Raw genomic sequence first — 42,930 nt, forward strand, 5'->3', positions numbered from 1 at the left:
GGCCGTACCAGCTTATCGTCTGACTTAACAGGGCGCCATGGCGCCGACCAATCAGCAAGGAGTCTGGAAGTGAGCAAAGGTGGATTTGAGGATTGCGAGTTATGCGCCTCACCGGGTGGCGACGTGATCTGGGAAAACGGAATCTGTCGTGTGGTCATGGTTGCCGACCCCGACTACCCCGGCTTCTGCCGAGTCATCCTGCACCGTCACCTGCGCGAGATGAGCGACCTGCCACACCCGGAAAGGATGCAGCTGATGAACGTGGTGTTTGCCGTCGAGACCGCAATGCGCTGCCTCTACCAGCCGGACAAGATCAACCTCGCGAGTTTGGGAAACCTGACGCCCCATGTTCATTGGCACCTGATCCCGCGCTGGCGCGACGACAGGCACTTTCCCCTGCCGGTGTGGGCGGCGCCCGAACGGGCACACAGCCCGCAACGCCGGCTTGTCGATGGCCGGCAACTGGGCGATCAGATCATCGCAGCATTGCGTAGCACAGTCACCGCGGACAGCGGTAAGCAAGGATAAGGAGACCCCATCATGAGCGCAGTGCTTGCCGCCGTCCCGGTCACCATGAAGATCTCCGACCTGCAGACGGGTTTCCAAATCCTCTCGCGGCTGCCTCTGGCCAACTCCCAGCAGGCGCAGTTCGAGATCAATCGCTTTCTCGATAGCCTGCTGCAGGCACCGCCTCCTGGCGAGATCTATCTGCAACTGCTTGAGCAGACGCGGATTTCGCTCTGCTTCATCGAAGAAGAGTTTTCTCGTCGCTACACCGACAAGGCCCTGCCGCTGGGCGAGAGCGAAGACGAAGCCTTTCACGAGGTCGTTTCGACATGGCTGAAGGCGGCGCGCGCCTATTCGCACTGTGCGCGCTTGCAGCGCCCGGAGGACAATCATGCTGAACGGCTTGCCTTGATCCTGCATCGCTGTATTTACTACACCGGGATGGCGATCACCGAACATCATCGCGCACGGCGGCAACTGCCACGCGGACTGTGGCTGGACTTGCACGGCTTCTACGCCAGCGCCGAAGAATGGGGATTGGCAACACTCGCCGTGCCGGACTCCCTCGATCCACTCGGGCGTAGCACCCACTGCACTGCCGCTTTTGTCAGTCTGATTCTTACCGAACTTGCCGGGCCCGTCAGCCTCTCCGTGCGCGAGCTCGGCCTGGTTCGGCGCTGGGCAGACATGTGGTCTCCGCTGGTGACGCTGCACGCCGCGCTGCCGGGCGAAGCCCTCCCGCAGTCGGTCGTCGACCTGATGCACGATTGTGGTCTGCGTTCCTCCAGCCAGTGCCTGCAGACAGAAAACGTCCGTCGTATCGACACCGCCCGTCTGGAAGCGCAGCTCAATCAGGCCAAGGCGCGGTTACAGGAGAGAACGACCCCGGCACAACTGGGTCTCGGCGAAGATTGCACCACCGCACAATGTCAGCGATTGCTGAAGCGTCTCTCGAGGCCGTGGGCCTTGCTCAGGACCCCTCGGCAGTTTCGCCGCAACGCCACGACGGGAATGGCGAAGATATGTGGCGGATTCGCGGGAATGCACTACCACGTTTCCGGAAAGGAGTTCAGTCAGCCGGACAACGCCCGTATCTATTCGCGCAAGGAATTCGACAGCCTGTTCACCTTCCGCCAGATGCTGGATCCGACTGAGCAACTTGGTATTCGCCAGTCACAGCTCGGCTTTGCTATCGATGAATGGGAAGTGCTCAACCAGAGCGCCAACGGCTTCCGTCTGATGCGCTCCTCTGTCGGCAAGAGGATGGTACCCGACCAGCTGCTGTCCATTTGCCCGCACGACGGTAGCTCGTATTTCCTGGCGCAGGTCGCGTGGCTGATGCAGGAGCAGGGTGGCGGCCTGGTCGCCGGGATCGCCGCGCTGCCCGGAAAGCCACAGGCCGTGGCCGCCCGTCCTCTCCCCGAAGATGAGGGGCACGCCGAGCTCTATAGCCGTGCCTTTATCCTGCCAGCGGTCGCCGCCATCGGTGCGGAGCAGAGTCTGGTCCTGCCGCAGGGCTGGTTCTATCCTGGGCGGCTGCTCGAAGTCTACGTTGACGGCATTTGGCGGGTGCGCATGCACCGCCTGGTAGGTAGCGGCTCGGACTTCGACCGCGTGACTTTCTCGGTCACCTGACGGCCGCGCCGCCCAAGCCCGCAGGAGCTCCGACCGGGATGCGCTCCCGTCCCGCCAAGTGCCTCGCAGCGCTTCTCGCCCAGGGTGGATTTGACGGCCGTCCGTGACTCCCGCGCACCTTGGTCGCCTGCCGCGAGCACGGTGACGAGACCGGGGGAATAGCCCGCCGGGCGCCTCGCAAAACCGCTTGACAGCTTGCCGCAGTCCGTTTTGCGCTATCATGGTCGGCCGATTTCCCCTCAGAGAGATTCATGGCTGGCCTGGACGAGAGCACAAAGATTCCGACCGAAATCAAACTTCACCAGAAGTCGCGCATTTTCGAAGTGAGCTTCCCCGGCGGGGAACGTTTCGAGCTGACCTACGAGTTCCTGCGCGTCTTTACCCCTTCGGCTGAAGCACGCGGCCACGGTCCGGGACAGGAAGTTCTGCAGGTGGGCAAGCGCGACATCGCCATCGACCGCATTGAGGCGGTCGGCAACTACGCCATCCGGCCTGTTTTCTCCGACGGCCACGACAGCGGATTGTACTCATGGGACGTGCTCTACAATCTGGGCAGCCATCGCGAAGAGCTGTGGCAGGCCTACCTTGAGCGCCTGAAGGCGGAGGGCGCCAGTCGCGATCCGGCGCAATGCGCCGTAGCGCCGGCCAAGACATCAGGCGGATGCAGCAAGCACTGATCTCACCGATACATCCCCGTGAACTGAACAGATGAGCGACAGACACACCACCCATTTCGGCTTTCAGGAAGTGGTCGAGAACGAAAAGGCGCAACGCGTCGCCGACGTTTTTGACTCCGTCGCCCAACGCTACGACCTGATGAACGATCTCATGTCGGGCGGTCTCCACCGCTTGTGGAAGGCTTTCACCATCGCCAAGAGCGGCGTGCGTCAAGGGTCACGGGTACTCGACGTGGCCGGTGGCACCGGCGACCTCGCGCTGGCCTTCGCCAAGAAGCTTGGCAGCAGTGAACAAATCTGGCTGACCGACATCAACAACGCGATGCTCACCCGCGGCCGCGATCGACTCTATGACCGGGGTTGCATGGTCCGTGTCGCGCAGTGTGACGCCGAGAAGCTCCCTTTTCCCAACGACTACTTCGACTGCGTGACGGTCGCCTTCGGTCTGCGCAACATGACGCACAAGGACCTGGCGCTGGCCGAGATGCAACGCGTGCTGCGGCCTGGAGGGCGCCTGCTGGTGCTCGAATTTTCGCAGGTCTGGAAACCTCTGGCGCCGGCCTACGACTTCTATTCGTTCAAGGTGATTCCGCGTCTCGGACAAATGATCACCGACGACGAGGCGAGTTACCGCTATCTCGCGGAATCGATCCGGGTTCATCCCGATCAGGAGGCGCTCAAGGGGTTGATGGAACGCGCCGGGTTCGAACGTGTCCACTACTTCAATCTGGCGCTGGGCGTCGTTGCCCTGCATCGTGGTTTCAAGTTCTGAGAGGAGAGAGTAGTGAGAAGATTTTTGGTGGGGCTGGCGGTCTGTGCGTTAAGTTTTGGCCTCGTCGTCGACGACGCCGAGGCGCGACGCTTCGGCGGTGGCAGGTCACTGGGCATGCAGCGGCAAGCAGCCCCGGCGCCTCAGAAAGCAGCGCCGGCGCCGACTAACGCAGCTTCGCCTGCTGCTGCCACACCCAAGCGTAACTGGATGGGTCCGCTGGCGGGTCTCGCCGCGGGGCTGGGAATCGCCGCACTGCTGTCACACTTTGGCCTCGGCGAGGGAATGGCCAACCTGGTAATGATCGCGCTGCTGGCCATGGCCGCCGTCTTCGTGTTCAAGATGCTGTTTCGCCGCAAGGCAGATCCCGCGGCCGCGCCTGAACCACTGCAGTACGCCGGCGCCGCGTCTCCCGGGATGGCGCGGGGAGCGCAGGAGGTCACCCCTGCACCAGGCTTTCCGGCTGACGGCCGCTACCCGGCGCAGGACGTGTCCGGCACTGGCAGCCTGGCTGCTCGCCCGATGGCCAACATTCCGGCGGATTTTGACGCAGACGGCTTCTTGCGCGTCGCCAAGCTGAATTTCGTCCGCTTGCAGGCGGCCAACGACGCCGGGAACATGGAGGATATTCGCGAGTTCGTCAGTCCGGAGGTGTTTGCCGAGATCAAGCTGCAGATGGACGAGAGGGGCCACGCGAAACAGCAGACCGACGTCGTGACGCTGGACGCCGCGCTGCTCGAGGTCATCAGCGAGGACAACCGCCACATCGCCAGCGTACGCATGAGCGGGATGATCCGCGAAGAAGACGGTGTGCCTGCCGCCGCGTTCGATGAGATCTGGAACCTCTCGAAGCCCGCTGATGGGTCGCGGGGCTGGGTGGTTTCCGGTATCCAGCAGGTGTCCTGATTCGCCTGCTCGCCAAACCAGCGCTCGCCTTTGTCAATCACCTATTGACGACGGAGGATTGGGCGCGCGACCGGCTTGGGCGGTTTGCCGGCCATACCGCCCGCCTGGAGTTCGGGCGGACGGTCCTGCCGATCAGGATAGCCGCCAGCGGCTGGCTCGAGCCCGCCGACTTGGCGTCGCCGGCGACGGTCAGCATCCGCCTGCCCGACGACGCCCCGGCGCGTTTCCTGACCGACCGGGCTTCGCTTTTCTCCTCTGCGACAGTCTCCGGCTCGGCGGAACTGGCTGAAACCCTCGGTTTTGTCTTTCGCGGTTTGCGCTGGGATGTCGAGGACGATCTGTCGCAATTCGTTGGCGATATCGTGGCTCGACGCGCTCTGCAACTGGCCACCAGGCTAGCGCGATGGCAAGCGCAGAGCGCCACGAGTCTTGCGTTCAGTGTGGCCGAGTATCTGACGGAGGAGGATTTGGCAATCGCGCCCCGCCGTGCGCTTGAACGCTTTTCCTCGGAGGTCGATAGCGTACGCGACGATTTCGCGCGCTTCGAGAAGAGACTCGAGCGGGTCGAGCGTCGCTAGAAACACCGAAGAATCCTCCGTCGACCAAGAAAAAAGGCAGCACCCGGCTGCCCTTTTTTTGTCGTAGCGGAGAAACTTCGCTCAGCGCGAATGGCGCAGTTTCTTGATTGCCCCCAACTGCGCAACCGCCTGCGCCAGCTCCGCTTCGGCGGCGGCCAGACCAACATCCGAGGTGTGATTCCTCAGTACCTCTTCGGCATGGCGCTTGGCTTCAATCGCCTTGGCTTCGTCCAGATCGCTGGCGCGAACGGCCGTATCGGCAAGAACCGTAATCAGCTGCGGCTGCACTTCAAGCATGCCACCCGACACGTACACCAGTTCGTATTCCTCTCGATCCGGTATCTTCAGGCGGACCGTACCCGGCTTGATGCGCGTCAGCAGCGGCGTATGCCGCGGGTAGATCCCGAGCTCGCCGGATTCGCCTGGAAATACCGCGAAGTCCGTTTGCCCCGAAAAGATCAACTCCTCGGCACTGACAACGTCGACATGCACTCTGATTGACATGGTGTTCTTCCCTTGCTGTTCGTCTCGGCACCCAAAAGTGCCACCGAGACGACGTTCTCTGATCCTGTTCTAGAGCGTCTTGGCCTTCTCGAACACTTCTTCGATACCGCCTACCATGTAGAACGCCTGCTCGGGAATACTGTCGCATTCGCCCTCGACGATCATCTTGAAACCTTTGATGGTGTCCTTGAGCGGGACGTACTTTCCAGGCGAACCGGTAAACACTTCCGCCACGCTAAACGGCTGTGAGAGGAAACGCTGAATCTTGCGAGCACGATAAACCGCCAGCTTGTCTTCCGGCGACAACTCGTCCATGCCGAGAATGGCGATGATGTCGCGCAACTCCTTGTACTTCTGCAGGGTCATTTGCACGCCGCGAGCGACGGCATAATGCTCCTCGCCGACCACCTGCGGGTCGAGCTGCCGGGACGTCGAGTCAAGTGGATCGACAGCGGGATAGATGCCGAGCGAAGCGATATCGCGGGACAGCACCACGGTCGAGTCGAGGTGGAGGAAGGTGGTCGCTGGGGACGGGTCGGTCAGGTCATCGGCTGGCACATAGACCGCCTGGATCGAGGTAATCGAGCCCACCTTGGTCGAGGTGATGCGCTCCTGCAGGCGGCCCATCTCCTCGGCCAGAGTCGGCTGGTAGCCCACAGCGGACGGCATCCGACCAAGCAGAGCCGATACTTCGGTACCGGCCAGGGTGTAACGATAGATGTTATCGACAAAGAAGAGGATGTCACGCCCGTCGTCGCGGAAACGCTCGGCCATGGTCAAGCCTGTCAGGGCGACGCGCAGGCGGTTGCCTGGTGGCTCGTTCATCTGACCGAAGACCATCGCCACCTTGTCGAGGACGTTGGAATCCTTCATCTCGTGGTAAAAGTCGTTGCCCTCGCGAGTCCGCTCACCGACACCGGCAAACACCGAAAGACCCGAGTGCTGTTTGGCGATGTTGTTGATCAGTTCCATCATGTTCACGGTCTTGCCGACACCGGCGCCGCCGAACAGGCCGACCTTGCCGCCCTTGGCGAAGGGACAAACGAGGTCGATCACTTTGATCCCGGTTTCCAGCAGATCCACCGAGGGCGACAGCTCGTCGAACTTCGGTGCCAGCTGGTGAATTTCACGACGCTCATCGGTCGCAATCGGCCCGGCTTCATCAATCGGTCGACCGAGAACGTTCATGATCCGGCCGATCGTCGCATCACCAACCGGGACCGAAATGCCAGCACCGGTATTGTTGATTTTCATGCCGCGGCGCAGACCATCGGAGGATCCCATGGCAATCGTGCGCACAATGCCGTCACCCAGCTGCTGCTGGACTTCGAACACCAGGTCGGATTCACACATATCCGACTCTTCAGCCTTGTCGAGCTGGAGGGCGTCGTAGATATGGGGCATGGCATCACGCGGGAACTGGATGTCCACCACGGCACCGATACACTGAACAATGTTTCCTTGATTCATGGTTGTATCCCTAATCAATAAACTAACTATCGCCTGGTCAGACAGCCGCTGCGCCGCTGACGATTTCCGAAAGCTCTTTTGTGATCGCCGCCTGTCGAGCCTTGTTGTACACCAGCTTGAGCTCGCCGATTACGTTCTTGGCGTTGTCCGAAGCGGACTTCATGGCTACCATGCGAGCGCTCTGCTCGGAGGCCATATTCTCGGCAACAGCCTGATAGATCATGGCCTCGACATAACGCACCAGCAGGTCGTCAATCACGACTTTGGCATCGGGCTCGTAAATGTAGTCCCAGCGGTTGCCTTCGCCACCGACCAGTTCTCCGGCTAGTGGCAGCAACTGATCAAGCGTCGGTTCCTGTTTCATCGTATTGATGAAACGCGTGTAGGCGATGTAAAGGACGTCGATCTCGCCGTTGACGTAGGCATCAAGCTGCACCTTGATCGGGCCGATCAGCTTTTCCAGATGCGGCGTGTCGCCGAGGCCGGTCAGCTGCGAAACGACGGTCGCACCGGCGCGCTGCATGAAGCCCAACCCCTTGTTACCGATCGCCGTGACCCGAAGCTTCTTGCCTTCGGCATCCCATTCCTTCATCTTGCCGAGCGAAAGCCGAAGCACATTGGTATTCAAACCACCGCACAACCCCTTGTCGGAGGTGACAGTGATCAGGCCAACTGCTTTGACCGGCTCGCGCACGGTCAGAAAGGGATGGCGATAGTCAGTCAAGGCGTGCGAAAGATTACCGGCGACCAGGCGGATCTTCTCGCCATAGGGACGGGCTGCGCGCATCCTGTCCTGAGCCTTGCGCATTTTTGAAGCGGCCACCATCTCCATGGCCTTGGTGATCTTGCGCGTACTCTCGACACTCTTGATCTTGTTGCGTATTTCCTTGCCGCTAGGCATGGCCTACTCCTCGAGCGATCAGGCCAGTGTGGCCTTGAATTCCTCGATCGCCTTGCTAAGCGTCTGCTCGGCGTCGGCGTCAAGCTCTTTGGTCGTTTCGATCTTGGTGATGAGGTCGGCGTATTTCTGCTTGATGAAGCTTTGCATCTGCTTCTCGACTGCCAGCGCCGTTTTCACCTCGACATCATCGAAAAAGCCCTTGTTCACCGCATGCAGGGTGACCGCCATCTCGGAAACGGAGAGCGGGGAGTACTGAGGCTGTTTCATCAGTTCCGTCACCAGGCGCCCACGGTCAAGCTGCTTGCGGGTGGCCTCATCAAGGTCGGAGGCGAACTGGGCGAAAGCAGCGAGTTCTCGGTATTGCGCAAGCGCGAGGCGAACGCCGCCGCCGAGCTTCTTGATCACCTTGGTCTGGGCTGCACCACCGACCCGAGAAACCGAGATACCGGCGTCGATGGCGGGACGAACACCCGCATTGAAGAGGTCGGTATCGAGGAAGATCTGGCCGTCGGTAATCGAGATCACGTTGGTCGGCACGAAGGCAGATACGTCGCCAGCCTGAGTCTCAATGACCGGCAACGCGGTCAGCGAACCGGTCTTGCCCTTGACTTCACCATTGGTGAACTTCTCGACCCACTCTTCGGAGACGCGCGCTGCGCGCTCGAGCAACCGGGAGTGCAGATAGAAGACGTCGCCCGGATAGGCTTCACGCCCGGGAGGACGGCGCAGTAGCAGCGAGACCTGCCGATAGGCCCATGCCTGCTTGGTCAGGTCGTCATAGATGATCAGTGCGTCCTGACCACGGTCACGGAAATACTCGCCCATGGTGCACCCGGAGTACGGGGCGATATACTGCAGCGCGGCCGATTCGGAAGCGGTGGCGGCGACGATGATGGTGTATTCCATCGCGCCGTTCTCTTCGAGCTTGCGGACCACGTTGGCGACGGTCGAGGCTTTCTGACCGATCGCGACGTAGATGCAGATCAGGTTCTGGCCCTTCTGGTTGATGATGGTGTCGATGGCGACCGCGGTCTTGCCGGTCTGCCGGTCGCCGATGATCAGTTCACGCTGGCCACGACCGATCGGCACCATCGCGTCGATCGACTTCAAACCCGTCTGCACTGGTTGCGAAACCGATTTGCGCCAGATCACGCCAGGCGCCACTTTCTCGATCTTGTCGGTCAGCTTGTTGTTGACCGGGCCTTTGCCGTCGATCGGTTGGCCGAGCGAGTTAACCACGCGACCGAGGAGTTCGGGGCCGACCGGGACTTCGAGGATGCGGCCGGTGGTCTTGACCGTGTCGCCCTCGCTGATCTGCTCGTATTCGCCGAGCACCACCGCGCCAACCGAGTCGCGGTCGAGGTTCAGGGCCATGCCGAAGGTGTTGCCGGGAAATTCAAGCATTTCGCCCTGCATGACGTCGGTCAGTCCATAGACGCGGCAGATGCCATCGGTCACCGAAACGACGGTGCCCTGGGTGCGCAGATCGGCGCTGATGTCAAGATTCTCGATCTTGCTCTTGATCAGTTCGCTGATTTCTGAAGGATTCAACTGCATGGAAATTCTCCTAGTTCTTGAGCGCCAACCGCAGGCACTCAAGCTTTCCGCTTACGGAAGTATCGAGGACCTGGTCGCCAACCACAATCTTGACGCCGCCGATCAGGGACTGATCGACGACCACTTCGGCAGTTAGCCGGGTCTTGAAGCGTGTCTCCAGGTCCGCGATCAGCGCCATGCGCTGCGCGTCGTCAAGCGGGAAAGCACTGTAGATCGTGGCTTCCTTGACGCCTTCCTGGCTGGCCTTCAGCGCTTCGAAGAGAGCCGCGATCTCTGGCAAAGCGGAAAGTCGCTCATTTGCAGCGAGAACGTCGATCAGATTGGCTTCGCTGCCTGCAACGGCCTTGCCAACCAACGACTTGAAGAGCTCACTCTTCTGCGCAGCAGACAGTTCGGGATTACCGATGCAGGAACGCATGCGGTCATCCGCGGCAATTTCAGAAAGCAGCGACAGCCGCTCGGACCAGCCCGCTAGCGCCTTGTTTTCCAGCGCCAGACGGAAGACCGCCTCAGCGTAGGGACGCGCGATGGTAACGAGTTCGGCCATGGTCTCAGAGTTCCTGCTTCAGTTCGGCCAGGATCGCGGCGTGCCCTTTGGCATCAACCTCGCGCTTCAGGATGCGCTCGGCACCAGCCACGGCCAGATCGGCGACCCGGCCACGCAGCTCGGCTCTGGCCTGCTCGACGTGCTGAGCAATCTCCGCCTGTGCCGACACGACAACCTTGTCGGCCTCCACTTTCGCGGCCTGCTTGGCCTCTTCGATAACCATTAAGGCGCGCTTTTCTGCGGCAGCAATGATCTCGGCAGACTTCGCCTTCGCTTCGCGCAGGGAATCGGCGGAACGTTTCCCGGCCAGCTCCAGTTCGTGCTTCCCGCGCTCACCGGCGGCAAGCCCGTCAGCGATCAGCGCCTGGCGATCGGCGATGGCCTTTTGCAGCGGTGGCCACACGTACTTCATGGTGATCCAGATGAAGACGCCGAACCAGATTGCTTCGCCAAATAACGTTGCGTTGATATCCACGCTAACCTCCTTTTAAAAGTGCGTCAGAAAGGAGAAGCGATCAGCCCTTGACGACGGCGATGAAGGGATTCGCAAACAGCATGAACAGCGCGATACCGACGCCGATCATGGTGACCGCGTCAAGCAGACCCGCAACGATGAACATCTTGACCTGAAGGGTCGGAATCATTTCCGGCTGGCGAGCGGCTCCTTCCAGGAAGCGACCACCGAGAATACCAAAACCGATAGCGGTACCGAGGGCACCCGCACCGATCAGGATGGCGACGGCGATGGCGGTATTTCCAAGCAACACAGACAGAGCGGCTTCCATTAATGTTTCTCCTAATAAGGCATGCTAAATGGGTTAAACAAGGACAACGTGAAGCAAATTGGCAACCAGGCCCAGCTAACTCCGGCTAACCGTGGGACTCGCTGGCCATCGACAAATAGACGATGGTCAACATCATGAAGACGAAGGCCTGCAGGGTAATGATCAGGATATGGAACAGAGCCCACGGCAAGGCCAGCGGTAGCTGCCAGATACCGAGCAGAGCGATCAGGATAAACACCATTTCGCCAGCGTACATGTTGCCGAACAGCCGCAACGAGAGGGAAATCGGCTTGGCGATATCCTCAATAATCCGGAAGAGAAGATTCAGCGGTGCCAACTTGGCGCCAAACGGCACACAGAACACTTCGTGCAGGAAACCTCCCGCACCTTTCACCTTTACCCCCATGATCAGCATGATCGCGAACACGGTCAGCGACATGGCAAAGGTGAGATTCGGGTCCGTGGTCGGCACGACCTTCAAGTAATGCACGCCAACCGCGCCGAAAATCAGGGGCAGGAAGTCCACCGGAATGAGGTCCATGGCGTTCATCAGGAAAACCCAGACGAAAATGGTAATCGCCATCGGCGTCACCAAGGGGCTGCGGCCGTGGTAGGTATCCTTCACCTGCTGATCGACAAAGGTGAGGACAATTTCGATAAAGCTCTGGATGCTGCTCGGAACGCCCGAAGTCGCCTTGCTGGCAATCTTGGCCATCCCCACGAAAGCGACCAAGCCGAGAATACCAGAGACGAGCAAGGTATCCAGATGAAGCGCCCAGAAACCCTCACCCACTTTGAGGTTGGTCAGGTGGTGAACAATGTAGGCACTGCTCGTCAATGCTTCGCCAGAAGCCATATTTTTCCCCTGTTCGACTAGCGCCGTCTGAGCAGCGCCATCCAATAAACAACAATCGTTGCAGCATAAGCCAGGAAGAGCGGCAAAGCTGCGAGCTGTGCGTAGCTTTTGAAGACCACGGCAAACAGCAGAAAGGTTACGGCAAACTTGTACCCTTCACCGGCTAGCTGGGCATTGAACGCCTTTTTCGCATCAGCAGCTACCGTCCCCGATGGCCGCAAGGCTCGCCATGCATAGGCCAGCGCGCTGGCAATAGCAATACCGCCACCGAGCGCCGCAGAAACAGCCGCATTGAACCCCAGAGCCAGACCCGCTATCAGCGCCGCCACCAGTGTCACAGCCACCTGGCAACGAAAGAACCAGCGAACCTGAGGATGCACGACCAGCCCCTCCAAAACGTTGGCAGGATACCATGACTCCTATAGAGGAATCAAACCGCAGGTGCAAGAAAGTTCATTTTTCTTGATTAGGCCTGCCTTGCAGGCGGGTTGGGTAGGCGCCGGCCAAGCCTCAATGGTGCGGCGCATCAATGACGAAGGCGCTGCAGGATTCCTTCAAGCTGATCGAGGTCGCCAAACTCGATCAGCACCTTGCCCGCCCCACGTTGATTGGCCCGAATCGCCACCTGCGCCCCCAGCAGGTCGGCCAGTTCGTCCTGCAGACGCAGCACGTCGCGATCAGGCTTCCGGGCCACCAACTCCTTCGACGGTCTCAGCGCGTACTGAACCAGGCGCTCCGTTTCTCTTACCGACAGACCCTTCTGGACCACCCGCTGGGCCAGCTGAACCTGCAGCGCGCCGGCCAGCGGCAGCAGTGCCCGCGCGTGGCCCATGTCGACTTCCCCACGCATCAGAAGCTCCTGCACCGGCAGTGCCAGCTGCAACAGGCGCAGCAAATTGGAGGCCGCTGGCCGCGAACGACCGACGGCATCGGCGGCTTGCTGATGCGTCATCGCGAATTCGTCGATCAAGCGCTGCAGACCAAGCGCTTCCTCGAGCGGGTTGAGATTCTCCCGCTGAATGTTCTCGATCAGCGCCATCGCCAGCGCGGCCTCGTCCGGAATCTCCCGGATCAAGGTCGATACCTCGGTCAGACCCGCCATCTGCGCGGCTCGCCAGCGGCGTTCGCCGGCAATGATTTCGTAGCGGTCATCGCTGACCGGGCGAACCAGGATCGGCTGCATCAGCCCCTGCACTCTGATCGACGCAGCCAGCTCTTCGAGCGAAGTAGCGTCCATGTGGGTGCGCGGCTGGTACTTCCCGGGCTGGATGTCGCCTACCGGCAGCGTCCTTTGCTGCTCCTTGTTCTGCGCGTCATTACCGGCCAGCAAGGCATCCAGGCCACGGCCCAGTCCTTTCAGTTTCATGGCTGCCCCCCCCCCCCTGGCGCGGCTTTTTTGCCAACACCCTGCTTGCCGGCGCGCCGATCGAGAATCTCTTGCGCCAGCAGGAGATAGGCTTGCGCTCCCTTGGAACTGCGATCGAAGGCGATCACCGGCTTGCCGTAAGACGGCGCCTCGGCTAAACGCACGTTGCGGGGAATGATCGTGCGATAGACCTTGTCACCGAAATGCCCCTCGAGGTCGCGCGAGACCTGCTGGGTCAATGTCGAACGCGGATCGAACATGGTCCGCAACAAGCCTTCGATTTCGAGTCGCCGATTGAGGTTGGCGCGCACCTTTTTCAAGGTCGCCACGAGATCGGTCAGACCTTCGAGCGCATAGTATTCGCATTGCATGGGGATCATTACCGTGTCGGCAGCAACCAGGCCGTTAACGGTCAGCATATTCAGGGCCGGCGGGCAATCCAGCAGGATAAAGTCGTACTCCCCAGCGACGTCGACCAAGGCGTCACGCAAGCGATACTCACGCAGCTCCATTTCGATCAGATCGATCTCGGCACCCGCCAGTTCGCGGTTTGCCGGCAGCACGTCGAAACCGAAGTCGCTGGCCAGGCGCGTATCAGCGACGGTCGAACGGCCGATCAGCACCTGATAGACGGTCGGCAAAGCGGCCCGCTTGACGACGCCGCAGCCGGTCGTCGCATTGCCCTGCGGATCGAGATCGATCAGCAGGACACGTTGACCGGATTCGGCCAGACAGGCCGAAAGGTTAACGGCCGTCGTGGTCTTGCCGACGCCGCCTTTCTGGTTGGTTACCGCGAGTACGCTTGCCAAATCAACTCTCTCCCCGTCACCGCCGCCCTGTGCCACGGCCAATCACCACCAGGTGCCGCTCGCCGATCACCCCGGGCACCTCCAGACGATGCACCCCGTCGACCACCAACTCAGCAGGCAAGCGGGCAATCTCGCCATGCGGGTAGACCCCTTTCATCGCCAGCCAGTCACCGTTCGCGTGCAGCAGGTGGTCAGTGAGCTGCACCAGCTCAGCAAGATCGGCAAAAGCACGTGCGGTGACCGCCGCGAAACTCACCGCTGGCCGATACTTCTCGATGCGACCGCAGTGTACGGCAATATTCGCCAGACCCAGCTCAATTGCCGCCTGTTGCAGGAACGCCGTCTTCTTCGAGTTGCTGTCGACGAGGACGACACGCAGTTCGGGCCGGGCGATGGCCAGCGGGATCCCGGGCATGCCACCGCCACTGCCGACGTCGAGCAAGCTCTCTCCGCGGACGAAGGGCAACACCGCCAGTGAGTCGAGCAGATGATGACTGACCGCCAGTGAAGACTCGTGCAAGGCGGTCAGGCGATAGGTTCTGTTCCACTTCTCGAGCAGAAGCGTGTAGTCGAGCAGCTTGGCCTGCGCGCGCGCCGGAAGCTCGAGGCCAAGGACCCGCAGGCCCTGTTCCAGTTGCCCCTGAGGACTCAACAACCGACACCGCTGATGCGCTGGCGCGGTACGCGTGGTAGGTCCACCCCGCCACGCTTCAGGTAGACGAGCAAGATCGAGATCGCTGCCGGGGTCACACCCTGAATGCGCGAGGCCTGCCCCAGGGTCTGCGGCCGCTGCAGCGACAATTTCTGCTGCACCTCTTTGGATAAGCCGCCGATAATGCTGAAATCGAAGTCCGCCGGAAAGCGCAGTTCCTCGTTCCCCAGGCTCCTGGCCACTTCTTCCTGCTGGCGTTCGATGTAGCCCTGGTACTTGGCCTGAATATCGACCTGTTCGATGACTTGCGAGTCACGCAAGCCCCCGTCGACGGACCCCTCGCCCAGACGCAAGGTCATCAAGTCCCGGTAGGCCACATCCGGCCGGCGAAGCAGGTCGTGCAAACTGTACTCACGCTCCAGGGGCCTGCCGAAAATGCGTGTCGCCTGCTCATCGGCGATCTTTGCCGGATGCACCCAGGTCGCCTTCAGGCGCTCCTGTTCACGGGCAATCGCTTCACGCTTCTCGCAAAAGGCCGCCCAGCGGCGATCGTCTACCAGACCGAGGCGGCGACCATGCTCGGTCAAACGCATGTCGGCGTTGTCCTCGCGTAGCGACAGACGATACTCGGCACGGCTGGTAAACATCCGGTACGGCTCGGACACGCCACGCGTGATCAAATCGTCCACCAGCACGCCCAGATACGCCTCGTCGCGACGCGGCGTCCACGGCTCCTTGTCCTGTGCCAGCAACGCTGCGTTGGCGCCCGCCAGCAAGCCTTGCGCAGCAGCTTCCTCGTAACCGGTGGTGCCGTTGATCTGGCCGGCAAAGAAAAGCCCGCCGATGGCCTTGGTTTCGAGTGAGGCGTTCAGTCCGCGCGGATCGAAGTAATCGTACTCGATGGCATAGCCCGGGCGCAGGATGTGGCAGCTCTCCAGGCCACGGATCGAACGAACGATGGCCAGCTGAACATCGAATGGCAGACTGGTAGAAATACCGTTCGGGTAGATTTCGCGGGTCCCCAGGCCTTCCGGTTCGAGAAAGATGTTATGGCTGTCCTTGCCGGCGAAACGATGAATCTTGTCTTCGATCGAAGGGCAGTAGCGCGGCCCGACGCCCTCGATCACCCCGGCGTACATCGGCGAGCGGTCGAGATTGGCGCGGATGATATCGTGCGTTCGGGCATTGGTGCTGGTAATCCAGCACGGCAGCTGCTGTGGGTGCTGTGCCGCCTCACCGAGAAACGAGAAGACCGGCAGCGGCTGATCGGAATGCTGCTCGACCATCACCGAGAAGTCGATGCTCCGGCCGTCAAGCCGCGGCGGCGTGCCGGTCTTGAGCCGCCCGACCGGCAAGTTCAGCTCACGCAGACGCGCCGCCAGCGAGACGGCCGGCGGGTCGCCCATGCGACCGCCGGTATAGTTCGACATGCCGACGTGAATCAGGCCGTTGAGAAAGGTCCCGGTAGTCAACACCACCGCTCGCGCTGCAAACTGCACGCCGAGCTGGGTCACCACCCCGGCGACGCGATCACCATCGATGATCAGGTCGTCACAGGCTTGCGCGACAATCGCCAGATTCGGCTGCTTCTCCAGCCGGGAGCGGATCGCCTGCCGATAGAGCACGCGATCGGCCTGCGCCCGCGTCGCGCGCACCGCCGGGCCCTTGCTGGAATTGAGAATCCGGAACTGGATACCCGCTTCATCAGTGGCCTCGGCCATCGCCCCACCAAGAGCATCGACCTCCTTGACCAGATGCCCCTTGCCGATGCCGCCGATCGAGGGGTTGCAGCTCATTGCGCCGAGCGTATCCAGGTTGTGCGTCAGCAACAGTGTCTTCATTCCCACACGCGCTGCAGCCAGCGCCGCCTCGGTGCCGGCATGGCCACCACCGACAACAATCACCTCGAAACGGTCAGGAAAGAGCATGGGCAGTCCGGTCTTTCTCGCGCGGAGGATCGCGCAAAAGAGCGCGATTCTACGGCAGTTCGCTGAAAAATAACAGGTTTCTGAGTGAGCAAGGGCTCTCGAACGAGCCCGCACCCAAACCACTCCGGTATCTGCGCAAAGCCGACGATCGATTCGAGCCGTCCGGATCAAAGCTCTGGGCGGGCCTTGCGCTGAGAAATGGCGATTAACTGCGGCGATCGGCGCACCGGCTTTTCCTCCCGCGCCCGACCATGCGCATAGCCATTGACTATGGCGCAGATTGCGAGAATCAATTGGAACAATGTTGGCCAATCCACTAACATCCGTTCGTCGATTCATTTTCTTAACCAGACGCAGAAAAAGGAGAGCTCAAGATGTCCTTGATCAATACCGAAATCAAACCCTTCAAAGCCACCGCTTTTCACAATGGCAAGGATGTTTCCATCTCCGACGCCGATCTGAAGGGCAAGTGGTCGGTAGTCTTTTTCTACCCGGCTGACTTTACCTTCGTCTGCCCGACCGAATTGGGTGACCTGGCCGACGAGTACGCGTCGTTTCAGAAGCTCGGCGTGGAAGTCTACTCGGTCTCCACGGACACCCACTTCACACACAAGGCGTGGCACGACGCCTCCGAGACGATCAAGAAGATCAAGTATCCGATGATCGGCGATCCGACCGGCACGATCACCCGCAACTTCGAGGTAATGATCGAGGAAGCCGGCCTCGCGCTGCGTGGCACCTTCGTGATCAACCCCGAAGGAGTCATCAAGGTCTGCGAGATTCACGATCTCGGTATCGGCCGCGACGCCAAGGAACTGCTGCGCAAGGTGCAGGCGGCTCAGTACGTGGCCAGCCACCCGGGCGAAGTCTGCCCGGCCAAGTGGACGCCGGGTGAAGCCACACTATCCCCGTCGCTCGACCTGGTCGGCAAGATCTAGGATCAGCCTTCTTTTGCGCTGCCAGCGGTACTGGCAGCGTGAATCCGGGTCCCAACGCAAAGGGGCCGCGAAGCGAGCTGCTTGGCGGCCCCTTTTCAATGCCACTCGACACAGGAGAACTCACATGCTAGACCCCAACATCAAGGGCCAACTCGGTGCTTACCTGGAAAAGCTGCAGCAGCCGATCGAGCTGGTCGCTTCACTGGACAGCAGCCACCCGGCGCAAGAGATGCTCGCCCTGCTGCAGGATATCGCCGCGCTGTCCGACAAGGTCAGCCTCCGGAAAGACGGCAATGCCGAGCGCAAACCCTCTTTTGCCGTCGGTCGCCCTGGGGAAGAGGCACGGATCCGCTTTGCCGGCATCCCGATGGGGCACGAATTCAACTCGCTGGTTCTCGCACTGCTGCAGGTCGGCGATCACCCACCGAAAGTCGATGCCAGCGTGATGGAAGAAATCCGCGCCATTGCCGGCGACTTCCGTTTCGAAACCTTCATTTCGCTGTCCTGTCACAGTTGCCCTGACGTCGTCCAGGCGCTGAACCTGATGGCCGTACTCAATCCCGGCATCAGCCATGAAATGGTAGACGGGGCGTTGTTCCAGGACGAGGTCAGCGCCCGCCAGATCATGGGTGTGCCGACAGTCTTTCTCAACGGCGAACCATTCGGCCAGGGTCGCATGGTGCTTGAGGAGATAGTCGCCAAGATCGATTCCGGAGCCGCACAGCGTGAAGCGGAGAAGATCTCGGCGCGCGACCCCTTCGATGTGTTGATCGTCGGGGGTGGCCCCGCCGGAGCTGCGGCCGCCATCTACGCCGCGCGCAAGGGGATTCGTACCGGCGTGGTCAGCGAGCGCTTCGGCGGCCAGGTGCTGGACACACTGGCGATCGAGAACTTCATCTCGGTCAAGGCAACCGATGGTCCGAAACTCGCAGCCGGGCTCGAAGAGCACGTCAAGGAGTACGACGTCGATATCATGGACCTGCAGCGCGCCGAGGCACTGGTACCGGCCACCCAAGGCGGCCTGAACGAGATTCGCCTGGCCAGCGGTGCGACGCTGCGCAGCAAGACGGTGATCATCGCCACCGGCGCGCGCTGGCGTGAAATGAACGTCCCGGGCGAAAAAAAATATCGCGGTCATGGCGTGGCCTACTGCCCCCATTGTGACGGACCGCTGTTCAAGGGCAAGCGCGTGGCAGTCATCGGTGGTGGCAACTCGGGGGTGGAAGCAGCGATCGACCTCGCCGGCATCGTCGGCCATGTCACTCTGCTGGAATTCGAGTCGACCCTGCGCGCCGATGCCGTCCTCCAGAAAAAACTGTTCAGCCTGACCAACGTCACGGTGATCACCGAAGCGATGAGCACCGAAGTTACCGGCGATGGTCACAAGGTCGATGCTCTGCTGTACACAGATCGCGCTAGCGGCGATGCGCATCGCGTTGAACTGGAAGGGATTTTTGTGCAGATCGGGCTGCTACCGAACAGCGAGTGGCTGAAGGGCACGATCGCGCTTTCACCCCACCGTGAGATCGAGATCGACGCCCGCGGCGGAACATCTCTGCCGAGTGTGTTTGCGGCTGGCGACGTCACCACGGTACCGTACAAGCAGATCGTCATCGCCATGGGTGAGGGCACCAAGGCGGCGCTCAGTGCCTTCGATCACTTGATTCGCAACTCGGTAAAGTGAGCTCGCCACTGCCACCGAAGCAGCTGAACCTGAAGGGCCGGTGGGCGCGCGGCAGCGCGCAAGGCGCTCGCCAGGACGCTGGCGATTAGCGGCTAGCCGGCACGCCGGCCGGGCCGTCCTGTCGGTCGCTTGCTCGACAAGACGCTGTCCGGTAATGTGCGATCCATGAAGACGCCCGAAACCACCGCTGACCTGCTCCAGAAGCTGAGCAAGGAACTGGCGCACAAACGGGCGCTGCTGATTGATCGCCACCCTAACGCCCGCAACTCGCTACGCATCATGCTGTCGGCGCTCGGGGTTACCGCGGTGCACAACGCAGGCACCTCGGCCGAAGTCCTCCGCCAGGTGAGAGCGCACCACTTCGACATCATCCTGTCCGAGTACCAGCTGGAAGACGGGCGCGACGGTCAGCAACTGCTGGAAGAACTGCGCCAGCAGCACCTGGTCCCGCTGGCCACCGTGTTCATGCTGATCACCAGCGAGCGCGGTTATCACAATGTTGTCGCGGTCGCCGAACTGGCGCCCGACGACTACCTGATCAAGCCGTTTACGGCCGATGAATTGCACGGGCGACTGGTCCGCGCCCTCTACAAGAAACAGTTCTTCGCGCAACTCTACGAGTATCTGGACAATGGTGCTTTCGCCGACGCCCTGGCCACCTGCGAACGCCTGATCGGCTACGACAGCGGCTTCCTGTTCGACGCGCTGCGCCTGAAGGGAGAAATCCTCAACGTGCTCGGGCGCCCCGCCGAAGCGCAGGTGGTTTACGAGCAGGTGCTGTCGCAGCGCATCGTACCTTGGGCGCGTATCGGCCTGGCGATTTCGCTGCGCAGTCAACAGAAACTCGGTGAAGCCGAGGCCACCGGACAAGCGCTTATCGACGACTTCCCCGAGTTCATGGCCGCCTACGACTTTCTCGCCGAAGTACGCGAGGAAATGGGCAAACTCCCGGAAGCGCAGGAAGCCCTGCAAGCAGCTGCGATGATTTCCCCCAACAACTCCACCAGACAGCGGATGGTCGGCGACGTAGCAGCACGGAACATGGATTTTCTGGCCGCCGAAAAAGCTTATGGCAAAGTGCTCGAGCGTCGACGTGGCTCCTCGCTGAACAATATTGACGACTATTCCAATCTCGCACGCGTCATGCTTGACCTCGGTCACACCGATGGTGCCAAGCGGATTACCGAGGAACTCCGGCGCGACTTGCGGGGCAGCAAACAGGGCGAATTGGGTGCGCTGATCCTGGAAGGCCTTTGCGCAGACAAGGCGGGCGACCCGACCAAGGCCAAGCTGGCGGTCGAGAAAGCACTGGTCTTGCACGACGCCTTGAAAGCAGAGGGCAAGGGGGGGCTGGTGTCGCCGAAGCTGGCTCTCGATCTGGCGCATGCGTGTCTGGCCGTCGGTGACGAGGCCAGTGCGCAAGAAGTGGTTCGCAAGGTTGCCGCCGAAAACCACGAAGACCACGCGATGATCGCTCAGATTCAGAGCATCTACGCAAAGACCGGGCACGAAAAGGACGGTCAGGCACTGCTGGCGCAGGTCGGCAAGGAGATCGTCGAGCTGAATAACCGGGGCGTCCTGGCCGCTCGCAGTGGGGACCTCGAGGGCTCGGTACAGCTGCTGATGGAAGCCGCGGAACGAGTACCCAATCTGCAGTTCCTGGTCAATGCCACGAAGGCGATTTTCACCCTGCTTGAGCTCAAAGGATGGAACCCGGCGATGGCCAAGCGTGGCGTTAGCTACCTGCAGATGGCCCAGGAAAAGGACATGCGCAATGCCAGGGTGATCGCCGCACGCGAACAGTACGAGCGTGTTTCGCGCAAATACGGGGTCGCCGTCGTCCCTTTGACCGCGGCGCGGAATCCAAGCGAGAAGTCACGCAGCTAGCCCGTCGCTGATCAACGCAGCCGGCGGCGGCGCGCGCCGGGGACCGCTGCGGAAGGGCTAGTGCCGGCCACCCAGGCCGAGGTAGCTCTCGATCACTCGCGCATCGGTGGAGAGCTCGCGACTGGGCCCTTCAAGCGATAGCTCGCCGGTCTCCAGCACGTAGCCGTAGTCGGCGACCTGCAAGGCGGCGCGGGCATTCTGTTCAACCAGCAGAATGGCGACCCCGGTTTTCTTGAGTTGCGCAACCGTGCGGAAGATCTCCTTGATGATCAGCGGGGCGAGTCCCAGGCTGGGTTCGTCAAGCAGCAAGAGCCGCGGCTTGGCCATCAGCGCGCGACCCATGGCCAGCATCTGGCGTTCGCCACCGGAGAGGGTGCCGGCCATCTGCTCACGGCGCTCCATCAGGTGCGGAAAAACGTCGAACACCTGATCCATCGTTTCCAGTTGATCACGGTGACCACCCCGGTAGCGGTCGAAAGCGCCCAGCAGGAGGTTGTCCTGGACGCTCATCTCGGCGAACAGTTCTCGCTTTTCCGGCACCAGTGTCATTCCTTGCCGCACCAGTCCCTCGACACTCCGCTCGACGCCCTGTCGCTCACCGAGGTAGGCAATCTCGCCGCGAACAGGCAGCAGTCCCATCAGCGCGGACAGCAGAGTCGTCTTGCCGGCCCCGTTGGGACCAATGACGGTGACGATCTCCCCCTTGTGTACCTTCAGGGCAATGCCGTGCAGTGCCTCGACCTTGCCATAACTCACCGACAGCTCGCTGACCTCAAGCACGACCGTCTTTTCGCCCGCTTGCGCCGCCGCGCTCACTCGACGCCCCCGAGATAGGCTTCGACGACTGCCGGATTGCGCTGAATCTCTTCCGGGAGTCCGGCAGCCAGCTTCTGGCCAAATTCCATGACCACCACCCGATCGGCCAGGCCCATCACGAAATCCATATCGTGCTCGACCAGCAGGATGGCGATGCCTTCCGCACGCAAACGACGCAAGAGCTCGGCAAGAGCCTGCTTCTCCAGGTAGCGCAAGCCGGCAGCCGGCTCGTCAAGGAGCAGCAAGCACGGATCGGCGGCCAGCGCCCGGGCGATCTCGACGAGACGCTGCTTACCGAGCGGCAGGCTGCCAGCCAGTTCGTACATCTGCTCGGCGAGACCGCAACGCTCGATCTGTAGCGCTGCTTCCTGCAGCAAGCGCGCCTCCTCCGCACGGTCAGTGCGGCAAGCGGCGGCGACGAAGCTCTTGCTGCCTCGTAGATGCGTACCGATGGCGACGTTCTCGATGACGCTCATCCCCGGCAACAGACGGACATGCTGAAAAGTGCGGCTCATGCCGCGCCGCGCAATATCACGCGCCGGCAAGGATTCGATGCGCTCGCCGCGGAAGCTAACAGCACCGGAAGTCAACGGGTCGACGCCCGAGATGCCGTCGAACATGGTGCTCTTCCCAGCGCCGTTCGGCCCGATCAGTGCCATTACCTCACCGGCCCTGACACGAAAACTCATCCGGTCGTTGGCGACCACGCCACCGAAGCGCTTGCTGGCGTCCTTCACCTCCAGGACAACCGAGCCCGCTGCCGGCAGCGGGCGACGCGGCAGCGCCAAGGCCTCGACAGAACGGCCGCGCCGTTCCCGTTGTGGAACCAGACGTTGAATGATCGGCCACACACCATCTCGAGCGCGATGCAGGACGAAGATCATCAGCAGTCCAAAAACGATCATTTCGAAGTTGCCACTCCTGCCGAGCAGGGTGGGTAACCAATCCTGCAACCATTGCTTGAGAACGGTAATCAGACCAGCGCCGAGGATCGCGCCCCAGACGTGCGCGACGCCGCCGACCACCGCCATGAACAGGTACTCGATGCCTTGGGTCAGCGAGAACGGGGTCGGGTTGACGAAGCGCTGCAGGTGCGCATAAAGCCAACCGGACATACTGGCGTAGAGCGCCGCCAGGGTGAAGATGACGATTTTCAGGCGCGGCGTATTGACGCCCATCGCTTCGGCCATCAGCGAACCACCCTTGAGCGCGCGGATGGCACGGCCCTCGCGCGAGTCGAGCAGGTTTCGCGTCGCGAGAATGATCAGCAGCAGGACAGCCCAGATCAAATAGTAGAACTCGCGGCCCGACTTCAGCTCGAGCTCGAAGAACTGCAATGGCGGTATGCCACTGATGCCGGTGTGCCCGCCGAGAGCGGCGAGGTTGCCAAAAAGGTAGTAGAGGGCCATACCCCAGGCGATCGTGCCCAGCGGTAAGAAGTGACCGGAGAGACGCAGCGTGATCAAGCCGAGCGACAGCGCCACGATGCCGGTAACCAGCAGACCGGCAGGCAGGGTGAGCCATGGCGACACGCCGTGCACGGTGGTCAGATACGCCGAAGTATAGGCACCAAGACCAACAAACGCCGCCTGCCCGAAGGAAGTCATACCGCCGACGCCGGTGAGTAGAACCAGTCCGAGCGCGACAATCGCGTACAGGCCGATGTAATTGAGCAGCGTGACATAGAATTCCGGCAACAGCAGCGGGGCGCCGAACAACGCCGCAATGAAGACCAGCAGAATAGCCGTGGCGTGCGGACTTCGGCTCATTCCTCCTCCACATGGCGGGTCTTCCATGAACGCCAGATCAATACCGGGATGATCGCGGTAAACACGATCACTTCCTTGAAAGCACTGGCCCAGAACGACGAGAAGGATTCGAGCAGGCCAACCAGAACGGCGCCGGCCGCAGCGACCGGATAGCTGGCAAGACCACCGATGATCGCTCCGACAAAGCCTTTGAGACCGATCAGAAATCCCGAGTCGTAGTAGATGGTGGTGATGGGCGAGATCAGGATGCCGGAAAACGCACCGATCGCCGCCGCCAGCGTGAACGACAGCATGCCCGCCAGGGTCCCCGAAATTCCCATCAGCCGCGCACCGGTGCGGTTCATCGCCGTCGCACGCAGGGCCTTGCCGTAGATCGTGCGTTCGAAGAAAAAGTACAGGGCAACGATCAGCACCAGGCTGGCAACTACCACCAGCACCGTCTGCCCTTGCAGCAGCGCGTCGCCCACTTCGAAGCTCATGTCGGTGAACGGTAGGGTCCGCGAACCCTCGGCACCGAAAAAAAATAGCCCGATACCGATCAAGGTCACGTGCACTGCCACCGAAACGATCAACAGTGCCAACACCGACGCCTCGGCAATGGGCTGGTAGGCAAGACGATAGATCATCGGTCCGAGCGGCACCACCAGCATCAGCGCCAGCAATACCTGGAGCGGCAGCGGCAGGCTGGCCGGCGAAAGTGCGAACAGCACGCCGGCGAGCATCAGCGGCACGCCGCAATTGACCAGCAGGATCATCGGTAGCCGCCTGAACTGGCGCGTGCGCAGCGCCAGTGAGCCCTCGATGAGGGCGATCATCGAGCCCAGAGCCAGCAACAGCCAGATGGTGCCTGGTAGCCTGCCGGCCTGCAGACCGGCCAGGGTCAGGGCGCCGAAGGCGACAAACTCGCCTTGCGGAATGAAAATGACACGAGTGACGGCGAAAACCAGGACCAGAGCCAGCGCGAGCAGCGCGTAAATAGCACCGTTGGTGATCCCATCCTGGCCCAGCAGCAAGGCTATCTGCAAATCCATCAACGCTATTCCAGTCGCTACGCCGGCCGGCAACCCCTTCTGCGGGTAGCCGAAGTGCTGGCCAGGATGTCTGACGGAGAATCGGAAGCGGCTTGCCTGTGATTGCCGTCAGCGCCGCTTATCACCCACGGAGGTAATATTCCGAACGTCGGCAGGCAAGAACCGGCGCGCCTTGGGCGCGCCGGAGCGCCTACTTCACGAGCTTCCAGTCCCCGCCAACCACCTGGACCATCACCCGGGAGCGCTGGTCAAAACCGAGGTGATCCTGCGCACTCATGTTGAAAACACCGTGTGCCCCGGTCAGATCCTTGGTTCCCTCGAGGGCGTCGCGTAGCGCCTTGCGAAACTCCGGGGTTCCTGGTTGCGCCGTCTTGAGTGCTACGGGAACGGCATTGGCCAGCAGTTTGCCGGCATCCCACGCATGCGCACCGAAGGTCGACACGCTGCCCTTGCCGTGTGCTGCCTCGTACTTCTTGACATAATCAAGGGCCACCATCTTGACCGGGTTACTGTCGGGTAACTGGGCGGCCACCAGTACCGGTCCGGCCGGCAGGAAGGTGCCTTCACAATCCTTGCCACAGACGCGCAGGAAGTCGGCGTTGGCGACCCCGTGCGTCTGGTACATGATCCCCTTGTAGCCCTTTTCCTTCAGCGACTTCTGCGGCAGGGCAGCGGGCGTGCCTGCCGCGCCGACCAACACGGCGTCGGGCTTGGCGGAGAGGATCTTCAACACCTGACCGGTCACCGAGGTATCCGAGCGATTGAAGCGTTCATTGCCGACGATCGTGATCTTGCGCGCCTCGGCAATCTTGGAGAACTGATTCCACCACCCTTCGCCGTAGGCGTCGGCAAAACCGATGTAAGCGACCGTCTTGACGTTGTTGTTGATCATGTGCTCGACGATCGCCGTCGCCATCTGGGCGTCATTCTGCGGCGTCTTGAACACCCAGTGACGCTGGGCATCCATCGGCTCGATTATTCGTGCCGAGGCGGCCATGGCAATCATCGGCGTCTCGGCCTCCGCGACGACGTCGATCATCGCCAACGAGTTGGGAGAAATCGTCGAGCCGATGATCACATCGACCTTGTCCTCGGCGATCAGCTTGCGGGTGTTCTTGACTGCCGTGGTGGTATCCGAAGCATCGTCAAGAACGATGTAATTGATCTTTTGCCCAGCGATACTGGTTGGCAGCAAGGCAAAGGTGTTCTTCTCCGGAATGCCCAGCGAAGCCGCTGGCCCGGTCGCGGAAAGGGTGACGCCAACGTTGATGTCCGCATGCACGGCGGCGGCAAACCCCGCCGACAGAAAGGCCAGCACCGCGGCCATCGATTTCTTGCTCTTCATTGTCTCCCCCAGCATGATTGATCGCTGCGTTTATCGGTATGAGAGTGCCGCGGCCGTCCGTGCGGCACCATCACATTCTGCGACCAGAGGAAACACAAAACAAGTCTAGACGAAGGTGTCATGCGCGAACTTGACGATAAACAGGCTGACGACGCACAAAAACACCTTCCGCACGAAGCCGCTGCCGTGCCGTAGCGCAAGATGAGTGCCGATCAGCGAGCCAAGGACGTTGCAAGTGGCCATCAGCACCGCTACACCGAACAGCACGTGACCGTTGGGGAGGAAGTAGCCGAGCGCCGCCAGATTGGTCGCGACATTGACTACTTTTGACGCTGCCGAGGCGTGCAGGAAGTCGAAGCCGAAAAAACGGATGAAGAGAAAGATCAGGAAACTGCCGGTGCCGGGACCGAAGAATCCATCGTAAAAACCGATCGCGCCGCCGACGATCACGGCGTAGGCGAACTCGCGGCCACCGGTGTGTTGGGGCCGGTGAATAGCACCGAAATCGCGGCGCGCAAAAGTATAGATGGCGGCGCCGACGAGTAGCAGCAGAATCAGCGGCCGCAGCAGCTCGGGGGGCATCCAGGCGACAGCCATCGCGCCAAGGTAGGAAAATGCAAAGGCGGCGATCGCTGCCGGGAGCGTCGTCCGCCAGGGCATGCGTACCCGGCGAGCGTAGCGCCAGGCGGCATTGCTTGTTCCGAAGACGCTGGCGAACTTGTTGCTCCCGAAAAGTGTCGCCGGGATTTCGTTCGGCAGCGCAGTGAACAGTGCAGGGATCTGGATCAGACCGCCGCCGCCAACCACCGCATCGATGAAACCGGCGAACAGCGCCGCCGTTCCCAGCGCGACAAACAATGAATAATCGACCCCGGCTATGGCCACTTAGCGCTGCGCCACGAGAAAAACTCGCTTGAACGGGAATACCGTGTGCCCGTCGGCACCTCGCGGGTAGGCAAGTGCCAAGCGCGCGCGGTAGGCGGCGAGGAATTTCTCGGTGGCCGCGCCCTCCAGGCGCGCCAAGTACGGTACCAGCGTCGTGCCTTTCATCCATTCAATGATCGCATCGTCGCCACTGAGCGCTTGCCAATAGGTTGTTTCCCACACATCCAGATAGCGACAAAGCGGCATCAACAGGCGGTGGTATTCGGCAGCTGACAGGACGCTGCCCATCTCGACGTGACCCAGCGCCTGCTGCCAGCGATAGTCGCCAGCCAGTTTGCGCAGGATCTGATGCGATGGAGACATGAAGTTGGACGGCATCTGAAGCGCCAGCACACCACCGTCGGTGAGTTGCCCGATCAGACCCGGTAGCAGACTGCGGTGATCACCAAGCCAGTGCAGAGCGGCGTTCGAAAAAATCAGATCTGGTGCGGCTTCCGCCCGCCAGTCGGCAATGTCGGCGCGCTGCCAATCGATGGTCGACGGTGTCGACGAGGCCTTGCTGAGCATCGCCTGATCGCTGTCGATGCCGGTTACCCTGGCCGTCGGCCAGTGTTCGGCAAGCAGCCTGGTAACGTTGCCGGCGCCGCAACCGAGATCGACGATTGCGGTCGGAGACTTGCCCCCCAGCCGGACGATCAGATCAAGCGCCGGCCGTCGGCGCGCCTCGACAAATTTGAGGTATTGCTCTGGGTCCCAGTTCATTGGCCTGTTTCCTCTTGTTCGGATACTTTCAGCCCTTGTGTGGTAGGAAGGTTCGCGCCGCGCCGGCCATGGCCGCCAGATGATCCGTTGCTCCGCCCCACCCAGAACACCCTTGAGTGCTTGTTGGCTGGCAGATTTTCGTGGTCACCCGGTGACGAAGCCCTGGTGCGCCCACGAAGGATCTCAACGGGCTACTTTCCAATGCAGAAGCGCCCGAAGATCTCGCCAAGAAGATCGTCGGCACTGAAGTCGCCGGTGATCGTCGCCAGCGCCAACTGAGCGAGTCGAAGTTCCTCGGCGAACAGGTCGAGCAGTGGCAAGCGTTCGCGTGCCTGGTCAATATGAGCACGCGTCACGGCCAACGCCCGCAGGTGGCGTTCGCGAGCGAGGAACACGTCTTCGGTAGGCTGCCATCCGGCTATGCGCAGCAAGACCTGGCGCAATAAGTCGATACCTTCTCCGGATTTGGCGGAAAGGGCTACCGTCACGCCATCGGCGTCATCATGGCATGCAGGCCCCCGAGCGGCCAGGTCAATCTTGTTGTGAACCGTTAATCTGGCCAGGTGGTTGGGGAGTTTGGCAAGGATCGCGCGGTCGGCTTCACCGACGCCAGAGCGCGCATCGACCAGCAAGACGACGACGTCAGCACGCGCTATTTCTTGCCAGCTGCGTGCTATTCCGATCCGCTCGATCTCATCGTCGGTTTCGCGCAGCCCGGCGGTATCGATCACGTGCAACGGGATCCCTTCGACCTGGAGCGTACCGCGGACGAGGTCGCGAGTGGTGCCGGGAAGCGACGTGACGATGGCAAGCTCGTCGCCGGCCAGGCGATTGAGCAAGCTCGACTTGCCGACATTGGGCTGACCAGCGAGGACGACATGCAAGCCCCCCTGCAGCAACCGGCCTTGCCGGGCACGGTCGAAAACCTCGTCCAATCTATGTTGCAGGCGATCAAGGCGGCCAAAGGCATCGGCAGCTTCGAGAAAATCGACTTCCTCGTCCGGGAAATCCAGGGTCGCTTCGACTAGCATGCGCAATTCGATCAGTTGCGCCAGCAGCGCGTTCACTTCCCGAGAGAATTCGCCCTGTAGCGAACGGACAGCGCTACGGGCAGCAGCGGTAGTCGAGGCGTCGATAAGGTCGGCCACCGCCTCGGCCTGCGCCAGATCGAGCTTGCCGTTGAGGTAGGCGCGGCGCGTAAACTCGCCGGGGTCTGCCAATCGCGCACCAAGCTCCAGGCAGCGGGCGAGAAGCATTTGCATGACCACCGGGCCGCCATGGCCATGCAGTTCCAGTACGTCCTCGCCGGTGAAGGAGTGCGGGCCGGGAAAGTGGAACAGCAGGCCCTTGTCAATCACACTGCCGTCGGCACTGTTGAAGTCGGCAACAGTCGCCAGGCGCGCGGCAGGTTTCTTACCGCTAAGTGCCGCGCAAAAGTCCAGGAGCCTGGCGCCCGAAACGCGAACAATGCCGATGCCGCCGCGGCCGGGAGCGGTGGCAATCGCGGCTATCGTCGTCGCAGCGCTGCCCGCCTCAGGCCTTGGCGTCGTTGGCGGCTTTTCCACCACCTTCGATCATCCGGGTGATTTGCCATTGCTGGGCAATGGACAGCGTGTTGTTGACCACCCAGTAGAGCACCAGACCCGCCGGGAAGAAGAAGAACATGGCACCGAAGATGAATGGCATCATCATCATCACCTTGGCTTGAATCGGATCGGGCGGCGTTGGATTGAGCCTGGTCTGGATCAGCATCGTCGCCACCATGACCACTGGCAAGACGTAGTAAGGATCGCTGGCTGAAAGATCAGTAATCCACAATATCCAGGGGGCATCGCGAATTTCAACCGCACCGAGCAGAGCCCAGTAGAGTGCAATGAAAACCGGGATCTGCACGGCGATCGGCAGGCAGCCACCCAAGGGGTTGATCTTTTCTTTCTTGTAGAGCTCCATCATCTCCTGATTGAGCTTCTGGCGGTCGCTGCCATAACGTTCTTTGAGGGCGACCAGCCGTGGTGTAACGGTACGCATCTTGGCCATCGACTTGTAGCTTGCCGCCGATAGTGGGAAGAACAGAAGCTTGATGCCGACGGTGAGCAGAACGATGGCCCAACCCCAGTTTCCGACCAGCTTGTGGATCGCCTGTAGACACCAAAAAATAGGGGCGGCAACAATCGTCAGCCAACCGTAGTCGACGACCAGCGGCAGACCCTGTGCGCCGATTCCGCCTTCTGCCTTCGGCAGCGCGAGGTGATCAAGATTGCTCTGCAGTTGCGGACCGGCATAGAGAGGAACAGAAAAGGCGACCTTCGAGCCGGATGCCGCTATCGGTACTGGCACGATGACGCCAGCGCTGACCACCGGTTTGGCCATGCCGTCGAGCTTGCGCATATAGAATTCACGTGGCAATTTTTCGGGCGGTATCCATGCCGAGACGAAGTAGTGCTGAACCATGGCTATCCAGCCGTTGTCCGCTTGGGTAACGAACTTGGCCTTGCCGTTCTCGATATCGGCAAAATGCACCTTTTGATACTTGTCCTCCTCCGTATAGACTGCCGGGCCAGTGAAGGTCGATACCATCCTGCTCTCGCCTTCGGGCGCGGCGGTGTCACGCTGCAACTGGAAATAGGCGTGTGCCGCCACACTCTTGTCGCTGCCATTGTCGATCTCGTGTGTGACGTCGATCAGGTAACTGCCACGGGTGAAGGTGTAGATCTTGGCGACCTTGACGCCATTACTTGGTGGTGCTTCGAGACGAAGCTCGAGGGTCTTGGCATCGCCGCTGAGTTCTCGGCTGCCCGGAACCGGCGAGAAAACGGTCTTGTGGTTGGGCAAGCTGCCGCCGATCAAACCGCTCTGCGCGAAATAGTCATGCCTGGCTTCGAAGAGAGCGAAATCCTTGCTCTTGGATTCGGTGTCCTTGTAGTCATTGAACACCAGACGGACGATACCGCCACCCAGCACCGACACCTCGGCGGTAAAGAGGTCTGTCTTTACGGTTACTGTGTCAGCTTTCTGGGCAGCGGCGACCGCTTCTGACGGGGGAGCACCAGGAACCCCCGGAACGGGGCTGTGCAGGCTTGTCGACGGCTGCGGGGCCAACGTTTCCACCAAACCAACGGTCACTGGCGGGTCGACCGGTTTGGGCTGATTGTACTTCTGCCAGGCATCCCAGAGCATGACCAATGAGAAAGAGAAGACAAGCAGCAGCAGGAGGCGTCGGTTATCCATGAAAGCCTATACGATTCGATTGATGTTCAGGGGACGGGGTCGAAACCGCCGGGATTCCACGGATGACAGCGAAAAAACCGATGCAGGGCAAGTCGTGTACCCTTGCTAGCACCGTGCTTCTCAATGGCTTCTGCGGCGTACTCGGAACAGCTGGGGAAGAAACGGCAGCGGCGCCCGAGCATAGGGCTGACCGCGTAGCGGTAAAAGCCTATCAAGGCAAGCAGCATCTGTTTCATCGGTTCATCGTTCTGGTGAGATCATCTTGCTCAGCAAGCGCTGGATCTCGAGCGACAACGGCTGCCGCTCGAGCGGTCTCGGCATGGCCGCCAGACGCAGCACCATGTCGCTGGCGCGAAGTCGTGAACGCATCAGCCGGAAACGCTCCCGGGCCAGCCGCTTGACGAGGTTTCGATCAACCGAACGGCGCAGGAAGCGTTTGGCTACCACCAGACCCAACCGAGCGCCCGATGTTTCTGCAACGCTACGAGGGCCGTAATGTAGCAGGAAATGCTTGCTTTTCAGTGCCTTCCTGAAACTGAAAACGGATGAATACTCATCCGTTTTCAGTAGGCGGTACAGCTTTGGAAACGCGGTAGCAGATGTCGAGTGATCGGCGGAGCTACGCGATCTCCCGCTCAAACCGCCAGGCGATGTCGACCTTTGGCACGACGGGCGCGAATTGTCGCACGGCCGCCACGGGTAGACATACGAACGAGGAAGCCGTGCGTACGCTTGCGGCGAACAACCGACGGTTGATAGGTACGTTTCATGGTCAAGCCCTTGAAGTCAATACGAAGTAAACGGATAATTAGACAGCTTCTAAGGGAAGCTTGTCAAGACCAGTTTTTTGACGCTGCTGTGGATAACTTCCGGTCAACGCGTTAGAATTGCCGTTTCAGCGCTCTGGGCAAGACAAGAAGCGCCAAGCGTAGCGAGCTGCCGACAAATCCGTGCTGTCAACCGGAGGCTGGTAGCTTACGCCAAGTGGGGATAGGGTCCAATCTCGATGTTTCCTAGATGTCTTTCTTGTCAGGGCAGGCCGTTTCTGTTGCCGTCTCACATTGGCGCTTTACTTGGGAATTCCAGTCGATGACTGTCGATGGCTAGTTTCTGGTCCTCGTGTCTGAGCCAGTTCGAGCAAGAACTTCCGCCTCAGCAATTCAATACCTGGATCCGTCCGCTTCGCCTGGAAGGGGAGGAAGATTTCACGCGCGGATTGCGCCTTCTGGCACCGAACGGTTTCATTCTGAAGTGGGTCAAGGAGCGTTATCTGGCGCGAATCGAGGAATTGGGGAGCGAGCATTTCTCTGCGCCCATCAGCATCGCTTTGACCCTCGGCGAGCGCATCGTAGCACCGAAAAACCCACCGTCAGACCGGGCCGGGCAGACCACCACCCACGAGCCCGGGAAAACGGTTTCCGTAGCCGTGGTCTCCAATAGTTCGTTGGTCAATAACGGTCGGTCGGCTTACGAAAAGACGAGGTTGATCCAAACCTTTACCTTCGACAACCTAATTGTCGGAAAAGCCAACGATCTAGCCCGCGCAGCTTCCCGACAAGTTGCCATCAATCCGGGGGAGACTACCTACAACCCGTTGTTCATCTATGGCGGAGCCGGTCTCGGCAAGACACACCTCATTCACGCGATCGGCAATCACATCCTTGACAACTTCCCCGACAAGATCGTGCGTTATGTTCACGCCGAGGACTACTACTCAGACGTCGTTCGTGCCTACCAACAGAAGTCCTTTGACGTGTTCAAGCGTTATTATCGATCACTTGACGTATTGCTTCTCGATGACGTCCAGTTCTTCAACGGAAAGAACCGGACACAGGAAGAATTTTTCTACGTTTTCAATGCACTTAGTGAAACCAGGAAGCAAATCGTCATCAGTTGCGACACTTACCCAAAGAACATCTCCGGCCTTGAAGATCGGCTGATCACTCGTTTTGATTGGGGTCTAACGGTTCAGATCGAACCTCCGGAAACAGAAATGCGTGTTGCGATTCTTAAAAATAAAGCAGAAGTCGGTGGGGTAGTACTTGACGACGAAGTTGCCTTCTACATTGCCAAGCATCTGCGGTCGAATGTTAGAGAGCTGGAGGGTGCTCTAAAAAAGGTACTTGCCTATTCGGCGTTTCATGGACAACGGATCTCGCTGGATCTGGCCAAGGAGGCACTAAAAGATGTGATCGGTTCGGTCAACCGACAGATTACGGTCGAGAACATCCAGAAAACGGTAGCAGATTACTACAAGATTAAGGTGGCGGACTTGTTCTCCAAGAAGCGTACGCGGGTGATCGTTCGACCGCGTCAGATTGCCATGTGGCTGGCAAAGAATCTGACGACGCTGAGCTACCCCGCGATAGGAGCTGCCTTCGGCGGGCGCGACCATACCACTGTACTGCATGCGGTCCGCACCATCGACGATCTGCGGACCAAGAACAACGACATCAACCACGACGTACATGTTCTCCAGCAGGTTCTGAAAACCTAGGATGCCTTTGTATAAGTCACTGGAAAAGCCGCTGGTAACAGTTGGACAAGATGTGTATCCAGGGCCTGTGGATAAGTTGCTAAATCTTGCCCACAGTCTCGTACCGCCTTTATTCAGGCTGATAAAAATGTCTAAGTAACAGATTTAAAAAGAAAAATAAGAACAATCAACAGACTTGTTCGGACCATAGTCTTTATAGGATTTATAGATATGCTTCTTATCAAAACACGGCGCGACACCCTCCTGGCACCTTTGCAGGCGGTTTCGGGAATAGTTGAGAGGCGTCACACACTTCCGATTCTCTCGAACGTGTTGCTCGAAAAGAGAGGCGAGGTGTTGACTCTTCTGGCAACCGATATCGAGATCCAGATCACCAGCTCCACCAGCGGTACGGCAGGTGATGGCGACGGAGCAGTTACGGTCGGGGCGAGGAAACTGCAGGAGATTTTGCGTTCTTTGCCGGAAGCGGCCGAGGTAAGTCTGATCCTTGAAGACAGGCGCCTGCAGGTCAAGGCGGGAAAAAGCCGTTTCAGCCTGCAGACTTTGCCAGCAGATGACTTTCCGTGTTTGGCTCTAGCGGACGGGGAGGCCAAGCGATTCACGGTACCGCAGAAGGAGTTTCGCAAGTTGTTGGGTCAGACCCAGTATGCGATGGCCACACAGGATGTTCGTTACTATCTGAACGGTCTCTTGCTACTGGTGGATGGCAGCGAGCTGCGAGCGGTAGCGACCGATGGTCATCGACTAGCCTATGCCAGCGTAGCATTGGAGGATGCTCCCGAAGCTCTGCGTCGGGAGGGTGCCACACGGCAGGAGCTGATCCTGCCACGCAAGACGGTGATCGAGCTCAATCGACTGCTCGCCGACAATGACGAGCCACTGTCGATCGAAATGTTACCGAGTCAGATCCGCTTCCAGTTTGGCCACATCAATCTGGTGTCCAAGCTGATTGATGGTCGCTTCCCGGATTACGAGCGCGTGATCCCGATCAGCCTCAGAAACGTCGTTTCGGTCAGCCGCACAGTGCTGCTGCAGTCGATGGTGCGGGCAGCGATTTTGACTAACGAGAAATTCCGTGGTGTTCGCCTGGTACTTGCTGACGGCAGCCTGAAGATCATTGCCGCCAACGCTGAACAGGAAGAAGCGCAAGAAGAGATCGAGGTCGATTACCAGGGCGAGGCACTAGACGTCGGTTTCAATGTTGCCTATCTGCTGGATGTTCTCAACAACCGCTCCGAAGAAACGATCGAGTGGGGTTTCAATGATGCCAATTCAAGCGCCCTATTGACCATTCCGGGCAACGAGAGGTTCAGGTACGTCGTAATGCCAATGCGGATTTGAAATCCGTTAGCCGGATGAGGAAGTAGTAGGAAAGCTTCAATCAAGAGAAAGCAGTGGATCTAGAATGAATGAAGAAAACGAGCAACCGGCTTATGACGAAACGAGCATCCAGCAGCTGGAGGGTCTGGAGGCAGTTCGCAAGCGGCCGGGAATGTATATCGGTGATACTTCCGATGGCACTGGTTTGCACCACATGGTATTCGAAGTGGTCGACAACGCTATTGACGAGGCGTTGGCCGGTTATTGCGACGATATCGTCATCACGATTCACGCCGATAATTCGATTTCTGTAGCCGACAACGGCCGCGGTATACCCACCGGTATCAAGTTTGACGACCGCCACGAGCCGAAGCGTTCGGCGGCCGAGATCGTCATGTGCGTGCTGCATGCAGGCGGCAAGTTCAACCAGAATTCGTACAAAGTTTCAGGTGGTCTGCACGGGGTCGGCGTTTCATGCGTCAACGCTTTGTCGAAGTGGCTGCGTCTGACCATCCGCCGCGATGGCCACAAACATTTGATCGAGTTCAACCGAGGGAAGGTGGTCGATCGCCTGATCGAGATTCAGAAGGAGGTCGAGGTATCGCCAACCAGGATTGTTGGCACCACGGAAAAGCGCGGCACAGAACTGCACTTCATGGCGGACGACGAGATCTTCGGCCAGGTCGAGTTTCACTACGAGATTATTGCCAAGCGTCTGCGTGAGCTTTCCTTCCTCAACAATGGCGTAAAGATTCGCCTGATTGACCAGCGCAACGGCAAGGAAGAAGACTTTGCCTTCCTGGGTGGTGTTCAAGGTTTCGTGGAGTACATCAATCGCGCGAAATCGGTCCTTCATCCGAATGTGTTTCATGCCTGCGGCGAGTCGGCGACGGTCAACGGACTGATCAACGTTGAAGTGGCCATGCAGTGGAACGACAGCTACGTCGAACAGGTGCTGTGTTTTACCAACAACATCCCCCAGGCCGACGGCGGTACGCACATGACTGGCTTGCGTGCGGCGATGACGCGGGTGATCAACCGCTACATCGAAGAGCACGAGATCGCCAAAAAGGCCAAAGTGGATATCGCCGGTGACGACATGCGCGAGGGTCTGGCCTGTGTGCTGTCGGTGAAAATGCCTGACCCGAAGTTTGCTTCGCAAACGAAGATGAAACTGGTTTCTTCTGAAGCGCGTCCAGCGGTGGAAGAGGTCGTAGCGGCGAAACTGAGCGAGTTCCTGCAAGAGCGTCCACTCGACGCCAAGATAATCACCGGCAAGATTATAGAAGCGGCGCGTGCCCGCGATGCTGCGCGCAAGGCCAGAGAAATGACGCGCCGCAAGGGTTTGCTCGATGGCGTCGGGTTGCCTGGAAAACTGGCCGACTGTCAGGAGAAGGACCCAGCTCTTTGCGAACTCTACCTGGTCGAGGGAGACTCCGCCGGGGGCTCAGCAAAACAGGGTCGCGACCGAAAATTTCAGGCCATACTGCCACTGAAGGGAAAAATTCTCAACGTCGAGAAAGCCCGTTTCGACAAGCTGATCTCGTCGCAGGAGATTGTTACCCTGATTACCGCTCTCGGTACCGGGATAGGCAAGGACGAGTACAAGCCCGAGAAGTTGCGTTATCACCGCCTGATCATCATGACCGATGCAGATGTCGACGGTGCCCATATCCGTACCCTGCTACTGACCTTCTTTTACCGTCAGATGCCGGAACTGATCGAAAATGGCCACATTTACATCGCACAACCGCCATTGTACAAAGTCAAACATGGCAAAACCGAACGCTACATAAAGGATGATCAGGCGCTCAAGCAGTTCCTCCTGACCTTGGCGTTGGACGGTTCGGTGTTGATCCCAAGAACTGGAGCGCTGGAGATTTCGGGCGGCGCACTGGAAGAGCTGGCACGGGAGTATCTGCTTGCCGAGGCGGTGATCAACCGTTTATCGCACTTGATCAATCCGGAAGTCCTGCACGCGCTGATCGATGCCAATCTCAAGGTCGAAGTGGCCGATGAAGCGTCGGCGACAGCCAGCGGCGTTGCCCTGATGAACGCCGTCGGCGACAAACTGGGGATCAATATCTACGCCCGCTACGATGACGCTCAGGAGCGCTGGCAGTTACGTCTCGAGAAAATGCTGCATGGCAATCTCAAGGTTAGCGTGATCGACGACGACTTGTTGGTCAGTGGTGACTATGCGCAGTTGCGCAAGACTGCGGAGATCCTGGCAGGTCTCTTCGGGCCAGGCGGTATCGTGCTTCGTGGCGAGAAGAAACAGGCGGTAATCAGCTTTGCCGAGACCATGCAGTGGCTACTCAGCGAAGTCGAGCGTACGGTCAGCAAACAGCGCTACAAAGGCCTCGGTGAGATGAATCCCGAGCAGCTTTGGGAAACCACCATGGACCCGAGTGTGCGCCGCTTGCTGAAAGTCCAGATCGAAGACGCCATTGGCGCCGACGAGATCTTCACGACGCTGATGGGTGAACTGGTCGAACCACGGCGCAACTTTATCGAGTCGAATGCTCTGGCAGCGAGAAATATCGACGTGTAAGTTCGCCAGTTTGGCATTCAAGCAATTGTCCTGAGACCAGCGGCGCAAAGCGACCTATCGCGCTCACCGTTCAGCGCCAGCGCTGGTTTACCAGACCGCGGTGTCGGCTTTTCTGATGCGCGTGTGCCCATGGCGCTGGTTGCGACGGCAAGCGACCAAGATCATGCCTTTCGTATCGTTCTGGCGGACATCCTTGATGACTTGCCCCATGTAGGAAAAACCCCCTAGCGGGGCGACTGCACCCGTTTCACTTGCCGCTCGGTGTCCTCGGAGGGCGCAGATCAAGACACGCTCCGAGGCTTGTCAGTCGTGCCGGTCGACCGCAACCAGACAAGCAAGCTCCAGAAATGCTTGATGCATCAAGGCGAAATGTAATCTGACAAAGTGGATTCAAGCGGCTAGGCGTCGCCAGCCACACCTCGTATAATTCCGACGACAGAGTCGTGGCCGAAGCAAAAAAACCGCATTGGGCTATGTGTAACCGTCGGCCTCTTCCGAGGATTGCACGTTGTCCAGACAATCTAATCTTGGAGAAAGTTCACAATCATGACGATACATCTCTACTTTTCGTTGGTCCCCGAAGCCTTGATCGCCTCCATGCTCGAACCGGAAGAGTTCGGGCAATACTACTCAACCGGCCATAGCTACAAATCCAAGGGGCAAGCGATCTTTTTCGAGGTCGATCCAAATTTTCGTCATGAGTTTTTCAACATCGATGAGGGTATTGAGCGGTGTGTTCCGCACCCCGATGGCACGCCCAAGAACTCGGTTTATATTTCCGTATACCGGGTACTCGAGCACATTCCGGTGAGCGCCCTGGGCAAGCTGTACCTGAGCACCGCGTACGGCCAGACGCTGGGGTTGAGCCGCTCGGATTCGTTTCCCGCGAAAGGGAAGGGCTTGCACATGTACCAGGATTTGGCGCCGATCAACAGCCTGGTGGTGAGCGCTCAGGATCCAAAGACCTACTATGAAAAAGTCACCAGCCAGCCGAACAAGTTCATTCGCTTCCCTGGCCTGTGCTTTGTCGAGCTCGGCCTTGGCGCACTGGCGACGGATCCGGGTGCTGGGGCCATTGGCGATCTGCCGTACTCGTTTGTGCACCATCTGCGCGAGGCCTTACTGGAAGTGGATCCAGCCGGCAAGCAAAGCAAGCTGGTGCATCGGGTTCACTCACTTGAGTTCCCGTACCGGATGATCAAGAACGGTATCTACATGGGTAACGGTTCTGATCTCGCGTTCTACCAAATGCCTTCGCATGAAATGCTGCGCCAGAATCACAGCAATTGGTGGCGCTCGTGCAACCTTTAAGCGCTACTTAACAGGGAGCCGGGGCGGATGGACTGTCTCGGCTTTTTTTGCGCACATCAGTAGAAGGAAAAGGGCGTTTAACAAACCTCAAGCAGCCTGCTGAGTGTGCACGTGCCGCAACCCCGAAGTTGATGAACGACATCAAGACGGCGCAGAGGAAAAGTCGCTTGCATTGCGAAATGCCGCGACAGGGGCTCGAAACCGCTCGTCGCGGCTGAGACGGTTCAACGTTTCGGCGCGACTACACACGCCTTGCGCTATTTGATGACCTGTTTTCTGTCTTGTGCAGAGCTGATGGGTTGTTGCATCTAGCGTGGACCATACGAACGGTCATCCGCAGCCAGACGCCCCCGTTTCAGTGCTTTGCCATGACCACCGCAAGACAGCGGTGCTTGTTGGACACGCCGTATTTCGTGGCCCCTTCTCTGGGGTCGCGCGCTCGCCATTCTTGAGACCTCTCCGAAGTGCAGCAGCCAGGCACGTCGAGACTCCATCGCAGAAGAATTTTCCCGGCAGAAAATAAATGATTACGATTTGGAGTTATGCTATTTGCAAGTTTCATAAATTATAATCAGAGATGATTCATGCGATAGAGGGCTGCCGCTACCGTCTGTTTCCGGCTATCTTCGCAGCAGCGGGAAGTATGCAATAGGGGTTTATCAAACAGCCCGATCGGATTATCGAGTGCTGCGGAGATGTGCGCGCCACCTAAGCGGCGCTATGCTTATGGGTTTTTTGTGCATACGCGTGTTTCTCCACCGCCAAGTGAGCACCGGCCTTGATTAAAAAGAAAAAATAGGTCTGTCGCAACAGTTTTGTCACGCTCCTGACGTTTTCCACAGAGCCCGAGATATCCCGCGAAAATGGGCGCGAGCAACGCCGCTGCGTGTGCTTGACAGCGCTGATTCGGGCGGAGATACTCGCCGCGGCGGTATTGAGTCTCGACTCCCTCCGTCCGGCTAAACGGACATCACGAAGGATATAACGAGAACATCTTAACTCTCTTTGGACCCCGTTATATGACATTCGCTCACAATGCCTTGGCGCCACCACGATACTGCTTCGCACGTTATCTGTTGTTGGCATTGCTCATAATTTTTGGTGTGGCGTCGCTGCCAGCCATCGCGGCCACGGAGGGCCATGTCTCCGAGGTCAACCTCGTTCTACCCGATCTCGGAGATACCTCGCTGGTAAGCTTCCTTGGGGGAATTTCGGGCTCGACACTGCTTTCCTACGGGCTTGTCGTCGCTATCGCGGGCCTTGTCTTCGGCGCCGTCATCTACCGCCGGATTCGCGGCCTGCCGGTGCATCGCTCAATGGCCGAAATCAGCGAATTGATCTACGAGACCTGCAAGACCTACATGATTACTCAGGGCAAGTTCCTGCTTGTTCTGCAGGCCTTCACCGCAGTGATCATGATCGGCTATTTCTACTTCGTCCAGCAGCTGCCCGTTTCCGACGTGGCGACGATCCTGACCTTTTCGGTGATCGGCATTGCCGGGTCTTTCGGCGTTGCGTGGTTCGGTATACGCATCAATACCCTGGCCAACAGCCGCACGGCGTTCGCTTCGCTAGTGGCGAAACCTTATCAGATTTACGCGATTCCGATCACCTCGGGAATCTCCATCGGCATGCTGCTGATATCGACCGAGTTGCTGATCATGCTTTGTATCATGCTGTTCGTGCCGGCTTCACTGGCAGGCAAGTGTTTCATCGGTTTTGCCATCGGCGAGTCATTGGGCGCGGCGGCACTGCGCATAGCCGGCGGCATCTTCACCAAGATCGCGGACATTGGTTCCGACTTGATGAAGATCGAATTCGGTATTCAGGAGGACGACGCGCGCAACCCCGGGGTGATCGCCGACTGTGCGGGCGACAACGCTGGCGATTCGGTTGGTCCGACGGCGGACGGCTTCGAGACTTACGGCGTCACGGGCGTGGCACTGATCACCTTCATCATGCTTGCCGTACCGGAGCCCGCCGTCCAGGTTCAGCTGTTGGTCTGGCTGTTTGCCATGCGCGTAATGATGATCGTCGCTTCGGGGATTTCTTACCTCGGCAATCAGATGCTGGCGCGGCGCCTGTATGGCGACAAGCAACGCTTCAATTTCGAAGCGCCGCTGACCTCGCTGGTATGGATCACGTCGGTCGTCTCGCTGGTCATTACCTTCATTGTCTCGTACCTGCTGATGGGGCAATTCACTGTCAGCGGTACGGCCTACCCCAACCTGTGGTGGCAGCTTTCGCTGATCATCACCCTCGGCACACTGGCTGGAGCCATCATTCCGGAGGTGGTAAAGGTCTTCACGTCGACCAAGTCCAAGCACGTCCGCGAAGTGGTGACGGCGTCCGAGGCCGGAGGCGCGAGCCTCAACATCCTGTCCGGCCTTGTGGCTGGGTACTTCTCGGCATTCTGGATTGGCGTGATCGTCGTCGGCCTGATGTCTGGTTCTTACGTCCTGTCGCAGTACGAGCTGACGGCGGTGATCAATCCCGATTCCGCCAAGGCCGCGATGATGGCCGCGGTCTTCTCTTTCGGGCTCGTCGCCTTTGGCTTCCTGGGAATGGGCCCGGTAACGATTGCCGTCGATAGCTACGGCCCGGTCACCGACAATGCGCAGTCGGTCTATGAGCTGTCGATGATCGAGCAGGTTCCCGGTGTCGCCGGTGAAATCAAGAGGGATTACGCTGTCGATGTCGACTTCAGTGCGGCGAAGTTCCTGCTCGAGGAGAACGATGGGGCCGGCAACACCTTCAAGGCCACTGCCAAGCCTGTGTTGATAGGCACCGCGGTAGTCGGTGCGACGACCATGGTTTTTTCGATCGTCATGCTGCTCACTGCCGGCCTGACGGAAAACCTCGATAAGCTGTCGTTGCTTCACCCGCCATTCCTGCTCGGCCTGGTCTCCGGTGGCGCGACGATCTTCTGGTTTTCCGGCGCCAGCACCCAGGCGGTATCGACAGGGGCCTACCGGGCGGTGGAGTTCATCAGTACGCACATCCGACTCGATGCGGTAGTCAAGGCATCGCCCAAGGACAGCAAGAAGGTCGTCGAGATCTGCACGATCTACGCCCAGAAAGGCATGTTTAACATCTTCATGGCGGTGTTCTTCGGAACCCTGGCTTGCGCCTTCATCGAACCTTTCTTCTTTATTGGCTATTTGATCTCGCTGGCGATCATTGGCCTCTACCAGGCCGTTTTCATGGCTAACGCCGGTGGCGCGTGGGACAATGCAAAGAAGATTGTGGAAACGGAAATGCATGCCAAAGGGACCGATCTGCACACGGCTTCGGTGGTCGGTGACACGGTCGGCGACCCGTTCAAGGACACCGCCTCGGTGGCCATGAACCCGATCATCAAGTTCACCACGCTGTTCGGCTTGCTGGCGGTCGAGATGGCGGTGGGGCTCCAGGCACAGGGACACCAGGGAGTGGTATTTGCATTGGCGGCGCTGTTCCTGGTCGTGAACCTCGTTTTCGTATTCCGCAGCTTCTACGGGATGCGCATCATCGCCAAAAAGGCGATGGTGTAGTGGTACGCGGCGTCGGCGCTACACCGGAAGCCAGGTCGCTGGTGGGCTTCGAGCGGAGTTGCCGACACAGCGCCAAACAAGAATGTCGAAAAAGCTCGACTATCTCAGGGAGGGTTCAACCATGTCCATGCATCTATATTTTTCGCTGATTCCTGAAGCATTGATCGCGTCCATGCTTGAACCGGAGCAGTTCGGGCAGTACTACGCGACTGGCCACAAGTTCAAATCGAAGGGGCAGGCCCTGTTCTTCGAAGTCGACCCATTGTTCCGCCATGAATACTTCGACATCGACGGTGCATTTGCGCGCTGCGCGGAGAAGCAGGATGGCACGCCAAAGAACTCTGTCTATATCTCGATGTACCGCGTCATGGAGCATCTGTCGATGAATGCCATCGGCCAGCTCTACCTGACTACGGCAATGGGCGCGACGCTGGGCCTGAAACGAGGGGACGGTCTACCCAAAGCCGATCAGGAACGGCACATGTTCCAGGATTTGGCACCGATCAATAGCCTGGTGGTCAGCCTGCTCGATCCCGCCAAGTATTACGCGGACGTGACCACAAAGCCATCGAAGTTCTTCCGCTTCCCCGGAATGTGTTTTGTCGAACTCGAACTAGGCCCGCTGGCGCGCGACCCCGAGAACGGCCAGGAAGGTGATCTTCCGTATTCGTTCCTGCTGCACCTGCGTGAGGCCTTGCTGGAACTGCGGCCTGGGTCGAAGCAGAACAAGCTCGTACACCGCGTGCACTCGCTCCAGTTCCCGTATCGAATGGTCAAGGACGGCTTCTACCTGGGCATTGGCGAGGAACTCGTGCACTACCCGATGCTTACGCACGAGGTACTGCGGAAGGATCACAGCAACTGGTGGCGTTCGGCCAATCTCTGACCGGCCAGGAATGGTTCGGTTTATCGGGAGCCGATCC

39 protein-coding genes are annotated in these 42,930 nt (G+C 59.5%); 15 read left to right on the forward strand and 24 right to left on the reverse strand.

Going from position 1 to position 42,930, the window contains the following annotated elements:
- The 6 genes from RUW20_RS11980 to RUW20_RS12005 all read left to right on the forward strand — a co-directional run.
- The coding region (locus RUW20_RS11980) for an HIT family protein (protein WP_313952457.1) at positions 1 to 528 on the forward strand (528 nt) is incomplete at its 5' end.
- Between the two features lie 12 nt (positions 529 to 540).
- A complete protein-coding gene (locus RUW20_RS11985) occupies positions 541 to 2,142 on the forward strand; it encodes a hypothetical protein (RefSeq protein ID WP_313952458.1) in 1,602 nt (533 codons plus the stop codon).
- A 251-nt stretch (positions 2,143 to 2,393) separates the two neighbouring features.
- A complete protein-coding gene (locus RUW20_RS11990; RefSeq protein WP_313952459.1) occupies positions 2,394 to 2,819 on the forward strand; it encodes a DUF971 domain-containing protein in 426 nt (141 codons plus the stop codon).
- Positions 2,820 to 2,850: 31 nt separating this feature from the next.
- Entirely contained in the window at positions 2,851 to 3,591 is a 741-nt protein-coding gene (ubiE, locus tag RUW20_RS11995) for a bifunctional demethylmenaquinone methyltransferase/2-methoxy-6-polyprenyl-1,4-benzoquinol methylase UbiE (RefSeq protein ID WP_313952460.1), read from the forward strand.
- Positions 3,592 to 3,603: 12 nt separating this feature from the next.
- Entirely contained in the window at positions 3,604 to 4,494 is an 891-nt protein-coding gene (locus RUW20_RS12000) for a Tim44-like domain-containing protein (RefSeq protein WP_313952461.1), read from the forward strand.
- A gap of 44 nt (positions 4,495 to 4,538) precedes the next feature.
- Complete coding sequence (locus RUW20_RS12005; RefSeq protein ID WP_313952462.1) at positions 4,539 to 5,072, forward strand: hypothetical protein; 534 nt, start codon at positions 4,539 to 4,541, stop codon at positions 5,070 to 5,072.
- An 81-nt stretch (positions 5,073 to 5,153) separates the two neighbouring features.
- Here the strand turns inward: RUW20_RS12005 and RUW20_RS12010 are convergent, their stop codons facing one another.
- The 13 genes from RUW20_RS12010 to mnmG form a co-directional block, all read right to left on the reverse strand.
- Positions 5,154 to 5,576, reverse strand: a complete 423-nt coding sequence (locus RUW20_RS12010) for a F0F1 ATP synthase subunit epsilon (protein ID WP_313952463.1) — start codon at positions 5,574 to 5,576, stop codon at positions 5,154 to 5,156.
- Between the two features lie 69 nt (positions 5,577 to 5,645).
- The gene (atpD, locus tag RUW20_RS12015; RefSeq protein ID WP_313952464.1) at positions 5,646 to 7,046 is read right to left on the reverse strand and encodes a F0F1 ATP synthase subunit beta; all 1,401 of its coding nucleotides are present in this window, start codon (positions 7,044 to 7,046) and stop codon (positions 5,646 to 5,648) included.
- A gap of 37 nt (positions 7,047 to 7,083) precedes the next feature.
- A complete protein-coding gene (gene atpG / locus RUW20_RS12020; RefSeq protein WP_313952465.1) occupies positions 7,084 to 7,947 on the reverse strand; it encodes a F0F1 ATP synthase subunit gamma in 864 nt (287 codons plus the stop codon).
- An 18-nt stretch (positions 7,948 to 7,965) separates the two neighbouring features.
- A complete protein-coding gene (gene atpA, locus RUW20_RS12025) occupies positions 7,966 to 9,504 on the reverse strand; it encodes a F0F1 ATP synthase subunit alpha (RefSeq protein WP_313952466.1) in 1,539 nt (512 codons plus the stop codon).
- 10 nt (positions 9,505 to 9,514) lie between these two features.
- Positions 9,515 to 10,051 (reverse strand): F0F1 ATP synthase subunit delta, encoded by a 537-nt coding sequence (locus RUW20_RS12030; protein WP_313952467.1) that lies wholly within the window; start codon positions 10,049 to 10,051, stop codon positions 9,515 to 9,517.
- 4 nt (positions 10,052 to 10,055) lie between these two features.
- A complete protein-coding gene (locus tag RUW20_RS12035; RefSeq protein WP_313952468.1) occupies positions 10,056 to 10,526 on the reverse strand; it encodes a F0F1 ATP synthase subunit B in 471 nt (156 codons plus the stop codon).
- 40 nt (positions 10,527 to 10,566) lie between these two features.
- On the reverse strand, positions 10,567 to 10,836 hold the full coding sequence (atpE, locus tag RUW20_RS12040; protein ID WP_409559352.1) for a F0F1 ATP synthase subunit C: 270 nt from the start codon (positions 10,834 to 10,836) through the stop codon (positions 10,567 to 10,569).
- An 85-nt stretch (positions 10,837 to 10,921) separates the two neighbouring features.
- On the reverse strand, positions 10,922 to 11,692 hold the full coding sequence (gene atpB / locus RUW20_RS12045) for a F0F1 ATP synthase subunit A (RefSeq protein WP_313952469.1): 771 nt from the start codon (positions 11,690 to 11,692) through the stop codon (positions 10,922 to 10,924).
- A 17-nt stretch (positions 11,693 to 11,709) separates the two neighbouring features.
- Complete coding sequence (locus RUW20_RS12050) at positions 11,710 to 12,072, reverse strand: ATP synthase subunit I (protein WP_313952470.1); 363 nt, start codon at positions 12,070 to 12,072, stop codon at positions 11,710 to 11,712.
- Between the two features lie 146 nt (positions 12,073 to 12,218).
- Positions 12,219 to 13,058 (reverse strand): ParB/RepB/Spo0J family partition protein, encoded by an 840-nt coding sequence (locus RUW20_RS12055; RefSeq protein ID WP_313952471.1) that lies wholly within the window; start codon positions 13,056 to 13,058, stop codon positions 12,219 to 12,221.
- Positions 13,055 to 13,867, reverse strand: a complete 813-nt coding sequence (locus tag RUW20_RS12060) for a ParA family protein (protein ID WP_313952472.1) — start codon at positions 13,865 to 13,867, stop codon at positions 13,055 to 13,057. The genes RUW20_RS12055 and RUW20_RS12060 overlap by 4 nt, the downstream gene beginning before the upstream one ends.
- A 16-nt stretch (positions 13,868 to 13,883) precedes the next feature.
- A complete protein-coding gene (gene rsmG / locus RUW20_RS12065) occupies positions 13,884 to 14,519 on the reverse strand; it encodes a 16S rRNA (guanine(527)-N(7))-methyltransferase RsmG (RefSeq protein ID WP_313952473.1) in 636 nt (211 codons plus the stop codon).
- Positions 14,516 to 16,447 (reverse strand): tRNA uridine-5-carboxymethylaminomethyl(34) synthesis enzyme MnmG, encoded by a 1,932-nt coding sequence (mnmG, locus tag RUW20_RS12070; RefSeq protein ID WP_313952475.1) that lies wholly within the window; start codon positions 16,445 to 16,447, stop codon positions 14,516 to 14,518. Before mnmG ends, rsmG begins: the two co-directional genes overlap by 4 nt.
- Before the next feature lie 374 nt (positions 16,448 to 16,821).
- Between mnmG and ahpC the strand changes: the two genes are divergently transcribed.
- The 3 genes from ahpC to RUW20_RS12085 all read left to right on the forward strand — a co-directional run bounded on the left by ahpC (position 16,822) and on the right by RUW20_RS12085 (position 20,956).
- Positions 16,822 to 17,385 carry an alkyl hydroperoxide reductase subunit C gene (gene ahpC / locus RUW20_RS12075; protein WP_313952476.1) on the forward strand — a complete coding sequence of 188 codons (564 nt, stop codon included), beginning with the start codon at positions 16,822 to 16,824 and terminating at the stop codon, positions 17,383 to 17,385.
- 124 nt (positions 17,386 to 17,509) lie between these two features.
- Positions 17,510 to 19,069 carry an alkyl hydroperoxide reductase subunit F gene (gene ahpF, locus RUW20_RS12080; RefSeq protein WP_313952477.1) on the forward strand — a complete coding sequence of 520 codons (1,560 nt, stop codon included), beginning with the start codon at positions 17,510 to 17,512 and terminating at the stop codon, positions 19,067 to 19,069.
- 165 nt (positions 19,070 to 19,234) lie between these two features.
- Entirely contained in the window at positions 19,235 to 20,956 is a 1,722-nt protein-coding gene (locus RUW20_RS12085; protein ID WP_313952478.1) for a response regulator, read from the forward strand.
- A 57-nt stretch (positions 20,957 to 21,013) separates the two neighbouring features.
- Here the strand turns inward: RUW20_RS12085 and RUW20_RS12090 are convergent, their stop codons facing one another.
- The 11 genes from RUW20_RS12090 to rpmH all read right to left on the reverse strand — a co-directional run bounded on the left by RUW20_RS12090 (position 21,014) and on the right by rpmH (position 31,562).
- Positions 21,014 to 21,736 carry an ABC transporter ATP-binding protein gene (locus RUW20_RS12090; protein ID WP_313952479.1) on the reverse strand — a complete coding sequence of 241 codons (723 nt, stop codon included), beginning with the start codon at positions 21,734 to 21,736 and terminating at the stop codon, positions 21,014 to 21,016.
- Positions 21,737 to 21,768: 32 nt separating this feature from the next.
- Complete coding sequence (locus RUW20_RS12095; RefSeq protein WP_313952480.1) at positions 21,769 to 23,541, reverse strand: branched-chain amino acid ABC transporter ATP-binding protein/permease; 1,773 nt, start codon at positions 23,539 to 23,541, stop codon at positions 21,769 to 21,771.
- Positions 23,538 to 24,572 carry a branched-chain amino acid ABC transporter permease gene (locus RUW20_RS12100; RefSeq protein WP_313952481.1) on the reverse strand — a complete coding sequence of 345 codons (1,035 nt, stop codon included), beginning with the start codon at positions 24,570 to 24,572 and terminating at the stop codon, positions 23,538 to 23,540. The genes RUW20_RS12095 and RUW20_RS12100 overlap by 4 nt, the downstream gene beginning before the upstream one ends.
- Positions 24,573 to 24,762: 190 nt before the next feature.
- On the reverse strand, positions 24,763 to 25,917 hold the full coding sequence (locus RUW20_RS12105; protein ID WP_313952482.1) for an ABC transporter substrate-binding protein: 1,155 nt from the start codon (positions 25,915 to 25,917) through the stop codon (positions 24,763 to 24,765).
- A 105-nt stretch (positions 25,918 to 26,022) separates the two neighbouring features.
- Positions 26,023 to 26,802, reverse strand: a complete 780-nt coding sequence (locus RUW20_RS12110; protein WP_313952483.1) for a TSUP family transporter — start codon at positions 26,800 to 26,802, stop codon at positions 26,023 to 26,025.
- Complete coding sequence (locus RUW20_RS12115) at positions 26,803 to 27,564, reverse strand: methyltransferase domain-containing protein (RefSeq protein ID WP_313952484.1); 762 nt, start codon at positions 27,562 to 27,564, stop codon at positions 26,803 to 26,805. It abuts the gene before it with no gap.
- Between the two features lie 191 nt (positions 27,565 to 27,755).
- Positions 27,756 to 29,132 carry a tRNA uridine-5-carboxymethylaminomethyl(34) synthesis GTPase MnmE gene (mnmE, locus tag RUW20_RS12120; RefSeq protein WP_313952485.1) on the reverse strand — a complete coding sequence of 459 codons (1,377 nt, stop codon included), beginning with the start codon at positions 29,130 to 29,132 and terminating at the stop codon, positions 27,756 to 27,758.
- On the reverse strand, positions 29,098 to 30,792 hold the full coding sequence (yidC, locus tag RUW20_RS12125; RefSeq protein WP_313952486.1) for a membrane protein insertase YidC: 1,695 nt from the start codon (positions 30,790 to 30,792) through the stop codon (positions 29,098 to 29,100). Before yidC ends, mnmE begins: the two co-directional genes overlap by 35 nt.
- Positions 30,793 to 30,818: 26 nt before the next feature.
- Positions 30,819 to 31,028 (reverse strand): membrane protein insertion efficiency factor YidD, encoded by a 210-nt coding sequence (yidD, locus tag RUW20_RS12130; RefSeq protein WP_313952487.1) that lies wholly within the window; start codon positions 31,026 to 31,028, stop codon positions 30,819 to 30,821.
- A 4-nt stretch (positions 31,029 to 31,032) separates the two neighbouring features.
- On the reverse strand, positions 31,033 to 31,431 hold the full coding sequence (rnpA, locus tag RUW20_RS12135) for a ribonuclease P protein component (protein WP_313952488.1): 399 nt from the start codon (positions 31,429 to 31,431) through the stop codon (positions 31,033 to 31,035).
- Positions 31,428 to 31,562, reverse strand: coding sequence for a 50S ribosomal protein L34 (rpmH, locus tag RUW20_RS12140; protein ID WP_313952490.1), 135 nt, complete (start codon positions 31,560 to 31,562; stop codon positions 31,428 to 31,430). Before rpmH ends, rnpA begins: the two co-directional genes overlap by 4 nt.
- A 329-nt stretch (positions 31,563 to 31,891) precedes the next feature.
- Here rpmH and dnaA point away from each other — a divergent pair, with 329 nt between their 5' ends.
- The 6 genes from dnaA (at position 31,892) to RUW20_RS12170 (ending at position 42,893) form a co-directional block, all read left to right on the forward strand.
- Positions 31,892 to 33,289 carry a chromosomal replication initiator protein DnaA gene (gene dnaA / locus RUW20_RS12145; protein WP_313952491.1) on the forward strand — a complete coding sequence of 466 codons (1,398 nt, stop codon included), beginning with the start codon at positions 31,892 to 31,894 and terminating at the stop codon, positions 33,287 to 33,289.
- Between the two features lie 210 nt (positions 33,290 to 33,499).
- Positions 33,500 to 34,630, forward strand: a complete 1,131-nt coding sequence (gene dnaN, locus RUW20_RS12150; protein ID WP_313952493.1) for a DNA polymerase III subunit beta — start codon at positions 33,500 to 33,502, stop codon at positions 34,628 to 34,630.
- A gap of 64 nt (positions 34,631 to 34,694) precedes the next feature.
- A complete protein-coding gene (gene gyrB, locus RUW20_RS12155; RefSeq protein ID WP_313952494.1) occupies positions 34,695 to 37,163 on the forward strand; it encodes a DNA topoisomerase (ATP-hydrolyzing) subunit B in 2,469 nt (822 codons plus the stop codon).
- 546 nt (positions 37,164 to 37,709) lie between these two features.
- Entirely contained in the window at positions 37,710 to 38,474 is a 765-nt protein-coding gene (locus tag RUW20_RS12160; protein ID WP_313952495.1) for a hypothetical protein, read from the forward strand.
- 1,019 nt (positions 38,475 to 39,493) lie between these two features.
- The gene (locus RUW20_RS12165; protein ID WP_313952496.1) at positions 39,494 to 42,007 is read left to right on the forward strand and encodes a sodium-translocating pyrophosphatase; all 2,514 of its coding nucleotides are present in this window, start codon (positions 39,494 to 39,496) and stop codon (positions 42,005 to 42,007) included.
- 121 nt (positions 42,008 to 42,128) lie between these two features.
- Positions 42,129 to 42,893 carry a hypothetical protein gene (locus RUW20_RS12170; RefSeq protein WP_313952497.1) on the forward strand — a complete coding sequence of 255 codons (765 nt, stop codon included), beginning with the start codon at positions 42,129 to 42,131 and terminating at the stop codon, positions 42,891 to 42,893.
- Positions 42,894 to 42,930: the final 37 nt, after the last annotated feature.

Origin of the sequence: Accumulibacter sp. (assembly GCF_032229525.1) — a bacterium.
Lineage (GTDB): Bacteria > Pseudomonadota > Gammaproteobacteria > Burkholderiales > Rhodocyclaceae > Accumulibacter.

Coding starts and splice junctions, on each gene's coding strand:
- RUW20_RS12170 (WP_313952497.1), top strand. CDS start 42,129: ATGTCCATGCATCTATATTTTTCGCTGATTCCTGAAGCATTGATCGCG.
- dnaN (WP_313952493.1), top strand. CDS start 33,500: ATGCTTCTTATCAAAACACGGCGCGACACCCTCCTGGCACCTTTGCAG.
- RUW20_RS12165 (WP_313952496.1), top strand. CDS start 39,494: ATGACATTCGCTCACAATGCCTTGGCGCCACCACGATACTGCTTCGCA.
- atpG (WP_313952465.1), bottom strand. CDS start 7,947: ATGCCTAGCGGCAAGGAAATACGCAACAAGATCAAGAGTGTCGAGAGT.
- ubiE (WP_313952460.1), top strand. CDS start 2,851: ATGAGCGACAGACACACCACCCATTTCGGCTTTCAGGAAGTGGTCGAG.
- RUW20_RS12085 (WP_313952478.1), top strand. CDS start 19,235: ATGAAGACGCCCGAAACCACCGCTGACCTGCTCCAGAAGCTGAGCAAG.
- atpD (WP_313952464.1), bottom strand. CDS start 7,046: ATGAATCAAGGAAACATTGTTCAGTGTATCGGTGCCGTGGTGGACATC.
- dnaA (WP_313952491.1), top strand. CDS start 31,892: ATGGCTAGTTTCTGGTCCTCGTGTCTGAGCCAGTTCGAGCAAGAACTT.
- RUW20_RS11990 (WP_313952459.1), top strand. CDS start 2,394: ATGGCTGGCCTGGACGAGAGCACAAAGATTCCGACCGAAATCAAACTT.
- ahpF (WP_313952477.1), top strand. CDS start 17,510: ATGCTAGACCCCAACATCAAGGGCCAACTCGGTGCTTACCTGGAAAAG.
- RUW20_RS12010 (WP_313952463.1), bottom strand. CDS start 5,576: ATGTCAATCAGAGTGCATGTCGACGTTGTCAGTGCCGAGGAGTTGATC.
- atpA (WP_313952466.1), bottom strand. CDS start 9,504: ATGCAGTTGAATCCTTCAGAAATCAGCGAACTGATCAAGAGCAAGATC.
- RUW20_RS11985 (WP_313952458.1), top strand. CDS start 541: ATGAGCGCAGTGCTTGCCGCCGTCCCGGTCACCATGAAGATCTCCGAC.
- rpmH (WP_313952490.1), bottom strand. CDS start 31,562: ATGAAACGTACCTATCAACCGTCGGTTGTTCGCCGCAAGCGTACGCAC.
- RUW20_RS12160 (WP_313952495.1), top strand. CDS start 37,710: ATGACGATACATCTCTACTTTTCGTTGGTCCCCGAAGCCTTGATCGCC.
- gyrB (WP_313952494.1), top strand. CDS start 34,695: ATGAATGAAGAAAACGAGCAACCGGCTTATGACGAAACGAGCATCCAG.
- mnmG (WP_313952475.1), bottom strand. CDS start 16,447: ATGCTCTTTCCTGACCGTTTCGAGGTGATTGTTGTCGGTGGTGGCCAT.
- atpB (WP_313952469.1), bottom strand. CDS start 11,692: ATGGCTTCTGGCGAAGCATTGACGAGCAGTGCCTACATTGTTCACCAC.
- RUW20_RS12055 (WP_313952471.1), bottom strand. CDS start 13,058: ATGAAACTGAAAGGACTGGGCCGTGGCCTGGATGCCTTGCTGGCCGGT.
- RUW20_RS12105 (WP_313952482.1), bottom strand. CDS start 25,917: ATGAAGAGCAAGAAATCGATGGCCGCGGTGCTGGCCTTTCTGTCGGCG.
- ahpC (WP_313952476.1), top strand. CDS start 16,822: ATGTCCTTGATCAATACCGAAATCAAACCCTTCAAAGCCACCGCTTTT.
- RUW20_RS12115 (WP_313952484.1), bottom strand. CDS start 27,564: ATGAACTGGGACCCAGAGCAATACCTCAAATTTGTCGAGGCGCGCCGA.
- RUW20_RS12095 (WP_313952480.1), bottom strand. CDS start 23,541: ATGAGCCGAAGTCCGCACGCCACGGCTATTCTGCTGGTCTTCATTGCG.
- yidC (WP_313952486.1), bottom strand. CDS start 30,792: ATGGATAACCGACGCCTCCTGCTGCTGCTTGTCTTCTCTTTCTCATTG.
- yidD (WP_313952487.1), bottom strand. CDS start 31,028: ATGAAACAGATGCTGCTTGCCTTGATAGGCTTTTACCGCTACGCGGTC.
- RUW20_RS12100 (WP_313952481.1), bottom strand. CDS start 24,572: ATGGATTTGCAGATAGCCTTGCTGCTGGGCCAGGATGGGATCACCAAC.
- RUW20_RS12030 (WP_313952467.1), bottom strand. CDS start 10,051: ATGGCCGAACTCGTTACCATCGCGCGTCCCTACGCTGAGGCGGTCTTC.
- atpE (WP_409559352.1), bottom strand. CDS start 10,836: ATGGAAGCCGCTCTGTCTGTGTTGCTTGGAAATACCGCCATCGCCGTC.